Here is a 57,671-nt window from a genome sequence, read left to right as displayed (position 1 = left end):
CTATTCTCATTTTTTCACTTCCTAACGATTAATAAAGCATATTAGTGAGAAACAGGCCTTCCCTTTGGAGACCTGTTTAGAATGGCAGTTTCAATTTTCTTTTCATTCGTTCTGCTCGTTCCCCAAATAATATATAGACTAGTTTTGATCGAAACGCTAAATACATATAAATTGCTGCTCCAACAAGTCCAGTTAATCCAATGATCATTAACGATTGAGCCCTAGATTCAGGAGATAATAACAAAGTTAATAATTCATAGGTAATAAAAGCTCCCAATGACATAAACATCGTTATAAAGACAATGAATACTCCTCTTCTTACAACTAAACGCAACGGATAACGTGCATATATTTTAATGACAATAAAATTGATCAAAATAGCTGCCGAATAACCGCATGCTGTTGCTAAGACAGCTCCATTTGTTTCAAACATTTGAATGAATGGAATGTTAAAGCTTAATTTTATTAATAATCCTACTAACAAGCTTAAAATGGTAAATCTCTGTTCATTAATTCCTTGTAAAATAGCAGCTGTGACGGAATAAAGAGAAAAAAGAATCGCTACTAATGAGTATGATCTTAATATCTCAGTACCCAGCTCCTTATGACCATAAAAAGAGGTAAAGATTGGCTCGGCCAAAATAGAAAGCCCAATAACCGCTGGTAAAGTGATAAATAACAATACTTGAAAGGTTTGATTTAATTGTTTATTTAAGCTCTTCCAATTTTCACTTACAAATGCTTGGGTGATACTTGGTACAAGCGTTAAGGAAAAAGCAGTCGCTAGAGATACCGGAATGATCACTAATTTATGGGTTTGAAAATTCAAAACCGAAAATGCAGTTTCCGCATCCTTCCCCATTCCAATTGACACCATCGCTCGGTTAAAGGTTAACTGATCAATAAATTGAAAAAGAGGATTCGCTATGCCTACAAACACAAAAGGAGCAGCATAAATAAGAATCTCCTTATACATATTTGTTAATGAAATATCCATTGTACCCTTATCTTGCAGCAAAAGCTCATCTAAGTATGCTTTTCTCTTATACCAATACCAAAGCAATACACCAAATCCTGCTATTGCACCAATAAACGCGGCAAAGGTGGCAACACTTATGGCTTTAACAAGGCTGCCATTTAACAAATTTAGTATGATATAAGCTCCAACAAGAAGAAAAACAATTCGTGCTATTTGTTCAATCACCTGTGAAACCGCAGAAGGTCCCATGGATTGATGACCTTGAAAAAATCCTCTGATCAAGCTCATAAAAGGTACCACAATTAAGGCAAAACTTACTGCTCGTATAACTGTTGTAACATCCTCTATACTTGAATCTAACTCTTTTCCAGCGATACTTAATTCAGCCAGCTTCGGAGCAGCAAGATATAAAACTAAAAAAGCAGCAAATCCACTGCAAAGCATAATAAGAAGGCCCGATTTAAAAAGTTTTCTTCCTACCGCATATTCTTCAAGTGCATTGTATTTCGAAATAAACTTTGAGACAGCAAGTGGAACTCCAGCTGTTGCAATACTGATAAAAATCGTATAAGGTACATAGGAGTACTGATATAAGGCCGTACCATGGTCTCCAACAATGGAATGAAAAGGGATTACATAGAACAAACCTAGAACCTTTGAAAGCATGGTTCCTAAGGTTAATATAAAAGTCCCTCTCAAAAGCTTTGATGACATAAAATCCCTTCCTTACTAAGAAAAGCGCGAGCGCCTTGATCAGCCCTAAAGAAAAATGTTCTTTTGGCTCCAAAAGCGCTTTTTGCTTTTAGAGACAAAGGGTTATTTTTCACAAGGGCTAGGCGCTGGAGCTAGACACCAGTCTATCTTCAAAAAATGTATACTTATCTTTAAACATATTCATTATGTATCAAGTTTTTAGTCTATTGACTAATCATTGCTGTTGTAATAGCTAATGAGACACACTATTAGTAGTTTACCCTTTCTTTACATTGAACGCTACCCGAAAGTAGAATTGTTTTCATTTGATCACAATTCAAGCTAAAAAATAATAAGTTGGTGAAGACATGGATTATGACGTGATCGTTATTGGAGGAGGTCCATCCGGACTGATGGCTGCGATCGGAGCAGCTGAGAAAAAAGTAAAGGTTCTTTTAATTGATAAAGGAGATAAGCTTGGCAGAAAATTAGCTATCTCTGGAGGTGGAAGATGCAATGTAACAAATCGTTTACCTGTCGATGAGATTATTAAACATATTCCTGGTAACGGTAAATTTTTGCACAGTGCATTTTCTATTTTTAGCAACGAGGATATTATTACTTTTTTTGAGCAATTAGGTGTTCAATTAAAAGAAGAGGATCATGGAAGAATGTTTCCCGTTTCTAATAAAGCACAATCTGTAGTTGATGCTCTATTGAATCGGTTAGATCAGTTACATGTAGAGATCAAAACAAATTGTCCTGTCAAAACGATTCATTTTCAAGAAAATCACGACAAGTCAGTCCTCTTACAAAATGGAGAAAAACTGGACTGTCGTGCGGTCGTTGTTGCAGTTGGTGGAAAATCTGTTCCTCATACCGGTTCTACTGGTGATGGATATGCATGGGCAAAAAAGGCTGGACATTCAATTAGTGACCTATTCCCTACAGAAGTACCGATGACTTCTGCCGAATCATTTATAAAAGAAAAAACACTGCAAGGACTTTCCTTAAGAAATATTGAATTAAGTGTTTTAAATCCTAAAGGGAAGCCTCTTATCACTCATCAAATGGATATGATTTTTACTCATTTTGGCATTAGTGGTCCTGCTGTGTTAAGATGCAGTCAATTTGTTGTCAAAGCAATGAAAAAATGGAATTTACGTGAAGTTACCATGAATATTGATGCTGTTCCTGATCAAAAAGAAGGAGTGCTTTTTCAAGAACTATGGAATACTGTCAAATCTGAACCAAAAAAAAGCATAAAAAATATCCTAAAAGGATTTCAGCCTGAACGATATTTATTATTTCTTTTTGAGAATAGCTCCATTGATCCAAATGTACAAGGTGCTGTCATTTCGCAAGAACAAATCAAACAATTTACGAAGCTTTGCAAAAATTTTCAATTTAACGTTAATGGAACCCGCCCATTAGAAAAAGCCTTTGTGACAGGAGGCGGCGTATCCGTTAAAGAGATTGAGCCTCAAACGATGTCTTCCAAGCTTTCACCAGGATTATATTTTTGTGGAGAAATTCTCGATATTCATGGATATACAGGAGGATACAATATAACATCTGCTCTTATTACCGGCAGAATAGCTGGCAAAAATGCTGCTCAATTTACAAAGGGGTGACAGTTGCATGTCACCCTCTATAAATCACCATAGCAGAAAAGCAATAAATTTGCCGTTCTTCGTCCTCTTGAATCGCGGCAATATTATATTTTATGTCCAACAGCTTTTTTTCATCCAAATTTTCTAGAAATCTATTCATTTCTATTTCTAGATCCTTCTCATGCTCCTGATCAAACAATTTAACTTTTATCACTAGTTTCTCCCTCACTAATCTTTTTAGCATCATTATTGACAGATTTTATTATTTTATAATCTTCTAGACAACAAAAAAACAGCAATGAAAGATCGAATCTTTCACCGCTGTTTTAATACTAAACCTTGGATTTCCTTTTCCCAGTCACTTCAAGAACATCTAACAAAAATACAAATATTGGAATACCGATAATAAGTCCCCACACTCCAAAAAAGTGTTCAGAGAATATTAAAATAATAAAAGTATAAAATACAGGTAAATCAGTCTTAGATGACATCAGCTTAGGGTTTAAAATATAAGCTTCGATAGCATGGATAACTAGCACAACGACGACGATGTATAAGACATAGGCAAAGCCACCAATTGTATAGGCAATCGTACATAGCGGAAAAAAAGAAATAATAACGCCAGCCACTGGAATTAATCCAAGAAAAAAGATCATGATCGCTAATCCAAAAAGCTGAGGAAAACCTAAAATCCATAGAGCTAATGTAGTAAGGATGCAATTAACAAGAGCAATTACAAATTGTGCTTCAATTACTTTTCCGAATGTAAGAACAAATTTCTGTCCAAAAAAAGCAATTTCATTGTAAAAAGCAGCTAATTTACTCGTCTTAAATTGAGAGGTAAACTCAATAAGCTTCGGTTTCTCTAATAAGAAAAAAAAGCTTAATACTAGGGCAAGTAATATCTGAATAGCTAATGTACTTATATCTGTAAAGTATTTCACAAGAAAAGTGAAGCCTTGTTCTAAATAACTTGTAATTTGATTCGTTTCTATATAATCAACAAGAAAATTTAATACCACATTATCCTGCGGTTTTGTATAAAATCTTGTTACTTGTCTAATTAATTCTGTGATTTCTGAAATAATTAAAGGAGAATACTTGCTAATCCCATAAACAAGCAAACCCACAATTCCCAAATACGAGATAATAACAATAATTCTTCGATTTAGAGGAACTCGATCTGACACAATCGTCACTAACCGATTGATCAAGAATGAGAAAATAAAGGTAAATAAAATAAAACTTATCATACTTTTTACAGCATATAATACTAAAATAATCAAACTAAAAATAATAATTCTTTTTATTCCCTTAATATTCAAAATCCTATTTACAACATCCATTAAATTTCAAAGCCCCTCTGCAATTTTTAATACTTTTATATTTTCTCATAACTCTGATTAAATGAAAAGGGATACCTATCGAGCATTGCCTAGTTAAAAATCATATTGAAAATAGACCCTTTATTTTCATCATCCATTTGTTAAATTTGAAAACTACTAACTTTTGAAGATATTCATTCTATTAGAAAATAATGCTGATTATTGAATGAATAGACAGGAACTAGCTTAAAAATCTAGAAAAATAGTATATGGAAGATAATTAGGGGGTTTCATTGTGGATTATGTAAAAGAATTAAGGCTATTAGTAGGGCATAAACCTTTAATTTTAACAGGAGCTGTTGCCATTATTATGAATGACCAAAATGAAGTATTGCTTCAGCTGAGAACAAAAGGAAAATGGGGATTACCAGGAGGTTTAATGGAGCTAGGTGAAAGTTTAGAGGAAACAGCTCAAAGAGAAACAAAAGAAGAAACTGGACTTACTGTAAATGAACTGACATTTCTAGGCGTTTTTTCTGGAAAAGACTATTATAATAAACTTGAAAATATGGATGAATACTATGCGGTTACAGCTGTTTATTTTACAAATGATGTGATCGGGGAAATAAGAAAGGATCATGATGAATCCCTGGATATTCAATACTTTCCCTTGGACCAGCTTCCAGCAGAATTAGCTCCTCAATATAGAAGCTTTATTGAGCCTTTTAAAAATGAATTAATGAAACTCAATAATAAATAATCTAAATAAGATCTCAGTCTGAAAGATTTTCTATTCTATTTATAAAAAGCAAACACATTGTTTAGATGACACAATGTGTTTGCTTCTACAAATTAACGTATTATTTCGTTTCTCCAGTCCATTCAAGCATGCCGCCTGCCATATTTCTAACCTTAAAGCCTTTATCCTGTAAATAATAACAAACATTCTCGCTTCTCATACCTGATCGGCAAATAAAGATATATTCCTTACTTTTATCAAATGAATCTAAGTAATTAGGGATCTCCCCCATCGGAATATGCTTAGCTTCAGGAATCATCCCTTGAGCCACTTCTTCCACTTCTCTTACATCAATTAATTCGAGCTTTTCGCCTGACTCGAGCTTTCTTTGTAATTCTTCTGTTGTAATGATCTCAATCGTTTCCATAAAGAAAACACCCCTTTGTTTAAAATATCCCTTATTAAATACTACATGAGACTTTACTCAGATCTCTAATTTTATGCCTAAGAAAAAATTCATCCTAAAAAATATCCTCTGAACAGCTGATCAGAGGATACATTTTCAAAGGATAAGTAAGCATAAGTTTTTGGAAGTCCGACTGGTGTCTAGCTCCGACGTACAGGACGTACTAGTGCCGATGTTGCCACAGTACGTAGCGCTTTTTCATCGACCGCTTTTCCTAGTTCGCAACGATATTTACAAGCTTACCTGGAACAGCTATGACCTTTCGTACGGTTTTTCCGTCAATTTGTTCCTTCACTTTATCATCATCCATTGCAATTTGCTCAAGGATTTCTTTATTTGCGTCAGCAGGTACTTTTAATTTTGATTTTACCTTGCCATTAATTTGGATGACAATTTCTACTTCATCATCCACAAGCTTCGCTTCATCATATGCTGGCCATGCTTCATAGGAAATAGTGCTAGAATGACCAAGCTTTTCCCAAAGCTCCTCTGCAATATGAGGGCAAATAGGAGATAATAGCTTGATAAAGCCTTCTGTAAATGTTTGTGGAACGACTTCTGCTTTATTTGCTTCATTGATAAATACCATTAATTGAGAGATTGCTGTATTAAATCGAAGCCCTTCATAGTCTTCCGTTACTTTTTTCACTGTTTGATGATAGATTTTTTCCAAACCGCCAGAAATTTCTTTGTTTTGAATTTTTGAACTGATTTGATCGTTGTCTTCAACAAATAATCGCCATACACGATCAAGGAATCGTCTAGCACCATCTAATCCTTTTGTTGACCAAGCAATTGAAGCATCAAGCGGGCCCATAAACATTTCATAAAGTCTTAATGTATCTGCCCCATGACTATTGACAATTTCATCTGGATTGACGACATTGCCTTTTGATTTACTCATTTTTTCATTATTTTCTCCAAGAATCATCCCTTGGTTAAACAGCTTATGGAATGGCTCTTTTGTTGGTACTACACCAATATCATATAAAAATTTATGCCAGAAACGTGCATATAATAAATGAAGTACAGCATGCTCTGCTCCACCGATATACGTGTCTACTGGAAGCCATTCTTTTAATTTGTCGGCATCTGCAAATGCTTGATCATTATGCGGGTCGATATATCTCAAGAAATACCAGCAGCTTCCAGCCCATTGTGGCATTGTGTTTGTTTCTCTTCTTCCCTTTTTACCTGTCTTTGGATCAATAACATTAACCCAATCTTCTATGTTTGCAAGTGGAGATTCACCTGTTCCAGACGGTTTTATTTCCGTCGTTTTTGGAAGTGTTAATGGAAGCTGATCGAAAGGAACAGCTGTCATAGTACCATCTTCCCAATGAATGACTGGAATAGGCTCTCCCCAATAACGTTGGCGACTAAAAAGCCAATCACGAAGTCGATAAGTTACTTTCTTCGTGCCAACTTCTTTTTCCTCAAGCCAAGTAAGCATTTTTTGAATGGCGTTCTCTTTGTTTAATCCGTTTAAGAAACCAGAATTAACATGTTCGCCATCACCAGCATAGGCTTCTTGTTCTATATTTCCACCTGCAACGACTTCTTTAATGGGAAGATCGAATTTTTTCGCGAATTGATAGTCTCGCTCATCATGAGCTGGCACAGCCATAATGGCTCCTGTCCCATAACTTGCTAGCACATAGTCTGCAATCCAGATTGGCATTTTTTCTCCATTAACTGGATTTATTGCATAAGCACCAGTGAACACACCTGTTTTATCTTTTGCTAGATCTGTTCTTTCAAGATCACTTTTACTTTTAATTTGATCAATATAAGCTTCAACGGCTGCTTTTTGTACATCTGAGGTTATTTTTTCTACTAAAGCATGCTCAGGAGCCAATACCGCATAGGTTGCACCAAAAAGAGTATCTGGACGAGTAGTGAATATAGTAAAGGTTTCTTCATAACCATCAATGTTAAAGTTTACTTCTGCTCCTTCTGAGCGTCCAATCCAATTTCGTTGCATTTCTTTAATGCTTTCAGGCCAATCCACTTCTTCTAAATCTTCAATAAGACGATCTGCATATGCTGTAATTTTCAGCATCCATTGCTTCATCGGACGTCTTTCTACAGGGTGTCCGCCACGTTCACTCTTTCCATCAATGACTTCTTCGTTCGCTAAAACGGTCCCAAGAGCTGGACACCAGTTAACCGCTACTTCATCAATATATGCTAGCCCTTTTTCAAAAAGCTGAAGAAAAATCCATTGTGTCCATTTATAATAGTTTGGATCTGTTGTATTCACTTCTCGATCCCAATCATAAGAGAAGCCTAAGGCTTTTATTTGACGGCGGAAGTTGTCTATGTTTTGTTTTGTAAATATGGCAGGGTCATTCCCAGTGTCTAAGGCATATTGCTCAGCTGGTAATCCAAAAGCATCCCAACCCATAGGGTGAAGCACATTGTACCCTTGCATTCTCTTTAAACGAGACAGGATATCCGTAGCTGTGTACCCTTCTGGATGTCCCACATGAAGACCTGCTCCTGAAGGATATGGAAACATATCTAGCGCGTAGAATTTTCTTTTTCCTTTATCTTCACTCGTTTTAAACGTTTTATTATTTTCCCAAAATAGTTGCCATTTTTTTTCAATCTGTTGATGATTGAAACTCATTAATTTTTCCTCCTACTTGCATATTTATCCTTATGTTCATTGGATTTTAGCTCATAATAAAAAACCCCTCATCCCGATTAGGGACGAGAGGATTATGTATAATCTTCCCGCGGTACCACCCACATTAGTGAATCATTCACTCGCTTCATACTCCTTAACGCGGAAAACGACAAGTATTACTATTCGTTCATACCTGCAACTCAAAGGCGAGTTCATGATGCTCCCTGGTTGACTTGCACCAACCGTCAACTCTCTAAAACAAGTTACACCACTACTAATCCTTGTCAATGTTTTTTTATTTATGATAACGTTATTGTATAAAATTTCTTTTCAGGATGCAAGTATGCTTTTTATTCCATTCATTTTGGAAATTTAAAATTGGAATGATAATAATTTCCTTACTTAGAAAAATTATTTTTTCCAAAGCTCAAGCAACGGACCTTCATTACCATAAACAGGATCTGTATCTGGACGAGAAACTTGTTGAATATTCTCTCTTAATTGATTGTTTGCTTTTTTTTGCAAATCATAGGATACACCATTTGGATACGCGCCAATAACAGAAAAATCATCGCTTGCTTCAATTCGTTTATGCCCTGTACCTGCTGGAAGCACGATCACATCACCTGCTGAAACTTCAATGATTTTTCCTTTTTCCCCACCAATTTGTATTTTCCCATGACCAGCTCGGATGGCTAATACCTCATGTGCATTGCTATGAAAATGCTGAAAATTATACACTCCATTCGTCCAGCTATTGGACCAATGATTATGTTTAAAGATATCAATTATTTTGTCTGTTCTCCCTTTAAAAGGCTGTTGATAAATCATCACAGAAAAAGTTGGATTGTTAGGAATCGTTCCATCATCCTCAAAACGATATGCTGAAACATTCGATTTTGCCTCATCTGACACTGTTGTATTATTAGCTTCTTTACTTTCAGAAGAAGAATTGGTTGATGTGGAAGCTTTCTTCGATGACTGATTACATGCTGCGAGGATAAGAACAAGTGGTAAAATCAACGAGGTTACTACTTTTTTAAACATTGCCGCTCCCCCTATAGAAATTTACTTACTATTATCCTTACCACTACAAACAGAGAGCTAAACATGAAAGTATTCAAAAGAACACATTATATATCTTATAACCATCCTTTTTCCTTTACAATACTAATCGCTTCAATTCGATTTTTCACATCTAGTTTCGCTAAAATTTCAGATACATAGTTACGTACTGTCCCAGATGATAAAAATAAAATAGAAGCGATTTCCTTTGTCGTTTTTCCATCACCGATCAGTTTTATAATTTCCTTTTCTTTTTCAGTTAAAGGATTTTCGTCTTTTATACTTCCAAAGATCAATTCAGGTGCAAATTCTCTTTTTCCATTCATAATATTTCGTATGGATTCCGCTAATTCATCACTAGATCCGTCTTTTAATAAATACCCATAGATCCCTGCTTTTACCGCTCTCTCAAAGTATCCAGGCCTAGCGAATGTCGTTAAAATAACGATTTTACATAGGGAATGCATTCTATTTAGTTCTTCAGCAACCTCGAGCCCACTTTTTAACGGCATTTCGATATCCATTAAACAAATATCTGGCTTTAAAGATTGAATAAGTGCCAATGCTTCTACTCCATCACCAGCTTGACCTATAACCTCAAGATCATCTTCTAAATCTAATAACGAACTCAGGGCACCACGCAGCATCCGCTGATCCTCAGCAATTAAAATTCGAATCACTAAATTACACCTTCCTTTACCTGACTCATAATAACTGGCACTGTCATCATTAGAAGAGCACCGCTTTGAGTTAATACCTCGAGCGTTCCATTTATAAGTTCGAGCCTTTCCTTTATTCCTTTTAGCCCATTTCCCTCTTCAGCTTTTGAGATAAAGCCAATTCCATTATCATGTACCGATATGGTAATTTCATCATTTACTTGCTTGATTTTCACTGAGCATGCACTTGCCTTACTGTGCTTCACTATATTAGTAATCGCCTCACGGAGACACATACTTAAAATATTATGTGTAAGATGCGGCACATTTTCTAAAGGATCGCTTTCTTTTAAATGAAATGAAATTCCAGCAGTCTTTAAGATTTCTTCTATTTCTATTAACTCTTGTTGAACTAGCACAGTTCGCATGTCTGAGACAAGCTCACGAACCTGTCTTAATGCTGCACGAGATGTCTTCTCTATTTCTTTTGCTTCCATTCGAGCTTTTTCAGGATTTTTATCAATTAATTTATCTACCAATTGGCTTTTTAACGTAATAAGAGAAAAAGTATGGCCAAGCGTATCATGTAAATCTCTTGCGATCCGCATTCGCTCCTCTCTTTTGACAAGCTCTCGGATACGATTGTTGGCATCATCTAATTGTCTTTCGAGCTCCATTTTTTTATTCATAGACCTTATGCCAAAAGGAGAGATCATCATTACAATGATAAAAGGAAAAAGAAAAAGAAGTTTAATCATAGATATGGTCGTTATACTCCATAATACAGGGACTAATATCACAACACCTAGACAAATAAGCGCTTTGTAAAAGCTCTTTTTATTTGAATACCACCCGATGAAATGAGCAGGAAAAAAACCTAAATACACATTATAAATGTTATAAGAACAAGAAAGGACTAAAATAATGATCAATTGCAATGCTAGCCAATAAGAAAAATTCTTCCTTTCGATTGAAACATAAAGCTGCCGATAAGTAACCAAAAATAAAGCTAGCAGCACATAGCCCAAGATCATTTTTGTTCCCTTTTCAGCAGCAATATAAAATCCAGGCATGAGTAAATAGATTAAAAAGATATAGGGAAAAAAGCCAAATCGACTGGGAAATAAATAAAAGCTTCTTTTTTTCTGTTCCAATATTTACACCGCCTTTTCCTGTCTGCTCCTTACATAGCTTGATAATAGCATAAAAAGGAAAAGATAACCTGCTAAGACGAATACATTCATCCACTCTGGGCTATTTCCACGGACAATTTCCCATGCTCCATTTCCAAAATTGTATCCAGGCAGCCATTTTCCAATATCTTGAACAATCTTTGGTAAAACATTAAAGGGCATCCACATCCCCCCTGAGATAGCTAATATCATAAATAAAACATTGCTAATCCCAGTCGCAGTATCAATTCTTTTCATTGTTCCAACAAGAGTACCAAGAGCAAGAAAAGGAAGAGAGCCTATGATGATCCACAACCCACTTAATATCCATTCATCGAGAGGGAGACGCACATCATTTATGATTGCACCGGTAATAAAAATGACAATAATCGAAAAAACGTGAATAAGCGTTTGTCCAAACATTTTGGCAAAAAAGTATACACTAGTTGATAAAGGAGTAATGTGCATAAACCTAGACCATCCTTGGTTTCTTTCTTGTACCTGTCTGATTCCTAATGTCATAATAGCTGAACCCATGACACTATAAACCGTCATTGACATTAAATAATGAGCTTGCCATAATGCTCGGTCTGGAACTTGGATATTAATTACTTTTGTAAAAAGAATATAGAATAAAATTGGCATCATTAATGACCAAAAAACATAGTAGGGGTTACGTAATATTCTCAATACCTCCGCTTTGCATTGCATCCAAACAGTTTTCATTTAGACAATCTCCTTTCTTTCTGTTAATTGTTCAAAGGCCTCTTCTAATTTACCTTGTTCAACTTGAATATCGGATACACTTAGCTTTCTTTCAAATAGCAATGATAAAACATGATCTGTTTGATCCGTTACGAGATAAGTCCGACCTTTTCTTGTATAAACCTCTGACACATATGGGAATTCTTCAAATAATTCGACTCCAATATTTCCCTTTAATAAAAAGGAGACAGATTGCTTAGAAAGCTTTCTTTTAATCTCTATCGGACTTCCTTCAGCCGCGACCTTCCCTTTATGAATTAAGATAATTCTTTCTGCGCTATCATCTGCCTCTTGTAAATAATGAGTTGTAAAAATAATCGTTTTTCCACGTTGCTTTAATTCGTGAAGGGTATTCCAAAATAAACGCCTAGAGTGAATATCCATTCCAACAGTTGGTTCATCTAAAAATAAAATATCAGGATTTCCAGCGAGTGCGAGTGCGAATTCAAGTCTTCTCTTTTGCCCTCCGGAAAGCTTATTTGTTCGTTTTTTAAGATCCACCTCCTCTAAACCGGTATACTGACACAGTTCTTCAACAGTAAAGGGATTTGGATAATAACTGCGAAATAATTTAATGATTTCAATGACCTTCAATCCATCCATCACACTAACTTCCTGCAGCATTGCCCCTATTTTCTCACGAACCTTTTTTTCTGTTGGGTCTAAGTTAAATACCTTTACAGATCCATTTGTAGGCTTTAAAAGACCTAACATCATGGAAATTGTAGTCGTTTTCCCAGCTCCATTTGGACCCAATATAGCAGTTATTTCTCCTTTTTTAATAGAAAAAGAAATATCTTCTACTGCTATGCTTTCTTTATATTTCTTTGAAATATTTTGAAGTGTAATCACTTTGTTCATTTTTTCCACCTCCGCTTTATCTGCTTTTAGTGTACGATTTTAACCATCAGAATTTTAGTGGAGGATGTCATCATTTTGAAATGACATTTGTCATTTTCATTTGGTCAATCTAACATAAAAAAAAGGGTGCTCTAATGATGTAGAGCACCCTTTTTCTAAAAGTGTGATTACGAGGATTGTTCTGGTTCAGGATGAAATTTCGACTTAACAGGCTGACTGCCTTTTTGTTCATATATTTTTTTTGATTCTTTTACTAAATCAACGTCTTTTCCTAATTCTATATCTTGGTTATTTATTCCATTTCTTGTTTTTTGCTCAGGATTATTTTGCTTTGAACGTCTTTTCAATATTGTCCCATCCTTATCCTTAATGTTCAGTTGTGATGAGTTGATGCTGAATTTGTTGAATCTGCAAGCTCATGCGCTGAAGCTGTTCACGCTGCTGTTCGTTAGCACTATGTGCAAGCTTCAATAAATCATTATACGTTTCTTCAAGCTGAACTTGTGCATTTGTATATTCATCATCATTATAATGCTCTTGTCTGCTTCCTTCTTCAAACTGCTCCTTCGCATTTCTAATTACATCCTCGCACTTTTGAAGCATCTCATCAATCGATTGACGAGTAGCCATTTCGCTCCCCCCAATTCCTTTATGTTAGAAGCACAAGGCTTCATTCTTTATTATTGTTTGATTGAACGTTTCCTAATACAACCATGAGTAGTCCAAGTATTCCCAAAACGTTCATTTAATTCTCTTTGGATGAGTTGTTGATTTCATGTTAGTATTAAAGTTATGTTAAAAATAATTAAAGGAGGTTGCTTTTGTGAATCAAGCAAACCCTTTCACATATGCTTCAGACCAAAAACGGTATCATACATGGAATTATCATTTGCGTAATACCTTTGGACATAAAGTATTTAAGGTTGCTTTAGACGGAGGCTTTGACTGCCCAAATCGAGATGGTACAGTTGCGTACGGTGGGTGCACGTTTTGCAGTGCTGCTGGCTCTGGAGATTTCGCAGGGAATCGGGCGGATGATCTTGAAAAGCAATTTATCGAAATTAAGCAAAAAATGCATACAAAATGGAAAGATGGGAAGTATATGGCTTACTTCCAAGCCTATACGAATACTCATGCCCCTGTGGAAATATTAAGAGAAAAATTTGAAAGAGTACTAACTCAAGATGGAGTTGTCGGGCTTTCGATCGCAACAAGACCTGATTGTCTTCCTGGTGATGTTGTTGAATATTTAGCTGAACTGAATGAAAGGACGTATTTATGGGTAGAGCTTGGACTTCAAACTGTCCATGAACGAACCGCCTTGCTTATTAACCGCGCCCATGATTTTGCGTGCTATGTAGAAGGTGTTAAAAAGCTCAGAAAGCATGGTATTCGCATATGCTCTCATATTATTAACGGCTTGCCTCTTGAATCACATGACATGATGATGAATACAGCCAAAACAGTTTCTAATCTTGATGTTCAAGGTATCAAGATTCATCTTCTTCACTTACTTAAAGGAACACCAATGGTTAAGCAATACGAAAAAGGCATGCTCGAATTTCTCTCCTTTGAAAAGTATGTCCAATTAGTATGTGATCAATTAGAAATTTTACCTCCTGAAATGATTGTCCATCGAATTACTGGTGATGGCCCGATTGATTTAATGATCGGACCGATGTGGAGTGTCAACAAATGGGAAGTTCTTAATGCGATTGATGCTGAATTAATGCGTAGAAACAGCTGGCAAGGGAAATATTATCAACCAAGTCAGGAAGAGGTAAAGGTATGAAATTAGAACGAATCCTCCCCTTTGCAAGAACATTATTAGAAAAAGCCATCAGTTCCGGAGATATAGTCGTTGATGCCACTTTAGGAAATGGGCATGATACACTCTTTTTAGCTAATTTGGTTGGAGGAAATGGGAGAGTATTTGGATTTGATGTTCAAAAAGAAGCCGTTGTAAAAAGCCAACAAAGATTAGCTGAACAAAAAGTCAATGATCGAGTAACGATCTTTCACAAAGGACATGAGCATTTATTAGAAAGCATCCCAACTGCATATCACGGATTCATTACAGGAGCGATTTTTAACTTAGGCTATTTACCAGGTGGAGATAAAACGATTGTAACGAAATCAAAAACAACGATTTCTGCGATTGAACAATTGCTGAAAATAATGGCTTCAGAAGGAATCATAGTGTTGGTCATTTATCATGGACATGCTGAAGGAGAAATAGAACGGAATGATTTATTAGCTTATGTAAAAAATCTAGATCAGAAAAGTGCGCATGTTCTTCAATATCAATTTATCAATCAAGCGAATCATCCACCATTTATTATTGCCATTGAAAAAAGGTAAAAAATGAAGCATCCATTAGGGAGATTGCATTTTCTCTAATAGATGCTTTATTTGTTTGTTTCTATCTATCTATTCTTAAACAACCATTTTTGAACATTTCTATAGATTCTTCCATTTATATAAAAAAATAAACTAGTTGGTCCACTTGATTTAATCATATTCTTTGCTAATTTCCGAACATTCTTTTGTTTATACACTTTTTCATCAGATAAATAAATGGCAAGTAAGCCACGGTTAATTAATTGATGGAAACGTCGATGCGGAAGTTTTTTCGTATGCATATCCGCTTCCATAATAAAATGCTTTAAACGAGAAAATAATTGTTCTTCATCATCATAATAAAAACAAAAATTTAAATCTCCTTCTGTACGATCTTCTTCTTGATCAATGAAATAATCGAGCAAAATATGGAGCCCTTGTATATATGGAAAATAGCCATCTCTAATATTTTCAGCGTGTTTTTGTTCAAATTTGCTTTGGAAAGCATATGAAACAAGGCAAAAAATCCCTAGTGTAGATCCTGAGCATGCTGAAAACTCATACCACTTCATGTCAGGAAGCTTTTTTTTATAATGATTAAACCAGTTTGTTAAGCGTGGGATTCGTTCCTCTACTGCAACGTGCTTATGTATTTGAAGATCACAATAATATTGACATAACTCTAATAAATAGTCCTTAATCCATTGATAATTACTGATTTTATTTAGAACTCCTCGACATGTCGCCGCTAAATCATACAAATATTGCCCATCATCTTGTTCTTCTCTAAATCGGTAATAATTCTTTGGACTAGCGCTTAAACTCAAAGCATCTTTCATCGATTCATGCAAAGCTTCAAAATCTTTAGGATCTAATGATGTGCTTCGGTCACAAAGATTATCTAAGTAATCGCTTATGGTTTGATAGGCTACAATAAATTTAATAGCCTCTTGATAGTGTTTCATAGCCATCAAAGCCATTATAGCTCCACCTTCACAATGAAAGGTTTTCTTTTCAATGCTATCTAAAGCTTGTTTACGTAATTCTGCATTAGGAATTGCTTCAGCTCTTTTTTTCCAATAGGATAATTCATGGTGAACAGTTGGCAGAACTTTTCGATATACATTTGACATTAAAGTAATGGATATTGAAGGGACAGACATCAATTATTACCTCACTTATACAATATAGCCAATTGCTTTTAGCTGACTATTGACAAAATCCTTTGCATATTCAAATACTTCTTCTCGCTCTGGTTCATTAAAAATTTCATGATAGCATTTTGGCCATTCCTTAAAGCGCTTCTCTGATAAAGTAGACTGATTAAACCAATTTTTAACCGTTTGTTTATTCACTATTTTGTCATCGCCACCTTGCATGACAAGCAGTGGTATATCTTGCATCTTCTCCATATTTTCAAAAGCTACATGAATCGCATAAATTAATTCGCGGTACCACCGAATCGATACCTTTGTTATGTAGAGAGTGTCATTCATATCAGCTTCACGAACATCTTGATTTCGAGTAGCCATATCAATTGTTAATCCAGATGGAACCCTTAGACTAGGAAACAGCTTGTTTAATCCAAAAGATGCCATATTTAACAATTTTGAAGGATATTTAATCAAGCCAAGACATGGCGATGATAGGATAAGACCCGCTATGTTTAATCTTTCTTCTTGTAATAAACGGATGGAGACAAGCCCTCCCAAACTATGACCAATTAAAAATACAGGCAGCTCAAATTGATAAGCAGCTTGTACCCAATCCTTCACTTCAAATATATATTCATCAAAAGAGTCAATGTGACCTCTCCTTGTCCTTGTTGTCATTCCTTGCCCCGGAAGATCACCCATGACTACATGAAAACCAGATAGACGCCACATTTCAATCAACCAGCCATAACGACGGTGATGTTCCATTGCACCATGAACAATGACAACCACTGCTCTTGCGTCACCTTCAGCTTCCCATTTCCACATCCCTTTTCCTCCTAGTAAAAACTTACAATGCTTATATTACTATTATTACACTTTTCATTGCTTTGACAAACCATTCTACCACAAAAGAAAAAGAACTTCATGTGCAACGATAAACTTGTATTTGGACGTCCTATTATTTTTTGGAAATGTTACAATAAGGGAGAATTAAGCATTTGTTTACCAGTGATTATATAGTGATGATCGGTATCAAGTTAAACCTAATCTTAATCCTCTTTCAAGGTGGCATCTATGAATTTATTATTTCTACTATTTTTCGCTAGCATTCTCGTTTGGATCATTTTGATCATATACCTACAAAAAAACCAACAAGCTCTAAAACGGTTATTCATTCTACTACTTATCATTTTCCCTATTGAAATAGCCGTATTTTTTCAACAAGTAAATAAAGAACCGAACGAAATCTTAAACAGAAATCAAAATACTCAAATAGCACCACTGATTAGCCATGCAGAAGCTAATAACACTAGTAGGTTTGAGGCACCTATTATAAAAATAAAGGAACAAATATTACTTGAGGCTCCCATTATACGCCAATTGCCAGAGCTGCCTCGAGGGTGTGAAGTTACGAGCCTAGCCATGCTTCTACAATATGCCAATATCAATATTGATAAGCTAACCTTGGCAACCGAGATTGTAAAGGATTCTACACCCTACCAAGTAAAGGATGGAGCCATTTATTATGGAAATCCAAATGATGGCTTTATAGGCGATATGTATTCGTATAGTCAACGTGGATTTGGTGTCTACCATAAACCTATTCAACAGCTTGCTGAAAAATACATGCCAAATCAAATGATCGACATAACTGGTGTCGATTTTGAAGAATTAAAAATATATTTATCTGATCATCGACCAGTATGGGTAATAACGAATACCTCTTATAAAAAGCTGCCTCAAAGCCAGTTTCAAACTTGGAATACCCCCATTGGTAAAGTTCAAGTTACTTTAAAAGAACATTCTGTACTTATTACAGGATATGATCAGCAGCATGTATATTTTAACGACCCTTTAACGGGTGAGAAAAATAAAAAAGCACCCTTATCGGAATTTGAAGAATCCTGGGTGCAAATGGGCAAACAAGCTATTACCTATAAACCTTCTTAGGGAAATTTTTTTAGGCTGTTTTCATATAGATTGTTGCTTTTAAACGCGCAGCCTGCATACACTTCGCTTTCCGTGGGCGAGCGTCGAGCCTCCTCGTCGTATACGCTCCTGCGGGGTCTCGTCTTTCTCGCATTCCCACAGGAGTCTACGTGTATGCGGGCTGCTAAGAAACGCTTTTCCAAATGTATTATGTAAAAAACAACAAACTTTGAGAAAACAGCCTTTTTTTATTAACTTATATACAAAGGAATCAGGTGGAAAGCTGAATTCCACCTGACGCAAAACTCTAACTGTATTTTTTAGCCTTTTACAGTTTGTCCTTCTTTCTGAGCTAAATATTCCTTTTCAAATGAATATTTTTTTTCGATGTAGACCGAATGCCAAACCATAAACATAAGCACCGTCCAAATTTTCCGGCTGTTATCAGCTTTGCCTTGACAATGATCCTCTAACAGATTTAAGACATAGTTCTTGTTCAATAAATAATCTGTATTGCTCTCACGAATGATTTTTTTCGCCCACTCATTCATTTCATTTTTTAACCAATGACGAATTGGCACAGGGAAGCCTAGCTTTTTCCGGTTCAACACGTGGTCTGGAACGATCCCTTCAGCTGCTTTACGTAAAATGTATTTCGTTGTCCCTTCAGCCGTTTTAAGACTTGTTGGAATTCTTGATGCTACCTCAAAAACTTTTTTATCTAAAAATGGAACACGAAGCTCCAATGAATGAGCAAGGGTCATCTTATCTGCTTTTAATAAAATATCGCCTCTCATCCAAGTATGGATATCAATATACTGCATACGATCAACAGGATCATAGCCTTTTGTTTCTTCGTATAATGGCTTTGTAATGTCTGTATAGCGCAATCCTTCTTTATAAACAGCTAACAAATCATTCTTTTCTTCTTCTGAAAACATTTTCGCGTTCCCAATATAGCGCTCTTCCATTGGAGTAACACCACGTTCAATAAAGCTCTTTCCTCTCATTCCCTCTGGCATCATCCGAGCTATTGCTCTTAATAAAGATTTTCCTGCTTGAGGAATTTTATTAAATACGTCAAGAGATTGAGGCTCACGATAAATATTATATCCACCGAATAGCTCATCCGCTCCTTCACCTGATAAAACAACGGTTACATGCTTTCTTGCTTCTCTTGAAACAAAGTACAATGGAACACATGCTGGATCAGCTAATGGATCATCCATATGCCACATTATTTTAGGAATTTCTTTCATGTATTCATCCGGTGTAATCACATAGCTAATATTTTCGACGCCAAGTTTTTCAGCCGTTTCCTTCGCCACATCAATTTCACTAAAACCATTATGCTCAAATCCTACTGAAAAGGTTTTAATAGATGGATGAAATTCCTTTGCAATCGAAGCAATAATAGAAGAATCAATCCCGCCTGAGAGAAAGGAACCAACTGGCACATCACTTCGCATGTGAATTTTAACAGAATCGAATAATACATCTTTTATTTCTTTGATAAAATCTTGTTCAGATTTTTGAACTGGCTGAAACGAAGCCTTCCAATATCGTTGAATGTTCATTGGTGAACCAATTTTTTTTGTAAAGTAATGTCCTGGCTCAAGCTTTTGAATTCCTTCAGACATGGACTCTGGCTCAGGAACAAACTGGTATGTTAAATAATGCTGTAACGATTCATAATTGATCACATCATTTTCTAACGCTAACAAGATGCTCTTCTTTTCAGAAGCAAAGAAGGTTTTGTCTCCATCTTCTAAAAAGAAAAATGATTTAATTCCAAAAGGATCTCTAGCACCATATAGTTTTTGCTCTTGTTTATCCCAAATAACAAAGGCAAACATGCCTCGAAGTTTTTCAACGGTTTTTTCTTTTATTTGACTGTATAGGGCAATAATGACTTCCGTATCACAGCTTGTCTTAAAGTTTAACCCTTCGTTGATCAATTCTTCTCGTAATTCCACATAATTATAGATTTCTCCGTTAAAAATAATCCAGTACCGTTCATCCTCGAAGCTCAGCGGTTGATGACCAGCTGCAACATCTATAATACTTAAACGGCGAAAGCCAAATTGAATATGTTCATCGACATAGTATCCTTCATCATCAGGTCCACGATGCGTAATAATTCTTGTCATGTCCTGAAATTTTTGCGTTTGATATTCTTCAAAATTTTGTGCTTTGTTATATACACATCCAACAAATCCACACATTTATGTAAGTCACCTTCTCCATTTTCACTTTAATTCCCACATAACCTTTGAGAAATTTTTACATTAAAACCTTAATATTTATTTAACTATATTACCACTAAATCCATGAAAATGGCATCGTATTTCTTATAAAAACAATTTTTAACAGCTTATACGATCATCGCACTTAGTAAACCTAATTATATGATGATTAGACGAAAAAATAGAAAAAGGAGTTACACTATTCATGCAACTCCCACCTTTTTATTTGGCTCTGTTAAATTCCATTGTTGATTTTCAAAAGGTCAGGGAATCTACTCCCTTTCCGCGGACGAACCGGCAAGCCTCCTCGCTCGTACCTCCCTGCGGGGTCTTGCCAGCCCGTTTTTCCGCAGGAGTCTCGCAGATTCCCTTCCCATAAACAACATTATCGTTTGACTGAGCCTTTTATTTAATCATTAATCATTAATTATTACTTACTTGTTCACGAAGAGTCTCTGCTTTATCAGTAAGCTCCCAAGGAAGATCAATATCGTTGCGTCCAAAATGACCGTAAGCAGCTGTTTGCTTATAAATTGGACGACGAAGATTTAACATTTTAATAATTCCTGCTGGACGTAAGTCAAAGTTTTGTCGAACAAGTTCAATAAGAACATCTTCACTTACTTTCCCTGTTCCAAACGTATCAATCGAAATAGATACGGGCTGAGCAACACCAATTGCGTAGGCAAACTGAACTTCAACCTTATCAGCAAGTCCTGCAGCAACAATATTTTTGGCTACATAACGAGCTGCATATGCCGCTGAACGGTCAACTTTTGTTGGATCCTTCCCAGAGAAAGCTCCCCCGCCATGTCTAGCGTATCCGCCATATGTGTCAACGATGATTTTTCTTCCTGTTAATCCAGCATCTCCTTGAGGTCCACCAATGACAAATCGACCAGTAGGGTTAATGAAGTACTTCGTGTTTTCATCGATTAACTCTTTTGGAACAACTGGATTAATGACATATTCTTTTAAATTACGTTGAATTTGCTCTAATGTTGTTTCAGGATGATGTTGAGTAGAAATAACAATCGTGTCAATACGAACAGGCTTGTCGTTTTCATCATACTCTACCGTCACTTGAGTTTTTCCATCTGGTCTTAAGTAAGGAAGAATATCTTCTTTTCGAACTTCTGTTAATCTTCTAGAAATTTTATGTGCTAATGAAATAGGAAGAGGCATAAGCTCCTTTGTTTCATTACACGCAAATCCAAACATTAGACCTTGGTCTCCTGCACCAATCGCTTCAATTTCCTCATCACTCATTTGACCTTCACGAGCTTCTAGAGCTTTGTCCACTCCTTGGGCTATATCAGCAGATTGCTCGTCGATTGAAGTTAGTACAGCACAAGTTTCAGCATCAAAACCGTATTTCGCACGTGTATAACCAATCTCTTTAATCGTATCACGGACAATTTTTGGAATATCTACGTATGTAGACGTTGTAATTTCTCCTGCTACCAATACTAAACCCGTTGTAACAGAAGTTTCTGCTGCCACACGAGCATTTGCATCCTTTGCTAAAATTGCATCTAAAATCGCATCAGAAATTTGGTCACAAATTTTATCTGGATGACCTTCAGTAACTGATTCAGAAGTAAACAAACGGCGTTTTGTTGACATTCTGATACCCTCCTTATTTATATAATGTAAGAGAGGTTGTGTAGTTTGGTAAATACGTCCCTAGTTAACCTCAAATTGATACGGTACTCATTCCCTAAGTAGTATGAAGTAAACATAGAGCTTTTATGAAATATTAAACAAAACTTTAAGATTTCATAGCCTCCACATTAAATGTACAATTTTAAAAAAGCATTCTATCAAAATGCAAAGAACCAAAAGTGCAAGCGTCTTGAATAGCCCTGAAGAAAAATGTTCATTTGGCTCCAAAAGTGCTTTTTACTTTTTGAGACAAAGGGTTATTTTTCACAAGGGCTAGACGCTGGAGCTGGACGTGGATACTCTTTAATCGAAGTGTTCCACAGCAAACTATTTTATAGTTCCTATAAAAATAAAAAACCTTTCCAATTGTGAAAAGGTTGAAAGCAAATTGATTCGCGCCTTTCACTCTTATCGTTCAAGGAAAATAGCCTTGCGTCAGGTTAGCACCTTTCCTTACAAATAGATCTAAATGATTAAAAACACTCTTCTCGAATAAGCTCCTATTCTCAAACTGATTTATAATTCAGTTCTTGAATATTCGCTTCAAATTACATATTCGATCAAAGCTTTTCAATTAAGTACCTTGTAAAGTAGGTTGCTGGGTTTCATTGGGCCTGTCCCTCCACCAGCTCGGGATAAGAGAGTATCCGTTCAAATTAGAATGATACCGTATCATACCAAATGGTGTCAATCATTTTTCACATTTTATTTACAGTGAAGACATTCTTCTTTATTTTTGATAGAGGGTAACACATCTCTTAGATTCTTTCATTTCATACCTATTCCAAACGGCAGCTTCCACTTTCACATCCTTTTTTATAAAGCCTATGCCGATTATTGGCTATCCATCGATAAACTGGATTTCCGATAAAAGAAGCAAAAGGAAGATAACAAACAAGTGCAAAGAAAAAAGTCACTGGCAAAAAGAGCATTAACAACCTAATTGCATAAAATCCCCTTTTTACACTTCCGCTAGACGTAATCACATGAAGCTCTTTTCGCAATTCAGATGGCTTAAAAGAACAAGAAGAGTTTTCATTTTCAAAATCCTGTAAAGAAATCCATTCTATTTTATGAAATAAATCTAACTTCTTCAAATTGTTCTTTGTTTCTTTACATAAAGAGCAGTTTGCATCGTACAAAACAATAAGTTTCATCCTTTTCATCCCAATCGTTTATCAATTCTAATAATAGTATATAGTAATGGCAAATTATTAACATTTTTTTTAAACGCATGACTTCCATCACAATTAGTATAGACTATTTAAATAAATGTGTTATACTATTTTTAGTTGTAATCGTTTTCTACTACATTCTTATATAAGGAAGTGAATAACATGAATTCAATCAGCTTGTCTTTTGAGTTAGCAGAACTACTTACTGGATCAAATATTCAATCTCAATTATCTGTCCCTCAACTAGTTGAAAAAGTATTGCAACGTAAAGAAGGAAGCTTAAGCTCTACTGGAGCAGTTTGTGTGACAACCGGTGCATATACTGGAAGGTCACCTAAAGACAGATTTATTGTAAAAGAGGCATTCATCGAAGACAAAATTGATTGGGGTTCAGTTAATCAGCCTATTTCAGATGAGGTTTTTTCAAATCTGTATCGAAAAGTACTGCTTTATTTAAAGCAAAAGGAAGAAATTTTTGTTTTTAAAGGCTTTGCAGGAGCTGACAAAAACTATCAGCTTCCTATTCAATTAATCAATGAATATGCTTGGCATAATCTATTTGCTCATCAATTGTTTATTCGACCAACCCTGAAAGAACTAAATGAGCATCATGCTGAATTTACAGTGATTTCTGCTCCAGGCTTTCATTCAAATCCACTTCTAGATGGCACAAAATCCGAAGCTTTTATTGTCATTTCTTTTAAAAGGAGAATTGTGCTCATTGGAGGAACGGAATATGCGGGTGAAATAAAGAAATCAATTTTTTCCATTATGAACTATCTTCTTCCAGATAAAAGTGTTCTTTCTATGCATTGCTCTGCGAACGTTGGCGCAGAGGGGGATGTAGCACTCTTTTTTGGACTCTCTGGAACAGGAAAAACGACCCTATCAGCTGATTCCAATCGACGATTAATAGGTGATGATGAACATGGTTGGTCTGATGATGGAATATTCAATATTGAAGGCGGCTGTTACGCAAAATGTATTCATTTAAGTAAGGAAAAAGAACCTCAGATTTATAATGCTATTCAATTTGGGTCTGTATTGGAAAATATAGTGTTTAACCAAATAACAAGAGAACCAAACTATCAGAATGGAAGAATAACTGAAAATACAAGAGCTGCATACCCTATCCAAGCCATCGATCATATTGTTTACCCAAGTATGGCTGGTCATGCTAACACAATTATTTTCCTTACAGCTGATGCTTTTGGTGTTATGCCTCCAATATCTAAACTCACAAAGGAACAAGCTATTTACCATTTCTTAAGTGGATATACGTCTAAGCTAGCTGGAACGGAGAAAGGCATCACAGAACCACAAGCTACTTTTTCAGCTTGCTTTGGTTCACCATTTCTTCCTTTGCCAGCGATTCGCTATGCGGAAATGCTCGGTGAAAAAATTAGCAAGCATCATACAAAGGTTTTCCTTATTAATACAGGATGGACAAGCGGACCCTATGGTATTGGAAAAAGAATTAAGCTAGCCTATACAAGGGCAATGGTACGTGCCGCTCTAGATGGTGATTTAAATCATACTGAAACTATTAAGGAGCCTATTTTTGGTTTAGAAATCCCCCTTCATATTCCAGGTGTACCAGATGAAGTACTTCAGCCAATAAAAGCATGGTCTGATCCAAAGCTTTATGAACAAAAAGCACGTGAGCTTGCCAGAAAATTCGAAGAAAACTATAAAAAATTTAATCTATAAAGTAACAGGCACCAATATATCGAATATTGGTGCCTGTTAGCTTAATTCGTTGAATTTAATGAAATAAGCTGATAGGTGATAGAGGTTTGATCCTTTTCCCACTCAACTTTCTTTATTAACGCTATTCCACTTTGCTCTCCATTTATTGTTTTCTTAACCTCAATAGGGATGTCGAGAGGGTAAAGGCGATAGCCTTCCTTTACTAAAGTAAAGTAATTATCGTAAAGACGACTTTCTTTTCCCTTCGTAACAATCATGGTATTTAATTCTAACGGCATTCCCATTTGGATCACCCCTTATTATTCCTTGAAATATATTTTACCATTATGTTCTTTGCTTTTTCATCCATGATGTAAGCTCTTGAACTATTTTTCGATTCATCCCTGGAGGGAAATAGTGTGTATATGCTTCAAAATACCAGCATTCAACTGATTTCCGCAGTTCTCTCAACCCGTTTTCAAGTCGATAAGCATGCTCAATTGACACATTCTGATCTTTCACACCATGAATGATCAGTACGGGGGCTTGTATTTGTACTATTTCGAACAATGGCGTTCGGCTCTCATACCGCTCAGGATATTTTGCAGGTGTTCCTCCTATCACTCTTTTCATCATCCTGCGCAAATCCGTTCTTTCTGAATAGGTTAAAAACATATCACTCACTCCGCCCCATGTAACTACAGAAGCGGTTTCTTGGAAATGAATGCCCGTCCATAAAGCCATTACTCCTCCTCTGGAAAAGCCAAAAACATGGACACGATCAACTCTTGGATGCATGGCAAGTAAAGCAAATGCTGAATAAGCATCTCCTCGATCGGCCCCTGCGAAATCCTCGTTTCCTTCTCCGCCTTGATTACCTCTATAAAACGGAGCAAATACGATAAATCCTTCCGATGCGAATTGAATAATTCGACCAGGTCTTACATTTCCCACATTTTTTATTCCGCCTCGTAAATAAAGAAAACCATCATAAGACTGTCCATCCTTAGGTTCAGCTAACATTCCCTTTACTTTTAAGCCATCTGAAATGTATGTAATAATGGATAATTCAATACATGGATGGGGCGAAGGAAAGCGTTCCCTTTGAATTATTAAGTCCCTGAAATTAATCAACATAATCACCCCATATTTTATGACAATGCCCCATATTGAAAATCTTACAATATTCCTGTTTAAAATGAGGATATCAGCTCAATTTTATGTAATCATACTTTATTAACGAAAATCTGTTATAAGAAGCGATACCTTTAATTTAAATTTCATCCAACGTATTCTTCATATTTTCTATTACTTTTATACATTTTTCCATAACCTTATCCTTCATAATAAAGCTGTATTGCTTTTCCCAGCGTAAATCAATAATATTTCCCTTTACAAAAATGGGGCCATTTGTTTCAAAATAGAAGGATAAAGGCTGTAGCTTCTCGATGATTCCGAAGAAAACAGCTTTAACAAAAGTGGATGTTTGATCATTCACCTCGTACTCTCCAATATATACCAAACTCTTCAGTAAGGCTCCTGTTTCTTCTTTTACCTCTCTAATTGCCGCAGCCTCTAATGATTCTCCTGCTTCTATTTTTCCGCCTGGGAATTCCCATCCGCGAATCTTATGATTCGTTAAAAGCCATTCATCCTTTAGCCGACAAATAACAATGACATGCTTTGGCTTTTCTGGAAAAGCATTTTGTTGAAACGAGAGACGAACAGTCGCTCCCCTTGTATCATAAAATAATTCCATAGCAACCTCTCTTTAATGAATTTATCCTATTAAAAATCGTTCTGAATCATTCACTTTATCCATTATTATAATCCTGAACACTTTTGGTGAAAACGAATTGGTGTCGTTTCTATTGTAAATTTGTCCATATTTAAAAATTTAGGCAAAATTTTTCTTTTTTACTTGCGATAAAGTAATATTAAAAAGATAATAAAAATAACTTGAAATGAGCAGTTCAAAAAATTTATACTTTCTTTACTTTAAATAAAAGATCATTAATGGATACAAGACTTATCTGTGTAAATAATATATGTTAATAGGAGGTGTGACAAATGAAAATCATTGACGAGCTTTACAAACTTTATCGGCATAAATTAACTGGGGACGAAGAAGATATTGATATGCTGACATTTGCTTTTTTAGAAGAAATGACTCGAGAGGACCTTCTCAATCTTATACAAGAAATGGATAATCAAGAGCTCTACGACCTAATGGGGATTTATGTAATTGAAACTTTGAAAGGGAAATTTGCAAGTGAAGGCTATGGTCAGCATAAAAGTCCCCCTTATTACCACCGAAATGTACATTAGAAAATTTTACATATCCTGCTTATTAAAGCGCTTTATCAAGAAATAGGTTTTTGATAAAGTGCTTTTTTTAAAAAGAGAAGGTATTTTTTAATGATGCATAATTAATGAACCCTTTGATAATTTTTATTGACTCTCTTTTCGAAAACGTGAAACTCGAAATTAGATGTTCCTTCCACGTCCATGTTAAAATACTGATGATGCAAGGAGATTAGTAAGATATTCATATATCCAGCATAAAGTAAGATACAACCCGATTGATTGTCTACATCTAATTTTTCATTCATTATTGAATAGATTCTCTGGAAGGATTTTGTCGAATGTCAATTTATTCCATTTTAGTCAGCCTTATTCTTATCTTGAATATCATTTTTGCTTCAGTCCTTATTTTTTTAGAACGGAAGGATGCTGGTGCAAGCTGGGCATGGTTAATGGTATTATTTTTTATTCCAATTTTAGGATTTATTTTATATCTTACTTTTGGTCAAAACTTAACAAAAAGAAAAATGTTTCAATGGGACGATCAAAAGAAGATTGGCATCGAGCAAATCATTTCTTCCCAATTATTAGAAATTAGCCGAAACGAGTTTCATCCTTCAAATGAACTTATCAAATCAAATTTAGACTTAATTTACATGCATGTTCATAATAATGATGCTGTCTATACAGAAGACAATCATCTTCAAATTTTTACAGACGGGAATGATAAATTTAACGCCTTATTAGCTGATATTAAGGGAGCAAAAAACCATATTCATTTGCAGTATTATATTTTTCGATATGATAATATTGGAAAAAAACTCGTACATACACTAGCAAATAAAGCAAAAGAAGGAGTACAAGTAAGAGTTTTATATGATGATCTTGGCTCAAGATCATTAAGAAAACGATTTTTCAAAGAGCTTCGTCAAGCCAGTGGCGAAGTAGAAGCATTTTTTCCTTCCCGCTTTCATCTTATTAATTTTCGATTTAACTTTAGAAATCATCGGAAGCTCTCGATTATCGACGGAAAAATTGGATATGTTGGAGGCTTTAATGTTGGAGATGAATATCTTGGGTTAAGCCCAAAGTTTGGATATTGGCGTGATACTCATCTTCGTATTGAAGGAAGTGCTGTACACGCGATTCAAACGAGGTTTATCTTAGATTGGAATCAAGCCTCTCATCGCCATGACATTCATTATTCAAAAGATTATTTTCCAGATATTCAATCAAACGGACAGATTGGGATGCAAATTGTAACAAGCGGTCCGGACTCTGAATGGGAGCAAATAAAAAATGGTTATATTAAGATGATCTCCTCTGCTAAAAAATCAATTCTAATTGAAACTCCATACTTCATCCCAGACAGCAGCCTATTAGATGCACTCAGAATTGCGGCTCTATCTGGCATTGATGTAAACATTATTGTCCCTAACAAACCTGATCATATGTTTGTCTATTGGGCCACTTACTCTTATATTGGGGAAATGCTTAAAACAGGTGCAAAAATATTTATTTATGAAAATGGCTTCATTCATGCCAAAACAATCATTATTGATGAAAAAATTTCTTCAGTGGGCACGGCAAATATTGATGTCAGAAGCTTTCGCCTTAATTTTGAAGTAAATGCATTTCTATACAATGAAGATGTTGCAAAGAAACTAACCGAGTGCTTTTACAAAGATTTAAAGCTCTCTAAAGAATTAACGTATGAACAATACTTACAAAGACCGTTAATGATCCGATTTAAAGAATCGATTTCTAGACTGCTTTCTCCCATTCTTTAATAAGAAAAGCGCAAGCGACTTGGTCAGCCCTGAAGAAAAATGTTCACATGACTCAAAAAGTGTTTTTTACTTTTAGAGGCATGAGGTTATTTTTCACAAGGGCTAGGCGCTGAAGCTAGACACCCGTCGGACTTCAGAAAATTTATACTTTCCTACCTAACAAATAAGGAAGCCAAAAGAATGTGCCTATCTAGGTCACACACTCTTATGGCTTCCTTATTTTAATGCTTAAAAAATTTGTTTTAAATCTTCCTTGCTTTGTTCCAGCCAAAAATTCATTAAACGTTTTGCTCCATCTAAATCGTGAAGCTTTGCTTGACCGCATTGTTTTTCATTTGCTGCGGGAATATCAATGACTTCAATTGCATCCTTCAATGTGTCATCTAATAAATCAATAATTTCTTCCACTGTAGGCTCACCGCTTACTACTAAGTAGAAACCTGTTTGACATCCCATTGGAGAAATATCGATTATATCAAAATGGGAATGCTTTTCAGCGTATTTTCGAATATTAAAAGCAAGTAAATGCTCTAGTGTATGAATCGCTTCCGGCTTCATAGCCTGTTTATTCGGCTGACAAAAACGAATATCAAATTTATTAACGACTCCGTCGCTACCTACTTTGTGCACACCACAATGTCTAACATATGGAGCTTTTACAGCTGTATGATCTAATTCAAAGCTTTCAACTGAAGGCATTGAACATCACTCCTTTTTCTGTTTTTTTCTATTATAACTTAATTTCCAACTAAATTCATCAGTATAATACGAATACTGGATATTTAGACTATTCACATTCATTATGCTATGTTTTATAGAAAGTATTATGATCAATTCACAATTTAAGGATGAAGATAAATGCTGAAATTTTTATTTATTGCTATAATACGATTTTATCAAACCGTTATTTCACCATTTACACCACCAACATGTCGTTTTTATCCAACATGCTCTCAATATGGACTAGAGGCCATAAAAAAATATGGAGCAATAAAAGGAGGATGGCTTACACTGAAACGACTCGTAAAATGCCATCCTTTTCATCCTGGTGGGATTGACCCAGTCCCTAAACAATGGTCAATGAAAACAAAGTCTCATAAGCACCATCGTATAAAGTAAACTCGTTTCAGCTGAATGAACCGAGTTTATCCCGCATTAACGGGCAGTAAGATCCACCTCAAGTTTATAAATATAAACAAGAAAAAATCCTATGTGGGTTAACTGCCCGTAAAAGCCCGACGACGGACAGGACGTCCTAATCAAGCGAATGCCACAGGATGTGGCATGTATGAGCGTGATTGGTGAAATAAGACTTTTCTTTGGGCTTCAGCCCTTAGAAAAGTCAATCAGGCTCTGCGTGACAAACAATCAATGGGGAATGGCAGACAAAAGCGCGACGTTGTCGCATTGTCTGCACTAGTACTTCCTGTACGTCGAGAAAACCCCCACTGATTGAAGTTTCACCTTACTTTTCATATCCATCAATAACTAAATCTAATTTTCCAGTTGAAGGACTAATAACTAGCCCATGTACAGGTACATTGTTTGGCAAAAGAGGATGATTTTTAATGATATCAACACTATGTGCCACACTATCACATACATCTTCAAAGCCTTTTAACCACTCTTGAACATTTACCCCTGAATAATTCAATGTATCAAATATGTTATCTGAAATTCCTCTTGATTTCATACTATCAATCATAACTTCAGATTTCATCCCACTCATTCCACAATCCCTATGACCAATGACGAGCACTTCGTCTGCTTGAAGCTGGTAGACGGCAACTAATATACTTCTCATAATACTGCCAAATGGGTGTGTAACCAACGCCCCAGCATTTTTAACAATTTTCACATCGCCATTCCCTACATTTATTGCTTTTGGCAGTAATTCAATTAATCGGGTATCCATACATGTTAAAATGACCATGCGTTTATTTGGAAATTTCGTTGTCGCATATTGCTCATATTTTTTCTCAGCTACAAACTCTTCGTTGAACGATAATATGTCTTGCAATAAACTCATTTCTTCCACCCTCTTTGAATACAATTTCAATTTTCTCACACCTCTCTAGATTAATGGAACAAATTTTTTTTGTAAATATATATGCACGAAAAGTTTTTCCCTTTTATCCCGAATTAGGCAGGACCCCCATTGATTATTTTCCTAAGAACGGAAAAGTTTACATATTTCGTTTCAAAACGCTAACAATAAAGGTATGGATTTGAATGAAAGGAAGAATTAATGAAATGAACGACTTATTAATTGCTAGAAGTATGTTTGGAACAACGATGGGATTTCATATTATTTTTGCCACTATTGGTGTGGGTCTTCCTCTTATGATGATAACTGCTGAGTTGATGTATCAAAAGACGAAGGATCTTGAATATGTCATCATGGCAAAAAGATGGACAAAAGCTTTTGCTGTCTTATTAGGTGTAGGCATTCCAACTGGAACCATTGCAGGAGTGCAGCTTTCCTTATTATGGCCTGGTTTTATGGAGGTGATTGGGAAAGTCATGGCCTTACCTTTTCAAATTGAAATATATGCATTTTTCATTGAAGCTTTATTTATGTCCATTTACGTTTACGCTGCAGAAAGAATTCCACCATGGATGAGAATCACAAGCTTATTATTAGTAGCACTAGGTGCATTTGCTTCAGCTGTCTTAATTACAAATGTGCACGCATTTGAAGGTACTCCCCAAGGATTTCGAATCGAAAACGGAGAGATTGTAGATGTAGAACCTTGGAAAGCTTTCTTTAATCCCACCTTCTTTGTAACAGCTGGGCATGTAGCCTTGTCTGCTTATACAACAGGAGCATTTATCGTTGCTTCTGTCTCTGCGTATAAAATGCTTAAAACAGACTTTGGAACAAGAGTCTATCAATTTCATCAGAAAGCATTAATGCTTAGCTTAGTAATAGGAGGAATCTTTTCCATCCTTACAGCAACAAATGGACATGAGGCTGCCCAAATTCTTCATGAGTACCAGCCAGAGAAATTAGCGGCAGCTGAAGGGTTATTTGAAACACAATCGTATGCACCGTTATCCATTGGTGGCTACACATCAAAAGAAGAACAAGAGGTAAAATGGGACATAGAGGTTCCATGGGCTCTAAGCTTCTTAGCTGGAAACCGGTTTGACACAATTGTGAAAGGTTTGAATGATTTTCCAAAGGAACATTGGCCGCCGCTTTATATTCATACTCTTTTTAACGCAATGGTTGGCATAGGCAGCTTGTTAATTTTAATTTCCATCATCGCTTTCGTCTGGAAGAAAGTTTTGAAAAAGGATCGCTTCCCTAAATTTCTTATCTGGACTTTCGTTTTTTCTGGACCTCTTGCTTTATTAGCCATTGAATTTGGATGGATTTTTGCCTGTACCGGCCGCCAGCCGTGGACCATTTATCGAATGCTATCAACAGAAGATTCTGTTACAACTGCTGGTAATCTAGGAATTCTTTTTATCCTATTTGTTGCAGTTTATATCGTTTTGGCCATTTCTGTCGTTTTTGTCCTGCTCTATTATTTTAGAAAACATACAGTTCAACATGATTTAGATCAAGCAGAGCAAAAAGAAATGACAGTTGCAGGATCCACTTCTTAAGAATTCCATTTGAAGCCTAGACACCTGTTTCTTTTCAAGGTAAAAAAACATAAACAATAAGAAAGGAGTGAGGGGATGACTAATGCTTTGCTGGCGGTTACTGTGCTATGGGGATTTGTGTTTATTTATGCTGTTATGGCTACTATGGACTTTGGAGCAGGCTTTTGGTCGATGATTTATATTAAAAAGCAAAAAACAAAAGCAACCAATATTGCGAACCGATACTTATCGCCAACATGGGAAGTAACGAACACCTTTATTGTAGCTTTAGTCGTCGCAGTATATAGTCTATTTCCGAAAGCCGCTTATACACTTGGAACCATTTTGTTAATTCCAGGAAGTCTAATATTGCTATTGCTCGCAATACGAAGTGCATTTCTTGTGTTTTCCAATATTGCAGTAGAATATCGCCATACACTTACTTATATATCAGGAATTACTGGCATCTTAATACCAGGATTACTAATTAGTGTTTTACCTATTTCACATGGACAATTTATTTTTTTATCAGACGGTCACCAAACACTCGATTTAGTAAAACTCTTCAGCAGTCCTAATGAATATGCCTTTTTTATTTTTGCTATTTGCAGTACTCTTTTTCTCTCCTCACTCTTATTGGCTGACTATTCCAATGCCTCTGATGAGCTAGAAGCTTATTATGTGTATAGGAGAGATGCAATGCTTCTTGGTCCTTTGTCTTTGATCATGGCTTTTATTATTATGCTGTCTTTGAAAACAGAGGCTAATTGGCTATTTAAAAATATGGCAAATGATATTTGGATTCTTTATCTTTCCACTGGTTTTTTTTTATTGGGTATGATTGCATTGTTTCTACCTTCTATTATGAAAAAAGGGATTGTAGGGATGCCAAGACTAGCCGTTGTGGCTGTTACCATTCAATATTTATTGGCAAGTTATGTTTATGGAAAAGCTCATCTTCCTTTTATTATTTATCCACATGTGACAATTGAGTCAGCTTTTACAGATCCTAATTCTTTCAGAGCGGTTTTTATCACATATATTGTTGGGTTTTTGATCCTCTTCCCAGGATTTATTTATTTTTGGAGCTTGTTTATGAATGATAAACGATACTTAAAAGGGCTTAAGAAAAAAGCACATTGATGATTGCTGTACTATAATTCTCCATAATGATTAGTAAACAACGAGAGGGTATATATTATTGGCAGGTATGAACGGCAAGCGAGAAGTCAACAATAGTTGATGTACCATTTTAAAAGGAGCTGATTAACATGGCAAAAGATGTACTTTGCGAAGTAAATAACTGTTCTTATTGGAAAAATGGGAATCTATGCGCTGCTGATCAAATATATGTTGTTAGTCACAGAGGAAGCACAGCAGATTCAAGTCAAGAAACAGACTGTAAAACCTTTGAACCAACTGAACACTAAGGATACTCGTTTCAGTAAGCTGAAACTAAGGGGAACCAAGTGGAGAATCTTCCCTACCTGAAGATGAGATACCTGAAAATGATATATTAAAAAAAGAAGGGCTTTCCTAAAACAGCTATCTTGTTTTAGGATTCCTTCTTTTTTTGTTTATGTTCAATCACCATATATAGAACAATATAAATCACGCAGCTGTCTTCTTATGATCTTTTTAGAAGCGTTTCGTGGAATTTCCTCAATAAACAAATACTTTTTTGGTACTTTATATTTCGCTAATTTTTGTAAACAGTACTGAGTAATATCTTCTTCTGATATTAGAGTACCATTTTTTACAACGAGAAAGGCAAAGGGAATTTCCCCCCAATGATCATCTTTAATTCCGATGACGCCAGCATCCTTAATCGTAGGATATGAAACAAGGACCCCTTCAACCTCAGCTGGATAAATATTTTCTCCACCAGAAATAATTAAATCAGCCCTTCTATCTAAAACATATAAAAATCCTTCACGATCTAAATAACCAATATCCCCTGTATAAAGCCACCCATTTATTATTTTACGCTTTGTTTCCTCTTCACGATTCAAATATCCACTTGTAACATTTGGACCTTTCACAACAATTTCCCCGACTTTATCTCGTGCCATTTCCTCTCCTTTTTCATTCACAATTTTTAATTGCGACGGGAATAAAGGTTTTCCGGCAGAACCGAGCTTCCGGGTGCTATCCTCTGAAGAAAGACTTACAATTTGAGAAGCTGTTTCCGTCATCCCATACGATTGAAATACTGGGATGTCTTTTGCTACACATGCTTGAAGCAAGTGTAATGAAGCAGGTCCTCCCCCTAAAAGCATACACCTAAAGGTCTTTGGCAGTTTTTCACTTTTTAATTCCTTGACAATCCTGTTTAACATGGTAGTGACAACGGACATCATTGTGACCTTTTCATTCTTGATATCTTCAATCGTTTTTCTCTCATGAAATGAATCATGGAGTACGATTTTTATTCCATAAATTAATCCTCTCATTAAAATGGAAAATCCGCTAATATGAAATAGCGGCACAGCACAAAGCCAACAATCATCCTCGGAAATCCCTAAATTTAAACTAGAGCCGATAGCACTCCACCAGTGATTTCCATATGTTTGTAAAACACCTTTAGGGTAGCCAGTCGTTCCAGACGTATACATGACCGTGCATAGTTCATCGCTATGCACCTCTTCAGTTATAATAGGCTTCTGAAAGGATCCTAGGATTAATTTTTCTTTTGAAATAATCCTTAGCTCCGAAAGCTCTTTTTGTAGGTCCATAATTTTTTCTGAAAAAGCATTTTCAGTAATCAGCATGACAGATTTAGAATCCTCTAATTGCCAAGAAAGCTCTGTACTTGTTAAGCGATTATTTAATATGACAGCTGTTGCTCCAAGCAATTGTAAAGCAAGTAATATAACAACTGAATCAAGATCATTTTTCATTAAAACACCTATAAACTGATCTTTTTCCACCTTGATCTTAGTTAATTTTCCGGCATACTGATATGAGCGCTGATAAAGCTCTGCAAAAGTTAAGGAAGTACCCTTATAAACAATTGCAGTTCTGTCAGGAGTTAAGTATGCTCGTTTGATTAAAAAATTAGGTATGAATTCCTGCATTATCTTTTTCACCTTCTATAAGAAAAGCGGAAGCGCCTTGAACAGCCCTGAAGAAAAATGTTCTTATGACTCAAAAAGTGTTTTTTACTTTTAGAGGCATGAGGTTATTTTTCACAAGGGCTAGGCGCTGCAGCTAGACACTAGTCGAATTTCCAAAACTATACTTACATAATCATTAGACAAACAGCCTGATGGAACCCCACCAAGCTGTTTGTCCTTTACGTAGTAGTAAATTGCTGAAACGATTGACCATTAAGGAAAACGAGGAAACTGACCGAAATCAGGTTTTCTTTTTTCCTTGAATGCATCTCGCCCTTCTTTTGCTTCATCCGTTGTATAGTAAAGTAACGTTGCATCTCCTGCAAACTGCTGTAAACCAGCAAGTCCATCTGTATCGGCATTAAAGGCTGCTTTTAAGAAACGCAGAGCTGTCGGGCTTTTCTCAAGCATTTCCTCGCACCATTTAATGGTTTCTTCCTCCACTTGATCAAGAGGTGCAACTGTGTTTACTAATCCCATCTCAAGTGCTTCCTGTGCATTGTATTGACGACATAAGAACCAAATTTCACGTGCTTTTTTATGACCGACAATTCTTGCTAAATAGCCAGAACCATATCCTGCATCAAAGCTCCCTACATTCGGACCTGTTTGACCAAAAATAGCATTATCTGCTGCAATGGTTAAATCACATACAATATGGAGTACATGCCCTCCACCAATTGCATAGCCTTTTACCATAGCAACAACTGGTTTAGGTATGACGCGAATAAGCCTTTGCAGATCTAATACATTAAGTCGTGGAATATGATCCTCTCCGACATAGCCTCCATGACCTCGTACTTTTTGATCTCCACCAGAGCAAAATGCCAAATCTCCTGCTCCTGTCAGAACAATGACACCAACTTTTGCATCATCACGTGCATAAGCAAAAGCATCAATCAATTCAATGACCGTTTTCGGTCTAAAAGCATTTCGTACCTCAGGTCGATTAATCGTGATTTTCGCAATCCCGTTATATGTTTCATAAAGAATATCCTCATATTTTCGTTCACTAACCCATTCAACTGACATTCATAAATCCTCCTTGATATGTATTTTGAAAAGCAAAGCGTCTTGATCAGCCCCGACAAGCAAAAGACGCTTCTGAATAGAAGGTGCTCTTTGCCTTCAATTCAGAATTGGCATTTGGCCTCGAGGGGCTGGGCGCTGAAACTGGACAATGAGAAAAGCGCCAGCTCGTTGAACTAACAACTTCACTTATTTTGGTTATTGGACTAAAAACTCACTTATTATTGTACCAAACTTTTTAGGTTCTTCCACATGAATTGCATGTCCACAATCCTCTACCGTTATCCACTGGCAGAGTGCCATTTTGCCTTTCATTTTTTCCGCAATCTGGCAAAATTTTAGATCGAGTGAACCCGTTACAAGCAGCACTTCACACGTTACGCTCTCTAATTTCTCCCACCAAGATGGCTGTGCTCCTGTACCCATCCCTTTAAGACTATTAATAAGACCAATTGCTTTGTTATTTAGCCGTTGCTCTCGAATTTGGGCTCTTTTATCAGAGGATAGCCTCTTTTGCGTCGTAAACAAAGGGATTTCCTCCCAATAATCAACAAATGTAAGAACTCCATTTTCTTGTAAAAACTCTCCTAACTGATGATCCTTCATTCGCCGTTGCTCTCTTTCATTCTCATTGGCAATCCCAGCAGTAGCACTTTCCAAAATTAATTTTCGAACCTTATGAGGGTATTGTAAAGCAAATGTTAGAGCTAATCTTCCACCCATAGAGTATCCAAGAAGATCAACTTTATTAATCTTAAGATTTTCTAGTAATTCAAATAGATCTTTTGCGACAGATAAAATATCATACTTTTCCACATCAACAGGACTTTCAGTTGTTCCGTGACCAATCACATCGAGCGAAATGACTGTTGAATGCTTTCCCCATTGATCATAAAAAGAAGTCCAAGTAGAGCTATCTCCCGTAAAACCATGAAGCAGCAGAAGAGGAAAACCATCTCCAAAGCATTCAACGTGATAACGAATCCCACGCAGGATCATGTTCATGCATATTCATCCTTTATAAATCGACTTACTTCCTTTGTCACAGAATCCCATACATTTCGATGCTCTTCTAGATTTTTCTCTCTATTTGTCTCTATTTCATATACGTGAAGACCACTTTTTTGCTCATTATCGCTAAGCGACTTAATAAAATTTGTCCAATCTTGAATTTTTTCATAGCTGCCTTGATACATTTTGACGATATGCCGAAAATCCAATCCTAAAGGTGTACCAAAAAGAAGCTCAAAATGCTTTGGCAATGAATGCTGGGGAAGAAACGAAAAAATTCCTCCTCCATTATTATTAATAAGAACAATGTGTATATCAATGGAATAAAGTTTTGAAGCTATAAGACCATTTAAATCATGGAAAAAAGTTAAATCTCCTAAAACTAAATACAATGGCTGTCTAATCCTACCTGCTCCTAGAGCTGTAGAAATAATTCCATCAATTCCATTTGCTCCTCTATTGGCCATAATTTTAATAGATTTATGGTTATAATGAAAAAAAGTATCCAAGTCTCGAATAGGCATACTATTTCCAACAAAGAGTGTTGAACCCTCAGGCAATAAATCAGCAAGCTGATACATTAGCTTACCTTCACTCAATGATGGTACATCCTTTATTTTGCTTAACTCCATTCTTGTCCACTCATTAATTTGCTGCCATTTCAATAAATAAGGGGTTAAATCTTTCTTTTGTAAAAATGAATGTATGTTCATACACCATTGAGTTTCGTCACAATAAATCATCTCAGTTGATAAATACGCTGGGTCTCGAAACCCGCCGCCACTATCAATGACAATATGGTTTACGTTGTCATTTTCTTTTAAAAAAGTGTTAAGTGCCTTTGAAAGAGGCATTGCCCCAAAACGTATAATTAAATCCGGCTGAAGTACTTTTTTCACATCTTCATTTCTTAAAAAAGTATCGTATGTATCAATGATCTTTTTTCCACTATGAGTCCCACTCCTAAGCTGTGAAAGCGGATCTGCAATAATTGGAAAAGAGATACTTTCTGCAAATTGTACTACAGCATGTACAAATTCATAATCATCAATTGATCCACACACAATAATTCCGCGATTACTCTGTGAAATCACCTTTGCCATTTCTTTATAGTCCTCTATTGGTAAAGAAGCTACACCTATATGAATATTTAAATATTTTGAAGGTCGTTCAAAGCCCTCAAAAAGCTGATCATCCAATGTTGGAAGAAGCGGTTCTTTAAATGGAAAATTCAAGTGGACTGGACCTTCAGGAGCGTGAACAGAAGTTGAAACCGCTCTAGCACATATCGTTCGAGCATAGCGAAGCATTTCTGTATGATGATCGGGTGGTGCCATTTCAACAAACCACTTAACATGTTTCCCGTACAAATCAATTTGATCAATCGCCTGTGGTGCTCCAACATCTCTTAATTCATGAGGTCGATCAGCTGTTAGAACAAGCAGAGGTACTCTTGATAGTTTTGCTTCAACTATGGCTGGATAATAATTAGCCGCAGCTGTTCCAGACGTACATAATAGAACAGTCGGTCTTTTAGATGCTTTTGATATCCCTAATGCAAAAAAAGCCGCAGACCGCTCATCTACATGAACATGCAGCTTAAGATCCTTGTGCTCAGCCATAATAAGAGCTATTGGCGTCGACCTTGATCCAGGGCTAATGACAACATGCTCAACTCCTGAATTTACTAATTCAGATACGAATGCAGCAATATACTTTGTAATGGATTGTGGATAACTCATTAAAACGTTCCTCCAAGTGCAGTAAGCATGGTTCTAAATTTTATATTTGTTTCATGATACTCGTGTTCTGGATCAGAATCCGCAACAATGCCGCAGCCTGCAAAAATGGATGCTTCTTTGCCTTGTACAAGGCCCGATCGAATCGATACAGAAAATTCACCATTTCCCTGATAATCGACCCAGCCAAGAGGTCCTGAATATAAGCCTCGATCAAAGCCTTCACTCTCTCTAATTTTCTCGAGCGCTAATTCTCTTGGAAATCCACCTAAAGCAGGAGTTGGATGAAGACGTTCAACGAGTAGCAATATAGATTGGCCTGTCTTCATGATCCCTTTTACAGGGGTGTAAAGATGCTGGATATCTCTTATTTTTAGTAAGTTTGGTTTACTTGGTATGATAACCTCTTCACAAACCTCATTCATCGCTTCTGAAATCATATCCACCACATACTGATGCTCAAGCCTATTTTTTTTATCATTTAATAAATCCATTGCTAGCTTATGATCTTCTTCTTTTTCATATCCTCTCGGTGCAGAACCAGCTAAGCATGCTGAATATACAGTTTTTCCTTCACTTTTTACAAGTCTTTCAGGAGAAGCACCTATAAAGCATTCTCCATTTGCTTCAAATGCAAAAATAAAGCTTGATTGTTGTTCCTTTATTAATCGTTTTAATACCGCTTCAATTTGAATGGAGTGTGAGAATGTAAGACGAAGCTCACGAGCTATGACCACTTTTTGAAGCGGTCCTCGTTTTATTTCTTCAATCAATTGTCTGACTTCATTTTTCCATTGAGCAGAATTCATTTCATCTCTATTTATTAATGGATTATCATCGTAGTACTCTCGTTTTTTTATAGATTGAAAAAGTTTTGAACGCTCCATTCTTATTTCTTCAATAAGAGAGCTAGTATCCTTTTCCGTACAAAAAATATTCGTTGTTAAATACGTTTCTCCGTTTATAATACTCAACATATACTTAGGAATTTGAAGCTCAGAATGAGAAAAATTTGACCAAATGCTAGATGTATTTTTTAAAGGATCGAATGAAAAGCCACCGAACAAAACAGGTCCGATTCCAGAAGCATTATATTGATTTTGAATAATAGCGTTTTCAATATCAACATTCCATTCTCTCTCAACATGAAAAAAACGGTCAGAAGACTGATCCGATTGTACCTTTTTACTTATCCCTATTCCAATTAAATACATGCTATTAGAAGGGTCCTTCCAGAAAAAGCGATCTTCTATCCCTACTTCTTTTCCAGCGGCAAAAAAAGCTAATGGATCAATGTGATCCAGAAGACAAACCTCACTAACTAAAATCGGCTTAGATTTTGCTTTTGCTTTCTCTATTGCATCTAGTATACCTTCCATTAATTCCGCATCTTGAATCGCAACCAAAAAAATCCCTCCAACAACATTCATAGACCGTATCTTATTCGATTCAATTTAAGCTTATTATAAGATACACCTCAATGAACAATGGTGTCAAACATTGAGTTACCCGAAAATATTCAGTCTGTAATCAATAGGGAAAAAACACCTAAATTAGCGATGAAAAAGCATTGACACCTAATTTAACTTTACCTAAACTAAATTTGTAACGAAACTTTCATATTTCAAAAGGAATTACCTTTGACTTTTGTTAATCCATAGGATAAAATATACATTTTTTGATAAGAATAGGACAAATACAAGGAGAGAATATTATGCAATCAGAGATGCAGAATCCTTCTACATCTAATGTTTTAGATAAAAAATGGAAAGTCGCTTGGCGGTTAACGAGGCCTCACACATTAACTGCTGCATTTGTTCCCGTTCTATTAGGAACAGCACTATCGTTGCATGAAACAAAGATTCATATTGGACTATTTGTTTCAATGCTGTTAGCCTGTGTTATTATTCAAGTAGCTGTAAACATGTTTAATGAATATTATGATTACAAAAGAGGCTTAGACAATGAGGAGTCGGTTGGAATCGGCGGTGCTATCGTTCGAGATGGAATTAAACCAAAAACCGTACTTCATATCGCAATTACTCTCTACTGTATATCCATATTAATTGGTGTGTATATTTGTATGAATAGCAGCTGGTGGATTGCATTAATCGGTCTTCTTTGTATGGCTGCGGGTTACTTATATACTGGTGGTCCTTTACCTATTGCCTATACACCTTTTGGTGAGCTAGTAGCTGGTTTTTTTATGGGAACACTCATTATTTTAATTTCCTATTATATACAGGCCGGTACTATTTCTGCAACCAGTATACTAGTATCTGTTCCGATCTCTATTTTAGTCGGAGCCATTCTTCTTGCTAATAACATACGTGATTTGGATGGAGACAAAGAAAATGGACGTAAAACGCTAGCAATCCTGCTCGGCAGAAATAAAGCGATTTATTTCCTTGGCGGCATGTTCATTGTGTCTTACGTTTGGGTGTTTATCTTGATTGCCATGAGCATTACAACAAGCTGGTTAGCGATCGTTACACTTAGTGCCCCAATCGCCATCAAAGCCATTAAAGGGTTTATTGGAAAATCACTCCCGATCCAAATGATGCCAGCGATGAAAGCCACTGCACAAACAAATACCATTTTTGGGTTTTTATTATCCATTGGACTTATTTTAGGATATATTTTTTAAAAAAATAGGGTGAACAAAAACAAAGTGTTAGCTGCTTGTTTTGTTCACCCTTATTTAATAGATGCTTTTTTATTTTCCCCTTCTTGCAAAGTCTACAAAACGAAACTTATCAAGCCGATGTCTCGATTCAGTATATTGAAATAAACTTGTATCATTTAAATAAATATAATTTTTTACTACAACAATATGTTTAAACCCATTCAAATCAAGTAAAGATCGATCTTCTTCTGTACATTCCTCAACGACAATTTCTTTTTTGGCAAAGCTAATTGTAAAGTTTAATTCTTCCTCAATATACTCAAAAATAGAATTCTCACATATTTCCTTTGTTAAAAAGGGAATATATTTTTTTAATATATAATCTTTATCAAGGATTATTTTTTCCCCATTAATTTCTCTTATTCTAACAACCTTCCAAATATCATCTTTATTCGTTGCTAGGAGTTGTTCCTGTAAAAATTCATCCGCTTTAATCATTTCAAAATCATGAACAAATGTTTGATAAGGGATTTTTAAGCTTTTGGACAGCTCTTTAAAACTAACTAATCCTGATACTGGAAAACTCATTTTCCCTGCATTTATTACAACAGAACCTTTTCCACGTATTTTTTGAATAAAACCATTTTGAGAAAGAAGGTTTAAAGCTTTACGAATCGTTTCTCTAGATACATTATAATGTACCGCCAGTTCATTTTCAGATGGTAAAGTTTGTTGTCGTTTGTACTCGCCTTTTTTGATTTGATTACTTAAATCCGTATAAATGTTATAGTACTTATTAGATTTCATGCACATCACCAAGCATAGTTTAACATTATTTTACTAAGTGATAAATGATTGACTCAAAAGGTCTCAACTTTAATTCAAAATAATGCTCTGAAGAGTCCTCATAATTGGATAAAAGAATGCGTCCCTTATAACTCTCTACGTCAATTTCTTTTGGTAATACAAATGTTGTATCTTTTCCATAAAAATTATTAATGACTAATAGTTTCTCATTCTTTCCATTTCGAATATAGGCAAATATTGCTGAATGATCGTCTAATATTAACTGATAATCTCCATAAGTGACAATATCAAGCTCATGTCTTAAATTAATAAGTGCTTTATAGTGATAAAAAACAGAATTCTTATCTTCTAAGGCCTTTTCGACGTTAATTTCTTTATAGTTATTCGCCACAGGAATCCAAGGGGTGCCGCTCGTAAATCCAGCATTTTTTTGGTCGTTCCATTGAACTGGTGTGCGTGAATTATCCCTCGACTTGCTTTTTAATATTTCTATCACTTCGCTCTTACTTTTCCCATTCTCTTGCAATAACTTATATATATTTAGTGATTCAACATCACGATAATCATCAATAGATTCAAACTTTGGATTTGTCATCCCAATTTCTTCCCCCTGATAAATGTACGGGGTACCTTGCATCATATGAATAGTGGTTGCAAGCATTTTCGCAGATTTTTGGTGATACTCTTCATCATTACCGTAGCGAGATACAATTCGCGGCTGATCATGATTACACCAAAATAGAGCGTTCCATCCTCCACCAATATGCATTTCCACTTGCCAGTTTGAAAGGATTTTCTTTAAAGCTAGAAAATCAAAATCTGCAACTGACCATTTTTCACCGTCAGGGTAATCAACCTTTAGATGGTGAAAATTAAATGTCATGTTTAACTCATTGCTCTCAATATTTGTATACATTATACAATGATCTATAGATGTAGAGGACATTTCTCCGACAGTCATTGCATGATGTTTTGAAAAAGCCTCTTTGTTCATTTCATGTATATATTCATGCACTTTCGGGCCATCTGTATAATACTTTCGTCCGTCACCTGGTGCAACAGAACCATCATCATCTAAAAAACGTTGATCTTTTGAAATAAGATTAATCACATCCAATCGAAAGCCATCTACACCTTTTTCAAACCAAAAATTCATCATTTCATATAGATTTTGACGGACCTTCGCATTATCCCAATTCAAATCAGCTTGAGTTACATCAAAAAGATGTAAGTAATATTGGCCACTCTCTTCATCATATTCCCAAGCAGAGCCTCCAAACTTAGATTGCCAATTGGTTGGTTCTGATCCATCGACCTTCGGATCCTTCCAAATATAAAAATCACGATATGGATTATCTTTAGACTTCTTTGCCTCTTGAAACCAGTTATGCTCGGTTGACGTATGGTTAACAACAATATCCATAATGATTTTGATATCTTTATTATGAGCTTGTTTAACAAGCATATGAAAATCTTCCATTGTTCCAAATTCTTCATGAATATGAAAATAATCACTAATATCATATCCATTATCTTTTTGCGGTGACTTATAGATAGGAGTAAGCCAAATAACATCTACCCCTAATTCCTTTAAATATCCTAGCTTCTCAATAATACCTTGAAGATCTCCAATCCCACTTCCTTGCGTATCATTAAAGCTTTTAGGATAAATTTGATAAACTACAGACTTTTTCCACCAAGGCTCTTTCACATTTCCACCACCAATATTTTTACATACATTTATATAAAAGCTCTTTTCGTATAGATTGTTGTTATTTAACCCGCAGCCTGAATACACTTCGCTTTCCGCGGGTGACCTGTGAGCCTCCTCGCTCGTACCTCGCTGTGGGGTCTCACATTGCTCACTTTCCCTGCAGGAGTCTACGTGTATTCAGGCTGCTCAGTACTTATTTCAAAAACAACAAACTTTTAGAAAACAACCTATATAAAATACTAAAATCAATACATTTGAAAAGTATTTAAGCTTTTTAATTACATTTTACAAGTTATTCTCAAAGGTTACTACTTTGTGGCGTTCCAACACGTATTTTGGTGTTGTTCTGTTTCTTTTGTACCTTACTCCAAGTTAATGTAAGGATAAATGGAACAATGATTGCGATAGCCATTCCTATAAAGAACGGCACCCATTTTTCAGGAACAATGGATAAAAATCCAGGTAATCCTCCAATACCAATAGAAGGTGCAATAACATTATTAATATTAATAAACATACCTGCCAATGAAGCACCTATCATTGCAGAAATAAATGGATATCTAAATCGTAAATTTACTCCAAACATTGCAGGTTCCGTAATTCCTAATGATGCAGACACAGCTGAGGTTAATGATAACCCTTTTAATTTTTCATCTTTTACTATAAACATCATAGCCAACGCAGCTGCACCTTGGGCTATATTAGACATCACTAAAATTGGCCATAAGAATGTGCCGCCAAGTGATGAAATTAATTGTAAATCAACAGGCAAGAAGGTGTGGTGCATTCCGGTTACAACTAGCGGCGCATATATAGCACCATATAATAATCCCCCTATAGCAGGAACAGTATCAAAGATAAAAACAAACACACTAGTGATACCGTTTCCAATTGCAAATGTAATTGGTCCAATGACAATAAAAGACAAGAATCCTGTTACTAACAGAGTTATTGGAGCAACGAGTAATAATTGAAAACCTTCATGAATGTGTTTTCTTAAAAAGATTTCTATTTTTGAAAGTACCCATGTTGCTAGTAAAACTGGTAATACTTGACCTTGATACCCTACTTTTTGAACACTAAATCCGAATAGATCCCATGTTGGTATGCTTCCATCCTTTTGGGCTGCTCCGTAACCCCAGGCATTTAGTAAATCTGGATGGACTAGCATTAATCCAAGGACAATTCCTAACAATGGACTGCCTCCAAACCGTTTTGCAGCTGACCATCCGATTAATCCTGGTAAAAAGACAAACGCTGTATTAGCTATTAAATTAATCATGCTTGCTAACCCAGCCCATTGCGTATAACGTTCAACTAAGGGTTCATCAAAAAAGATACCCTTCCCTGTTAAAACATTATTGATACCCATTAACAAACCTGCTGTGACAATTGCTGGCAAGATTGGAATGAAAATATCAGCTAGTGTTTTAATTGCTCGTTGCAGTGGATTTAAATGTTTTTCAGATGCCTTTTTCACATCATCTTTTGAAGCCTCTCCAATTCCAGTAAGGGCTACCATTTCTTTATACACTTTATCTACTGTCCCTTGACCGATAACCACTTGAAACTGTCCATTTGCTGAGAAAGAACCTTTAACTACATCAACTTCTTCTAATTTAGATTTGTTAACTTTTTTTTCATCAGCTAATGCAAAGCGTAAGCGTGTTACACAATGTGTCGCTGCCTCAATATTGTTTTTTCCACCAACTGCTTCAATAATTTGCTTTACACTGTCTTTTAAATTACTCATCTTCTACCCTCCCGAAGAAATCGTTTACATAAAAAATTAAGCGCTTACTATTGTCCTAATGCTTTTCTCCATTATGCCTCAAACCAAAAATTTGTATATACAAGTTATATCCTTATTATAAATCTTGTATATACATGTAGTCAATATAAAACGTTTTCATTATCAAAAATATTCATTTTTCTTACAACATTATTTTATCAATCTTTTGTTTTGTTTCAGCCAGTATCGCTCATACTAAGAAAATAATGATGTAATGAGGATGTGATCAGCTTTGCTTTCGAGAGAACAACTATTGATACTAAAAAAGCAGTTATTAAACGATAGAAAAGAACTTGAATATCATCTACACGAGCTAAAAAAGGACAGTTTAGAGGAAGGAAACAGCAGGGAAGCTGTTGGGGAGCTGTCTATTTATGATAATCATCCAGCTGATATGGGCTCTGAATTATTTGAGCGAGAGAAGGATATGGCGCTCGATGTACATGCAGATTCTGAATTAGTGAAGATCAAAGACGCTTTAAAAGCAATGGATGCTGGGACATATGGTGTTTGCACTGTTTGTGGTATAGAAATCCCATTTGAAAGATTAGAGGCGCTTCCTTATTCATTGAACTGTAAGGAGCATAGTCCAAAACAGTTTTTACCAAGTGATCGACCTGTCGAAGAAGAAGTGCTTGAACCAGCTCATGGAAACTATTTTCAACATCGACAATTTACAGAATTAACAGACTTAGAAGACAGCTATCAAGAAGTAGCAAGATATGGCACTTCAGAAACACCATCAGATTTAAAAGGGGACTATGAAGATTATAATAGCCTATATAATCAAGGACATGATGATGAAGGCTTTACTGAGGATTATGAAACTTTTGTAGGAACAGATATAACTGGAAAAAATAAAATCATCTTCCCTTCCAAAAAACACGAAGAATATGAAGCACTGCTAAATCAAGAAAATATCGATGCCCCTTTTGGAGATGTTCCTTACAAACAAACAGATGGTTATGTGGATGATAAAAATGAGGAAAGAACAGAAGAGTAAGACAAATGCCTTTACTTCATTTTTTGAAGAATCGCTTATTAAATCGAATATCCATTTACCTGATATACCTTCTGAGACATTAATGAAGCGCCCAGTCTCTTTAAGGGCGCTCGTTTTTTTGAAATTATCTTTTAATATACAAAGTTTTTTGAAACAGGTTTTATTTTCCAAATTTCATCAGCATATTCTTTAATCGTACGATCACTTGAAAAATAACCAGACTCTGCTATATTAACAAGGCTCATATTTAACCACTTGTTTTGATCCCCATACACTTCATTGACACTTTCATGAATCTTCACATAAGAATCAAAATCTCTTAGAACAAAATATTGATCATTTTCTACTAGTAAAGAATCGAAAATTGGTTCAAATTCACTTTCAATTCCAGGGAATAAGCCATATTTTAATTGATTTACAACTTGTTGAATTCGCTTATCAAGATGATAGTACTCCATAGATCGGTAACCGCCATTTTGATAATAATTTAATACCTCTTCAGCATTCATACCGAATATAAAAATATTTTCTAGCCCAACCTTCTCTGCAATTTCAATATTTGCCCCATCAAGTGTTCCAACGGTGACAGCACCATTCATCATAAATTTCATATTCCCAGTCCCTGATGCTTCCTTGCTCGCCGTAGATATTTGCTCACTAACGTCGGCTGCTGGGAAAATTTCTTCTGCTAATGAAACTCGATAATTTTCCATAAAAATTACTTTAAGTCGATCCGATACAGATGGATCATGATTCACCGTTTCTGCAACAGAATTAATAAGCTTGATAATTTTTTTTGCATAGTAATATCCTGGAGAAGCTTTAGCCCCAAAAATAAACGTTCTTGGATATATGTCAAAGTGGGAATCCTCTTTCAATCGATTATATAAATACATAATATGAAGAACATTTAATAACTGACGCTTGTAGGCATGAAGCCTTTTAACTTGAATATCAAAAATAGAATCAGGATCCACCTTAACCCCATTCTTATCCAGAATTCTTTTAGCCAAATGCTGTTTATTTTCTTTTTTAATGGAAGCAAGTTTCTCCATAAAAGATGAATGATTGTGATAAGCTTTTAATTTACTCAATTCAGTGGGCTCATGAATCCACTTCTCACTTATTACTTCTGTTATTAACGAAGTTAATTTTGGATTCGATTTAATCAGCCAACGACGGTGAGTAATTCCGTTTGTCTTATTATTAAATTTTTCAGGATAAAATTGATAAAAATCTTTCATTTCACGGTTCTTTAAGATTTCAGTGTGAATTTTAGCCACTCCATTTACACTAAAGCTTCCCACGAGTGCTAAATGTGCCATTTTTACTTGATCATGTGCGATAATGGCCATATTTTCAATACGTTCCCAATCACCAGGATACTTTTCCCAAAGCTTTTTACAAAAACGTTCATTTATTTCATTAACAATCATAAAAATTCTTGGTAGAAGAGGTTGAAAAATTCGAACTGCCCATTTTTCTAATGCTTCTGATAATGTTGTATGATTTGTATAGGATATCGTTTGAGTTGTGATCGTCCACGCCTCTTCCCATTCAAGGCCTTCTTCGTCCATTAATACCCTCATTAATTCTGGAATAGCTAATACAGGGTGTGTATCATTTATATGAATACTGATATGTTCATGAAAATCTAGCAAACTATTATGCTGTTTTTTATACGCTCTTACAATGGAATGTATGCTTGCAGACACTAAAAAATATTGTTGTTTTAAGCGCAAAATTTTCCCATCATCGTGGGTATCATCTGGGTATAGAAACTCAGACACTACTTCTGTTTCTCTTTTATATTTTAAAATGTCTTTATGAATAGGAAATGGAGCGGGTTCAGCACTCCATAGTCTTAATGTATTTACAGTATCTGTTTGATAACCGACAACAGGAACATCATAAGGAACAGCTGTAATCATTTCGGCAAAAACATGGCGGAAAACGAGACGCCCATTTTCTTCTGAGCTCTCGACTTTCCCCCAAAACGGTACATCTATTGATAAGTCTTGCTTTCTTACTTCCCATACATTCCCGTGACGAAGCCATTGTTCTGGCAATTCAATTTGATACCCATCCACAATTTTTTGTTCAAACAACCCGTGTTTATAGCGAATCCCATGTCCATGCCCTGGAAGATTTAATGAAGCTAATGAATCCAAAAAACAAGCAGCAAGGCGACCGAGTCCACCGTTTCCAAGCCCTGCATCAGCTTCCACTTCATCGATATCTGATAACTTAATTCCAAGCTCATTAAAACCGGTCTCAACAATTTTTTCAATTCCTAGATTAATCAAATTATGCCTTAATAAACGGCCTAATAAAAATTCGATGGAGAGGTAATATACTTGCTTTTCTTTTCCAATTCGATAAGTTTCATTCGTATTAATCCAATTCTTACTGACATATTCACGAATCATATTTCCAAGAGTATGGAAATGATCAATATTTGTGCTTTCTTTAAAGCTTTTTCCGTACATCATCTCAAGCTTTTTTAAAAAATGTTTTTTAAATTCTTCATTATTCGAAAACATGACTCTCACTCCTTGAGATGAGTTCTGCGTAGAGTTGATTATACTTAAAGGCAGATTGAGCCCAGCTGCAATCCGATGACATAGCAGTCTTTAAAATCTTGTTCCAAATATCCTTGTGATAATAATAGGAAATCGCTCGTCTAATCGTATACAACAAGTCATGAGCATTAAAATTAGTAAAGCTAAATCCATTCCCCTCGCCAGTCATTTCATTATATGAAAATACTGTGTCGTTTAGCCCACCTGTTTCTCTTACGATCGGAATAGAACCGTACTTTAAAGCAATCATTTGTCCTAAACCACAAGGCTCAAATTTTGAGGGCATAAGGAATAAATCACTTCCTGCATATATTTGATGCGCCAAACCTTCATCAAAACCAATATACGATTTACACTTATTTGAATATAAATACTCCATATAGATAAAGAAATGCTCAAATTCAATATCTCCAGTTCCAAGAATGATCACTTGAACGTCCTCGGTCATCAATTCATGGAATACACGCTTAACGAGGTCAAGCCCCTTCTGACTCGTTAAGCGTGTAATCATTGTTATTAGAGGTACATCTAATGGCTCCAATCCGAATTGCTCTTGGATTCTCCTTTTATTTTCAAGCTTTTTATCTAATTCATTTTTTGAATATTTTTGTCCAATAAATAGATCCGTCTCAGGATTATAAATATCTTCATCTATTCCATTTAAAATACCCGTGACATCATTCGAACGCTTTATTAAAAGCTGATTTAATTTTTCACCGAAATAGTCGGTTTGAATTTCATTTCGATAGGTAGGGCTGACCGTTGTAATTTTATCAGCAGATACTAAAGCTCCTTTCATAAAATTAATATTCCCGTAAAATTCTAATTGCTCTATATTGAAATACCGATCATCCAAATTCAATAAATCGCCTAATGCCCCCTTCGGCATGATTCCTTGAAATTGTAAATTGTGTATAGTAAACACAGTTTTAATCAAACTGTATTGCTCTCTATTTTGATACTCCACTTTTAACAAAAATGGGATCATCCCACTATGCCAATCGTGGCAATGAATAACATCTGGAAAATAATTTAATTTTTCTAAACTATCTAATACCGCTCGGTTAAAATAGGAGAATCTTTCTCCATCGTCCATGTAACCATATAATTGATCGCGCTTGAAATAGTACTCATTATCGATAAAGTAGAAAGTTATTCCATCATATTCAAGCTCTTCAATTCCGCAATATTGATGTCTCCAACCAACTTGAACCGTAAAGTCCACTCTTTTAACCATTTTATTCTTTATTTCTTCTTTAATCGTGCCATATTTAGGTAAAATAATTCTGACATCTGTCCCTAGCTTTAATAACTCTTTTGGCAGTGCACCTGCAACATCAGCTAAACCTCCTGACTTTACAAATGGTACACATTCTGAAACTGCAAACAAGACTTTCACGAATTCATCAACGCTCCCTGGACTGTGCCTTTACGAATCACAAATGGTAATTTTTCAGTGCCTTCGATCGAAGTTCCCGCTTCCACTCTTACATCTTTATCTAAAATAACCGATTCAAGTGTACTGTTATCTCCAATCTGCCATTTTTGCATAATAATGCAATTTTTAATTGACACACCTTTTCCAATTTTAACAGCACGAGAAATTATGCTATTCTCTACTTTTCCTTCGATTACGCATCCATTTGCAATCATCGAATTCCGTACATTAGCTCCTTTTAAATAATGGGTAGGTGGTTCATCCTTTACTTTTGTATATATTGGTTGTTCTTTTAAAAATAAAGAACTCCAAATTTCAGGTTTAAGAAACTCCATACTAGCAGCAAAATAATTTTCGATTGAATTAATCATTACTGCATAATCAGAATGCTCATAAACACAAATTTTATAATTATGATGAATGTCGCTTACGACATCTCTCATGCAGCTGTAACCTGTTTTTTCCATTGTTTTAACTAAATTGATGAGAAGAGAAGTTTTAAGGATATAGATTTCTAATGACTGACCTCTTTGTTGGATTTCTGTAATATCGCAGCCAGATTGAATATGCTGCTCTAAAACCGGTCTAAAATCCATATTAAAGACAGTATAGCAATTTGCAATTAACGTGTATTCCTGTGCACCTCTGTAAAAATAATCTAGATTTGCCGCGAAATTATTAAACGACCCGATACCTTTACTAAATCCATCAAGGATAGGAGAAGGAAAAAAGAATAAACCATCTCTTTTTCTGTCTAAATCCCAGTTCTTCCCTGAACCTAAGTGATCCATTAGTGAGCGATATTGAAACTTTGGAAAAATGGCCACACTTTCAATCCCAGAATTCACCATATTAGATAGTACAAAATCAATCAAACGATATCTGCCACCGATTGGGATTGCAGCAAGAGAGCGCTGGACAATCAATTCCTCTAAATGATCATAATAAGTAGTTGCATCAATGACACCTAGTATTCTCTTATTCAATAAAATACCCTCCCATCCATCTATTTATCCTATTTTTTATTGAATCGCTTGAATCATGTCTTCTGTTACCAAAATAATTTCATCTTTACTGTAATCTCCTTTAATGACTGTACCAGCTGGGATTTTTATATTAGAAGGCACAATGGCTCTTTCAATATACGAATTTTTACCAATAACGGCTCCAGGCATAATAACTGATTCACGAATAACAGCTCCTTTATCAACTGTTACTCCTTGAAATACAACTGATTTTTCAAGAATCCCTTCAATGACACAACCTTCATTGATTAAAGAATCAGTTACCTCAGCATCGGCAGAAATAAATTGAGGTGGGTGATTAGGGTTCACTGAATAAATACGCCAAGTATGATCAAATAGATCTAACCCTTCACTATTTTCTAATAGATCCATATTTGCTTCCCATAGACTTTTGACAGTACCTACATCTTTCCAGTATCCACTAAAAGGATAAGCATATGCCTTTTTACCTTCATTTATAAGCATGGGAAGAATATCTTTTCCAAAATCATGGGATGAATTTGGGTCTGTACTATCTTTTAGTAAAGAATCGACTAGAACTTTATAGTTAAATATATAAATGCCCATTGAGGCTAAATTATTTTTCGGTTTCTTTGGCTTTTCATCAAATTCGACAATTCTTAAATCACGATCCGTATTCATAATGCCGAATCGACTAGCTTCACTCCAAGGGACTTCTTTCACTGAAATCGTTATATCCGATCCCTTTTGAATATGATAGTCGAGCATTAATTCATAATTCATTTTGTAAATATGATCTCCTGATAGAATCAATACATATTCAGGACTAAATTGTGTCAAGTAGTTTAGATTTTGATAGATTGCACTTGCCGTTCCCGTATACCATTTCACTTCTGATGATTCGCTATACGGAGGAAGAACTGTTACTCCACCATTTCTTCTATCTAAATCCCATGCACTCCCGATCCCAATATAAGAGTTTAATACTAATGGTTGATATTGTGTAAGTACCCCAACCGTTTCAATACCAGAATTAGTGCAATTACTTAAAGTGAAATCGATAATTCTATACTTTCCACCAAATGGAACAGCAGGTTTAGCCAAATTCTCTGTTAAGGAATGTAATCTACTTCCTTTACCTCCTGCTAGCAGCATTGCTACACAACTTTTTTTAATCATGCCCTTTTCTCTCCTTTCGATGCTTTACTGGTCTAAAAATAGAAATACCATATGGAGGAATGGATACTTTTATAGAATAAGGTCTTCCATGGAAGGTAGAGTGTTTCGCTTTTACAGGTCTTTTATTAATTACATCACTTCCACCAAATTGTTCTCCATCACTATTCATTACTTCCCTATATGTACCTTCCTTAGGAACTCCTATCTGATAGTCGTGGTAGGCGCGGTAAGTAAAATTGCAAATAACGATTAGGAAATCATCTTCTTTTTTCCCTTTTCGAATAAAAGAGAATATGGATTGCTCCGTATTATTTACATCAATCCATTCAAAACCTTCATAATGATGATCTAGTTCAAATAAAGGCTTTGATCGCTTATAAAATTTAATTAATTCTATAACATATGCATTTGCATTTTGATGCATGTCATACTCTAATAAATTCCAATCTAACTGTTCTTTATCTTTCCATTCTGAAAACTGTGCAAGCTCAAAGCCCATAAAAAGTAATTTTTTTCCTGGATGCGCTATCATAAAGCCAAGTAATAATCTAAATTGAGCGAATTTCTGCCAATAGTCTCCTGGCATTTTATTCAATAGAGATTTCTTCCCATGAACAACTTCATCATGTGATAGAGGTAAAACAAAATTTTCGCTAAATGCATATAAAAGAGAAAATGTAACTTTATGATGAACATTTGAACGGTCATCTGGGTAAGTTTCCATATATTCAAGGAAATCATTCATCCAGCCCATGTTCCACTTATAATTAAATCCTAATCCACCTCCATGAACCGGCGCTGTAACCTGAGGCCAATCGGTTGAATCTTCAGCAATCATTAAGATATGTGGATCGTGTTGAAAAACAACTTTGTTTAATTTTTTTAAAAACTCTGTTCCAAAATCATTTTTTCTATCGGAATTCGGCCAATAGATAATATTTGATACAGCATCAATTCGAAAGCCATCTATATGAAAGTATTCCATCCAAAATAGAGCGTTTGAAATGAGAAAGCTTTGAACCTCTGTTTTGCCAAGATCAAAATTAGCTGTTCCCCAAATTGGATTTTCTCGATCTTGCTCTGTCTCATATTCAAATAAATAGCCTCCATCAAATCGATATAACCCATGACTATCCTTACAATAATGACCTGGAACCCAGTCTAAGATAACCCCAATACCATTTTGATGACATTGATCAACAAAATACATAAAACCCTTAGGATCTCCGTATCTGCTAGTAGCTGAATAATAACCTGTTCCTTGATAACCCCAAGAAATATCAAGGGGATGCTCTATAATCGGAAGAATCTCAAGATGAGTAAATCCATGCTCTACTACATAAGGGATTAATTCATCTGCTAGCTCATGATAATTATAGAGACTTCCATCTTCCTTTAGCTTCCATGAACCTAAATGTACTTCGTAAATGATCATCGGATCAGAATAAATATCTCTCTTTTCTTTCCTTTTTCTCCAGGAATGATCATTCCATTCATATCCATCTAATGAATACACAATAGATGCAGTATTTGGTCTTACTTCAGATAAGAAAGCATAAGGATCTGCCTTTAAAAGGATCTCACCAGTCGTGGAAATGATTTCATACTTATAAACGGAACCTAATAAATTTTCATCTAATCGGATCATCCAGATTCCTTGACTGTTCAGCTTACTTAAAGGATAATCTGTCCCATTCCAATGATTAAAATCCCCTACTAGATTCACTTGTTTTGCATTAGGAGCCCATACACAAAATCTCGTGAAAGCTCTTTCATTTTCGTATTCCACATGCGACCCGAGCATTTTGTAACTCTCAAACAAATTTCCTTCATGAAATAAATGTAATTGAAAATCAGTTGGAAGTATTTCTTTCACAGTCATCCTACTCTCTCTTCTTTTTCTACTATATATATTTAAATTCTAGTATCATTAAAAAAATCCTTTATTTATAAACTTAAAATTTTTGACAATTTTCTTGGTAGAAACGAATAAAAAATAAGGATTTTTATAGAAGTTATCATGGAATTTGTGTTCTTTCTACAAATTTCGTCTTAATAAGCACGACTTATGACGGAAAAAATATAAGAAAGAAAAAGAAAAAAATTTTGTAGAAGGAGCTAAGCTAGAGAGGAAAGAAAATATACAAAAAACTTGTTTAAGATGCTAAAATCAAAGGCAATTATACCTAATGACGAATTTAATACGTTTATAAACTAGTTTATGAAAGAATGATTTTAAGAGAGGATTTGCTTGTGACCTAAAGCCTTTGAAGCTGGATGTTGGCAATTTCCACCTTCGTTTCTTTAAAGCTTTGAGTTGTGTGTCTTATTGACTGATAATGTAGAATATGCTAATTAAAATGATTATTTCCTGGACAATAAAAAATGTCGAGAATTAATCTCGACATTTTCTGTAGATATCATGTATGACCCGTACGGGATTCGAACCCGTGTTACCGCCGTGAAAGGGCGGTGTCTTAACCGCTTGACCAACGGGCCTAAATGGCGGAGAAGGAGGGATTTGAACCCTCGCGCCGGTTACCCGACCTACACCCTTAGCAGGGGCGCCTCTTCAGCCACTTGAGTACTTCTCCATATGGCTCCGCAGGTAGGATTCGAACCTACGACCGTTCGGTTAACAGCCGAATGCTCTACCACTGAGCTACTGCGGAAAATATAATATTTCTTACTAAATTTCGATTATCTTTGCCGAATGTCCTCATCTCAGAAGGCTAATGCAAGATGCTGCTCGATGAGTACAACCCGCAGTGAAAAACATAGAAGCTATGCTTGTTGCTCTACCACTGAGCTACTTTACTTTGGAATGGTGGGCCTAAATGGACTCGAACCATCGACCTCACGCTTATCAGGCGTGCGCTCTAACCAGCTGAGCTATAGGCCCATTTTTGGAGCGGGTGATGGGAATCGAACCCACGACATCAGCTTGGAAGGCTGAGGTTTTACCATTAAACTACACCCGCGTTTTATAAAATTATATTATGGGGCGACTAATGGGAATCGAACCCACGAATGTCGGAGCCACAATCCGATGCGTTAACCACTTCGCCATAGCCGCCATAATAATAAGCTATAACGGAATTAAAAGGTGGCTCAGGACGGAATCGAACCGCCGACACAAGGATTTTCAGTCCTTTGCTCTACCGACTGAGCTACTGAGCCATCATAATATTCTTTTCCCTAAACTTAATTTACAGCTTGTCCTTTGCTCAAAAGATCTCTCGATCTTTCTCGCAGATTGCCGCAGAAGCTTATTCAGGAAGTGAGCAATCTGCTCTACCGACTGAGCTACTGAGCCATAATATCATAGCTTTTTAAAGTAAAACTTAATGGCGGTCCCGACGGGAATCGAACCCGCGATCTCCTGCGTGACAGGCAGGCATGTTAACCGCTACACCACGGGACCTTAATTGCGGAGGCAGGATTTGAACCTGCGACCTTCGGGTTATGAGCCCGACGAGCTACCAGACTGCTCCACCCCGCGACGATAATAATGAATAATTTTCCATGCTCCATTTTTGCAATTTGACTGTATCAATCTCAGGTAGCTTATTCAAGATGCTGCTCGATTGATACAACTCGCAGTTTATTCGTGAAGCCTTGCTCGTTGCTCCACCCCGCGATAATAATATAATAATTATTTTTTTATACTCCAATTTTACAAATGCTCATTTTTCACAACAAAATAGATTTGGTAAAAATGGCGGAGGAAGAGGGATTCGAACCCCCGCGCGGTTTAACCCGCCTGTCGGTTTTCAAGACCGATCCCTTCA

Annotated in this window: 50 protein-coding genes, 9 tRNA genes, 1 riboswitch and 1 other annotated feature (1 of these 61 running past the window's edge); of the genes, 14 read left to right on the top strand and 45 right to left on the bottom strand. The window is 35.8% G+C overall.

Annotated features, from left to right (window positions below; translation table 11 throughout):
- Nucleotides 1–10, bottom strand: the beginning of a protein-coding gene (locus FDO66_RS16540; protein WP_141433762.1) for a pseudouridine synthase. 710 nt of this gene lie to the left of the window's left edge; only the first 10 of its 720 coding nucleotides appear in the window; the start codon lies at nt 8–10; its stop codon lies beyond the left edge, outside the window.
- Between the two features lie 66 nt (nt 11–76).
- A complete protein-coding gene (locus FDO66_RS16535; protein ID WP_141433761.1) occupies nt 77–1,693 on the bottom strand; it encodes a putative polysaccharide biosynthesis protein in 1,617 nt (538 codons plus the stop codon).
- A 347-nt stretch (nt 1,694–2,040) separates the two neighbouring features.
- Between FDO66_RS16535 and FDO66_RS16530 the strand changes: the two genes are divergently transcribed.
- Nucleotides 2,041–3,306 carry a BaiN/RdsA family NAD(P)/FAD-dependent oxidoreductase gene (locus FDO66_RS16530; RefSeq protein ID WP_141433760.1) on the top strand — a complete coding sequence of 422 codons (1,266 nt, stop codon included), beginning with the start codon at nt 2,041–2,043 and terminating at the stop codon, nt 3,304–3,306.
- Between the two features lie 10 nt (nt 3,307–3,316).
- Here the strand turns inward: FDO66_RS16530 and FDO66_RS16525 are convergent, their stop codons facing one another.
- Both FDO66_RS16525 and FDO66_RS16520 read right to left on the bottom strand, forming a co-directional pair.
- Nucleotides 3,317–3,499, bottom strand: coding sequence for a sporulation protein Cse60 (locus FDO66_RS16525; RefSeq protein WP_141433759.1), 183 nt, complete (start codon nt 3,497–3,499; stop codon nt 3,317–3,319).
- Between the two features lie 118 nt (nt 3,500–3,617).
- Nucleotides 3,618–4,631 (bottom strand): AI-2E family transporter, encoded by a 1,014-nt coding sequence (locus FDO66_RS16520; protein ID WP_141433758.1) that lies wholly within the window; start codon nt 4,629–4,631, stop codon nt 3,618–3,620.
- Between the two features lie 274 nt (nt 4,632–4,905).
- On the opposite strand from FDO66_RS16520, the gene FDO66_RS16515 reads away from it, so the two are divergent.
- Complete coding sequence (locus FDO66_RS16515) at nt 4,906–5,370, top strand: NUDIX hydrolase (RefSeq protein WP_141433757.1); 465 nt, start codon at nt 4,906–4,908, stop codon at nt 5,368–5,370.
- Between the two features lie 100 nt (nt 5,371–5,470).
- On the opposite strand, the gene FDO66_RS16510 is transcribed toward FDO66_RS16515, so the two are convergent.
- The 9 genes from FDO66_RS16510 to FDO66_RS16470 all read right to left on the bottom strand — a co-directional run bounded on the left by FDO66_RS16510 (nt 5,471) and on the right by FDO66_RS16470 (nt 13,599).
- On the bottom strand, nt 5,471–5,776 hold the full coding sequence (locus FDO66_RS16510; protein ID WP_141433756.1) for a rhodanese-like domain-containing protein: 306 nt from the start codon (nt 5,774–5,776) through the stop codon (nt 5,471–5,473).
- 253 nt (nt 5,777–6,029) lie between these two features.
- Entirely contained in the window at nt 6,030–8,447 is a 2,418-nt protein-coding gene (gene leuS / locus FDO66_RS16505; RefSeq protein ID WP_141433755.1) for a leucine--tRNA ligase, read from the bottom strand.
- 76 nt (nt 8,448–8,523) lie between these two features.
- Nucleotides 8,524–8,744 (bottom strand) — a binding site (T-box leader).
- Nucleotides 8,745–8,858: 114 nt separating this feature from the next.
- Nucleotides 8,859–9,494: a cupin domain-containing protein gene (locus tag FDO66_RS16500; protein WP_141433754.1), complete on the bottom strand. Its 636-nt coding sequence runs from the start codon at nt 9,492–9,494 to the stop codon at nt 8,859–8,861.
- Nucleotides 9,495–9,589: 95 nt separating this feature from the next.
- A complete protein-coding gene (locus FDO66_RS16495; protein ID WP_141433753.1) occupies nt 9,590–10,192 on the bottom strand; it encodes a response regulator transcription factor in 603 nt (200 codons plus the stop codon).
- Entirely contained in the window at nt 10,192–11,325 is a 1,134-nt protein-coding gene (locus tag FDO66_RS16490) for a sensor histidine kinase (protein WP_258535761.1), read from the bottom strand. The genes FDO66_RS16495 and FDO66_RS16490 overlap by 1 nt, the downstream gene beginning before the upstream one ends.
- Before the next feature lie 3 nt (nt 11,326–11,328).
- The gene (locus FDO66_RS16485; RefSeq protein ID WP_141433752.1) at nt 11,329–12,069 is read right to left on the bottom strand and encodes an ABC transporter permease; all 741 of its coding nucleotides are present in this window, start codon (nt 12,067–12,069) and stop codon (nt 11,329–11,331) included.
- The gene (locus FDO66_RS16480; RefSeq protein WP_141433751.1) at nt 12,070–12,969 is read right to left on the bottom strand and encodes an ABC transporter ATP-binding protein; all 900 of its coding nucleotides are present in this window, start codon (nt 12,967–12,969) and stop codon (nt 12,070–12,072) included.
- Between the two features lie 167 nt (nt 12,970–13,136).
- Entirely contained in the window at nt 13,137–13,316 is a 180-nt protein-coding gene (locus FDO66_RS16475) for a glycogen biosynthesis protein GlgD (RefSeq protein WP_141433750.1), read from the bottom strand.
- Nucleotides 13,317–13,335: 19 nt separating this feature from the next.
- Nucleotides 13,336–13,599, bottom strand: coding sequence for a YtzC family protein (locus FDO66_RS16470; RefSeq protein ID WP_141433749.1), 264 nt, complete (start codon nt 13,597–13,599; stop codon nt 13,336–13,338).
- A 193-nt stretch (nt 13,600–13,792) separates the two neighbouring features.
- Between FDO66_RS16470 and mnmL the strand changes: the two genes are divergently transcribed.
- Together mnmL and mnmM are read left to right on the top strand one after the other, a co-directional pair.
- Entirely contained in the window at nt 13,793–14,761 is a 969-nt protein-coding gene (mnmL, locus tag FDO66_RS16465; protein ID WP_141433748.1) for a tRNA modification radical SAM protein MnmL/YtqA, read from the top strand.
- Nucleotides 14,758–15,330: a tRNA 5-(aminomethyl)-2-thiouridylate-methyltransferase MnmM gene (gene mnmM / locus FDO66_RS16460; RefSeq protein ID WP_141433747.1), complete on the top strand. Its 573-nt coding sequence runs from the start codon at nt 14,758–14,760 to the stop codon at nt 15,328–15,330. Before mnmL ends, mnmM begins: the two co-directional genes overlap by 4 nt.
- Nucleotides 15,331–15,395: 65 nt before the next feature.
- Here the strand turns inward: mnmM and FDO66_RS16455 are convergent, their stop codons facing one another.
- Both FDO66_RS16455 and FDO66_RS16450 read right to left on the bottom strand, forming a co-directional pair.
- Nucleotides 15,396–16,472, bottom strand: coding sequence for a tetraprenyl-beta-curcumene synthase family protein (locus FDO66_RS16455; protein ID WP_141433746.1), 1,077 nt, complete (start codon nt 16,470–16,472; stop codon nt 15,396–15,398).
- 15 nt (nt 16,473–16,487) lie between these two features.
- Nucleotides 16,488–17,291, bottom strand: coding sequence for an alpha/beta hydrolase (locus tag FDO66_RS16450; RefSeq protein ID WP_141433745.1), 804 nt, complete (start codon nt 17,289–17,291; stop codon nt 16,488–16,490).
- Between the two features lie 249 nt (nt 17,292–17,540).
- Between FDO66_RS16450 and FDO66_RS16445 the strand changes: the two genes are divergently transcribed.
- Nucleotides 17,541–18,416, top strand: a complete 876-nt coding sequence (locus tag FDO66_RS16445; RefSeq protein ID WP_141433744.1) for a C39 family peptidase — start codon at nt 17,541–17,543, stop codon at nt 18,414–18,416.
- 299 nt (nt 18,417–18,715) lie between these two features.
- Here the strand turns inward: FDO66_RS16445 and asnB are convergent, their stop codons facing one another.
- The 3 genes from asnB to FDO66_RS16430 form a co-directional block, all read right to left on the bottom strand.
- Nucleotides 18,716–20,620, bottom strand: coding sequence for an asparagine synthase (glutamine-hydrolyzing) (gene asnB / locus FDO66_RS16440; protein ID WP_141433743.1), 1,905 nt, complete (start codon nt 20,618–20,620; stop codon nt 18,716–18,718).
- A 444-nt stretch (nt 20,621–21,064) separates the two neighbouring features.
- A complete protein-coding gene (gene metK, locus FDO66_RS16435) occupies nt 21,065–22,267 on the bottom strand; it encodes a methionine adenosyltransferase (protein ID WP_141433742.1) in 1,203 nt (400 codons plus the stop codon).
- Between the two features lie 444 nt (nt 22,268–22,711).
- A riboswitch (SAM riboswitch) is annotated at nt 22,712–22,948 on the bottom strand.
- Between the two features lie 137 nt (nt 22,949–23,085).
- Nucleotides 23,086–23,463: a thiol-disulfide oxidoreductase DCC family protein gene (locus FDO66_RS16430; protein WP_141433741.1), complete on the bottom strand. Its 378-nt coding sequence runs from the start codon at nt 23,461–23,463 to the stop codon at nt 23,086–23,088.
- 180 nt (nt 23,464–23,643) lie between these two features.
- Here FDO66_RS16430 and pckA point away from each other — a divergent pair, with 180 nt between their 5' ends.
- Nucleotides 23,644–25,191, top strand: coding sequence for a phosphoenolpyruvate carboxykinase (ATP) (gene pckA, locus FDO66_RS16425; RefSeq protein WP_141433740.1), 1,548 nt, complete (start codon nt 23,644–23,646; stop codon nt 25,189–25,191).
- A gap of 41 nt (nt 25,192–25,232) precedes the next feature.
- Here the strand turns inward: pckA and FDO66_RS16420 are convergent, their stop codons facing one another.
- The 3 genes from FDO66_RS16420 to ytkD all read right to left on the bottom strand — a co-directional run bounded on the left by FDO66_RS16420 (nt 25,233) and on the right by ytkD (nt 26,929).
- On the bottom strand, nt 25,233–25,475 hold the full coding sequence (locus FDO66_RS16420) for a DUF2584 domain-containing protein (RefSeq protein ID WP_141433739.1): 243 nt from the start codon (nt 25,473–25,475) through the stop codon (nt 25,233–25,235).
- A 40-nt stretch (nt 25,476–25,515) separates the two neighbouring features.
- Nucleotides 25,516–26,304: an alpha/beta hydrolase family protein gene (locus FDO66_RS16415; RefSeq protein ID WP_395939798.1), complete on the bottom strand. Its 789-nt coding sequence runs from the start codon at nt 26,302–26,304 to the stop codon at nt 25,516–25,518.
- A gap of 139 nt (nt 26,305–26,443) precedes the next feature.
- Complete coding sequence (ytkD, locus tag FDO66_RS16410) at nt 26,444–26,929, bottom strand: RNA deprotection pyrophosphohydrolase (RefSeq protein ID WP_141433738.1); 486 nt, start codon at nt 26,927–26,929, stop codon at nt 26,444–26,446.
- A gap of 311 nt (nt 26,930–27,240) precedes the next feature.
- Between ytkD and FDO66_RS16405 the strand changes: the two genes are divergently transcribed.
- Both FDO66_RS16405 and cls read left to right on the top strand, forming a co-directional pair.
- The gene (locus FDO66_RS16405; RefSeq protein WP_141433737.1) at nt 27,241–27,498 is read left to right on the top strand and encodes a DUF6154 family protein; all 258 of its coding nucleotides are present in this window, start codon (nt 27,241–27,243) and stop codon (nt 27,496–27,498) included.
- A gap of 317 nt (nt 27,499–27,815) precedes the next feature.
- A complete protein-coding gene (gene cls, locus FDO66_RS16400; protein WP_141433736.1) occupies nt 27,816–29,264 on the top strand; it encodes a cardiolipin synthase in 1,449 nt (482 codons plus the stop codon).
- 228 nt (nt 29,265–29,492) lie between these two features.
- Here cls and FDO66_RS16395 read toward each other — a convergent pair whose 3' ends face one another.
- Nucleotides 29,493–29,963, bottom strand: coding sequence for an S-ribosylhomocysteine lyase (locus tag FDO66_RS16395; protein WP_141433735.1), 471 nt, complete (start codon nt 29,961–29,963; stop codon nt 29,493–29,495).
- 162 nt (nt 29,964–30,125) lie between these two features.
- On the opposite strand from FDO66_RS16395, the gene yidD reads away from it, so the two are divergent.
- On the top strand, nt 30,126–30,383 hold the full coding sequence (gene yidD, locus FDO66_RS16390) for a membrane protein insertion efficiency factor YidD (protein ID WP_141433789.1): 258 nt from the start codon (nt 30,126–30,128) through the stop codon (nt 30,381–30,383).
- A gap of 346 nt (nt 30,384–30,729) precedes the next feature.
- Here the strand turns inward: yidD and FDO66_RS16385 are convergent, their stop codons facing one another.
- On the bottom strand, nt 30,730–31,293 hold the full coding sequence (locus FDO66_RS16385) for a beta-class carbonic anhydrase (RefSeq protein WP_141433734.1): 564 nt from the start codon (nt 31,291–31,293) through the stop codon (nt 30,730–30,732).
- A 224-nt stretch (nt 31,294–31,517) separates the two neighbouring features.
- Between FDO66_RS16385 and FDO66_RS16380 the strand changes: the two genes are divergently transcribed.
- From FDO66_RS16380 to FDO66_RS16370, 3 genes are all read left to right on the top strand, one after another.
- Nucleotides 31,518–32,879 carry a cytochrome ubiquinol oxidase subunit I gene (locus tag FDO66_RS16380; RefSeq protein WP_141433788.1) on the top strand — a complete coding sequence of 454 codons (1,362 nt, stop codon included), beginning with the start codon at nt 31,518–31,520 and terminating at the stop codon, nt 32,877–32,879.
- A 75-nt stretch (nt 32,880–32,954) separates the two neighbouring features.
- On the top strand, nt 32,955–34,001 hold the full coding sequence (locus FDO66_RS16375) for a cytochrome d ubiquinol oxidase subunit II (RefSeq protein ID WP_141433733.1): 1,047 nt from the start codon (nt 32,955–32,957) through the stop codon (nt 33,999–34,001).
- Nucleotides 34,002–34,129: 128 nt separating this feature from the next.
- A complete protein-coding gene (locus FDO66_RS16370) occupies nt 34,130–34,288 on the top strand; it encodes a DUF1540 domain-containing protein (RefSeq protein ID WP_141433732.1) in 159 nt (52 codons plus the stop codon).
- A gap of 153 nt (nt 34,289–34,441) precedes the next feature.
- Here the strand turns inward: FDO66_RS16370 and FDO66_RS16365 are convergent, their stop codons facing one another.
- The 5 genes from FDO66_RS16365 to FDO66_RS16345 all read right to left on the bottom strand — a co-directional run bounded on the left by FDO66_RS16365 (nt 34,442) and on the right by FDO66_RS16345 (nt 41,159).
- Nucleotides 34,442–35,935: an o-succinylbenzoate--CoA ligase gene (locus FDO66_RS16365; protein WP_181444612.1), complete on the bottom strand. Its 1,494-nt coding sequence runs from the start codon at nt 35,933–35,935 to the stop codon at nt 34,442–34,444.
- A 252-nt stretch (nt 35,936–36,187) separates the two neighbouring features.
- On the bottom strand, nt 36,188–37,006 hold the full coding sequence (menB, locus tag FDO66_RS16360) for a 1,4-dihydroxy-2-naphthoyl-CoA synthase (RefSeq protein WP_141433731.1): 819 nt from the start codon (nt 37,004–37,006) through the stop codon (nt 36,188–36,190).
- Between the two features lie 195 nt (nt 37,007–37,201).
- Nucleotides 37,202–38,008 (bottom strand): 2-succinyl-6-hydroxy-2,4-cyclohexadiene-1-carboxylate synthase, encoded by an 807-nt coding sequence (gene menH, locus FDO66_RS16355; RefSeq protein WP_141433730.1) that lies wholly within the window; start codon nt 38,006–38,008, stop codon nt 37,202–37,204.
- Entirely contained in the window at nt 38,005–39,756 is a 1,752-nt protein-coding gene (gene menD / locus FDO66_RS16350) for a 2-succinyl-5-enolpyruvyl-6-hydroxy-3-cyclohexene-1-carboxylic-acid synthase (protein WP_141433729.1), read from the bottom strand. Before menD ends, menH begins: the two co-directional genes overlap by 4 nt.
- Nucleotides 39,756–41,159 carry an isochorismate synthase gene (locus FDO66_RS16345; protein WP_258535760.1) on the bottom strand — a complete coding sequence of 468 codons (1,404 nt, stop codon included), beginning with the start codon at nt 41,157–41,159 and terminating at the stop codon, nt 39,756–39,758. Before FDO66_RS16345 ends, menD begins: the two co-directional genes overlap by 1 nt.
- Before the next feature lie 308 nt (nt 41,160–41,467).
- Between FDO66_RS16345 and FDO66_RS16340 the strand changes: the two genes are divergently transcribed.
- Complete coding sequence (locus FDO66_RS16340) at nt 41,468–42,400, top strand: 1,4-dihydroxy-2-naphthoate polyprenyltransferase (RefSeq protein ID WP_141433727.1); 933 nt, start codon at nt 41,468–41,470, stop codon at nt 42,398–42,400.
- A 69-nt stretch (nt 42,401–42,469) separates the two neighbouring features.
- Here the strand turns inward: FDO66_RS16340 and treR are convergent, their stop codons facing one another.
- From treR to treP, 3 genes are all read right to left on the bottom strand, one after another.
- Nucleotides 42,470–43,186, bottom strand: a complete 717-nt coding sequence (gene treR / locus FDO66_RS16335) for a trehalose operon repressor (protein WP_141433726.1) — start codon at nt 43,184–43,186, stop codon at nt 42,470–42,472.
- A 25-nt stretch (nt 43,187–43,211) separates the two neighbouring features.
- Entirely contained in the window at nt 43,212–44,897 is a 1,686-nt protein-coding gene (treC, locus tag FDO66_RS16330; protein ID WP_141433725.1) for an alpha,alpha-phosphotrehalase, read from the bottom strand.
- A 301-nt stretch (nt 44,898–45,198) separates the two neighbouring features.
- Nucleotides 45,199–46,653: a PTS system trehalose-specific EIIBC component gene (gene treP / locus FDO66_RS16325; protein ID WP_141433724.1), complete on the bottom strand. Its 1,455-nt coding sequence runs from the start codon at nt 46,651–46,653 to the stop codon at nt 45,199–45,201.
- Between the two features lie 271 nt (nt 46,654–46,924).
- Here treP and FDO66_RS16320 point away from each other — a divergent pair, with 271 nt between their 5' ends.
- Nucleotides 46,925–47,695 carry a TraR/DksA C4-type zinc finger protein gene (locus tag FDO66_RS16320; protein WP_141433723.1) on the top strand — a complete coding sequence of 257 codons (771 nt, stop codon included), beginning with the start codon at nt 46,925–46,927 and terminating at the stop codon, nt 47,693–47,695.
- Between the two features lie 131 nt (nt 47,696–47,826).
- Here the strand turns inward: FDO66_RS16320 and FDO66_RS16315 are convergent, their stop codons facing one another.
- The 14 genes from FDO66_RS16315 to FDO66_RS16250 all read right to left on the bottom strand — a co-directional run bounded on the left by FDO66_RS16315 (nt 47,827) and on the right by FDO66_RS16250 (nt 57,382).
- Nucleotides 47,827–50,238 (bottom strand): glycogen/starch/alpha-glucan phosphorylase, encoded by a 2,412-nt coding sequence (locus FDO66_RS16315; protein ID WP_141433722.1) that lies wholly within the window; start codon nt 50,236–50,238, stop codon nt 47,827–47,829.
- Entirely contained in the window at nt 50,225–51,676 is a 1,452-nt protein-coding gene (gene glgA, locus FDO66_RS16310; protein ID WP_141433721.1) for a glycogen synthase GlgA, read from the bottom strand. The genes FDO66_RS16315 and glgA overlap by 14 nt, the downstream gene beginning before the upstream one ends.
- The gene (locus FDO66_RS16305) at nt 51,673–52,701 is read right to left on the bottom strand and encodes a GlgC family sugar phosphate nucleotidyltransferase (protein ID WP_141433720.1); all 1,029 of its coding nucleotides are present in this window, start codon (nt 52,699–52,701) and stop codon (nt 51,673–51,675) included. The genes glgA and FDO66_RS16305 overlap by 4 nt, the downstream gene beginning before the upstream one ends.
- Nucleotides 52,702–52,737: 36 nt before the next feature.
- A complete protein-coding gene (locus FDO66_RS16300) occupies nt 52,738–53,880 on the bottom strand; it encodes a glucose-1-phosphate adenylyltransferase (RefSeq protein ID WP_141433719.1) in 1,143 nt (380 codons plus the stop codon).
- Nucleotides 53,873–55,762, bottom strand: coding sequence for a 1,4-alpha-glucan branching enzyme (gene glgB / locus FDO66_RS16295; RefSeq protein ID WP_141433718.1), 1,890 nt, complete (start codon nt 55,760–55,762; stop codon nt 53,873–53,875). The genes FDO66_RS16300 and glgB overlap by 8 nt, the downstream gene beginning before the upstream one ends.
- Before the next feature lie 545 nt (nt 55,763–56,307).
- A tRNA-Glu gene (locus FDO66_RS16290) sits at nt 56,308–56,379 on the bottom strand.
- A gap of 4 nt (nt 56,380–56,383) precedes the next feature.
- A tRNA-Ser gene (locus FDO66_RS16285) sits at nt 56,384–56,474 on the bottom strand.
- Between the two features lie 3 nt (nt 56,475–56,477).
- A tRNA-Asn gene (locus tag FDO66_RS16280) sits at nt 56,478–56,552 on the bottom strand.
- A 153-nt stretch (nt 56,553–56,705) separates the two neighbouring features.
- Nucleotides 56,706–56,782 (bottom strand) — tRNA-Ile (locus FDO66_RS16275).
- A gap of 5 nt (nt 56,783–56,787) precedes the next feature.
- Nucleotides 56,788–56,861 (bottom strand) — tRNA-Gly (locus FDO66_RS16270).
- A gap of 19 nt (nt 56,862–56,880) precedes the next feature.
- A tRNA-His gene (locus tag FDO66_RS16265) sits at nt 56,881–56,956 on the bottom strand.
- Nucleotides 56,957–56,987: 31 nt separating this feature from the next.
- A tRNA-Phe gene (locus tag FDO66_RS16260) sits at nt 56,988–57,060 on the bottom strand.
- Nucleotides 57,061–57,228: 168 nt separating this feature from the next.
- Nucleotides 57,229–57,304: transfer RNA gene (locus tag FDO66_RS16255), tRNA-Asp, on the bottom strand.
- A gap of 4 nt (nt 57,305–57,308) precedes the next feature.
- Nucleotides 57,309–57,382, bottom strand: a tRNA-Met gene (locus FDO66_RS16250).
- Nucleotides 57,383–57,671: the final 289 nt, after the last annotated feature.

Source organism: Bacillus sp. 03113, assembly GCF_006546985.1.
Lineage (GTDB): Bacteria > Bacillota > Bacilli > Bacillales > Cytobacillaceae > VATK01.
Note: the sequence above shows the minus strand (reverse complement) of the source record. Positions and strands in the feature narration are given on the sequence as shown.

What these genes read in the sequence shown, in the direction of transcription:
- FDO66_RS16535 (WP_141433761.1), bottom strand. Translation starts at nt 1,693, where the DNA reads ATGTCATCAAAGCTTTTGAGAGGGACTTTTATATTAACCTTAGGAACC.
- FDO66_RS16530 (WP_141433760.1), top strand. Translation starts at nt 2,041, where the DNA reads ATGGATTATGACGTGATCGTTATTGGAGGAGGTCCATCCGGACTGATG.
- FDO66_RS16520 (WP_141433758.1), bottom strand. Translation starts at nt 4,631, where the DNA reads ATGGATGTTGTAAATAGGATTTTGAATATTAAGGGAATAAAAAGAATT.
- FDO66_RS16510 (WP_141433756.1), bottom strand. Translation starts at nt 5,776, where the DNA reads ATGGAAACGATTGAGATCATTACAACAGAAGAATTACAAAGAAAGCTC.
- leuS (WP_141433755.1), bottom strand. Translation starts at nt 8,447, where the DNA reads ATGAGTTTCAATCATCAACAGATTGAAAAAAAATGGCAACTATTTTGG.
- FDO66_RS16500 (WP_141433754.1), bottom strand. Translation starts at nt 9,494, where the DNA reads ATGTTTAAAAAAGTAGTAACCTCGTTGATTTTACCACTTGTTCTTATC.
- FDO66_RS16485 (WP_141433752.1), bottom strand. Translation starts at nt 12,069, where the DNA reads ATGAAAACTGTTTGGATGCAATGCAAAGCGGAGGTATTGAGAATATTA.
- FDO66_RS16480 (WP_141433751.1), bottom strand. Translation starts at nt 12,969, where the DNA reads ATGAACAAAGTGATTACACTTCAAAATATTTCAAAGAAATATAAAGAA.
- FDO66_RS16470 (WP_141433749.1), bottom strand. Translation starts at nt 13,599, where the DNA reads ATGGCTACTCGTCAATCGATTGATGAGATGCTTCAAAAGTGCGAGGAT.
- mnmM (WP_141433747.1), top strand. Translation starts at nt 14,758, where the DNA reads ATGAAATTAGAACGAATCCTCCCCTTTGCAAGAACATTATTAGAAAAA.
- FDO66_RS16455 (WP_141433746.1), bottom strand. Translation starts at nt 16,472, where the DNA reads ATGTCTGTCCCTTCAATATCCATTACTTTAATGTCAAATGTATATCGA.
- FDO66_RS16450 (WP_141433745.1), bottom strand. Translation starts at nt 17,291, where the DNA reads ATGTGGAAATGGGAAGCTGAAGGTGACGCAAGAGCAGTGGTTGTCATT.
- FDO66_RS16445 (WP_141433744.1), top strand. Translation starts at nt 17,541, where the DNA reads ATGAATTTATTATTTCTACTATTTTTCGCTAGCATTCTCGTTTGGATC.
- asnB (WP_141433743.1), bottom strand. Translation starts at nt 20,620, where the DNA reads ATGTGTGGATTTGTTGGATGTGTATATAACAAAGCACAAAATTTTGAA.
- metK (WP_141433742.1), bottom strand. Translation starts at nt 22,267, where the DNA reads ATGTCAACAAAACGCCGTTTGTTTACTTCTGAATCAGTTACTGAAGGT.
- FDO66_RS16430 (WP_141433741.1), bottom strand. Translation starts at nt 23,463, where the DNA reads ATGAAACTTATTGTTTTGTACGATGCAAACTGCTCTTTATGTAAAGAA.
- pckA (WP_141433740.1), top strand. Translation starts at nt 23,644, where the DNA reads ATGAATTCAATCAGCTTGTCTTTTGAGTTAGCAGAACTACTTACTGGA.
- FDO66_RS16420 (WP_141433739.1), bottom strand. Translation starts at nt 25,475, where the DNA reads ATGGGAATGCCGTTAGAATTAAATACCATGATTGTTACGAAGGGAAAA.
- ytkD (WP_141433738.1), bottom strand. Translation starts at nt 26,929, where the DNA reads ATGGAATTATTTTATGATACAAGGGGAGCGACTGTTCGTCTCTCGTTT.
- FDO66_RS16405 (WP_141433737.1), top strand. Translation starts at nt 27,241, where the DNA reads ATGAAAATCATTGACGAGCTTTACAAACTTTATCGGCATAAATTAACT.
- cls (WP_141433736.1), top strand. Translation starts at nt 27,816, where the DNA reads ATGTCAATTTATTCCATTTTAGTCAGCCTTATTCTTATCTTGAATATC.
- FDO66_RS16395 (WP_141433735.1), bottom strand. Translation starts at nt 29,963, where the DNA reads ATGCCTTCAGTTGAAAGCTTTGAATTAGATCATACAGCTGTAAAAGCT.
- FDO66_RS16385 (WP_141433734.1), bottom strand. Translation starts at nt 31,293, where the DNA reads ATGAGTTTATTGCAAGACATATTATCGTTCAACGAAGAGTTTGTAGCT.
- FDO66_RS16380 (WP_141433788.1), top strand. Translation starts at nt 31,518, where the DNA reads ATGAACGACTTATTAATTGCTAGAAGTATGTTTGGAACAACGATGGGA.
- FDO66_RS16375 (WP_141433733.1), top strand. Translation starts at nt 32,955, where the DNA reads ATGACTAATGCTTTGCTGGCGGTTACTGTGCTATGGGGATTTGTGTTT.
- FDO66_RS16370 (WP_141433732.1), top strand. Translation starts at nt 34,130, where the DNA reads ATGGCAAAAGATGTACTTTGCGAAGTAAATAACTGTTCTTATTGGAAA.
- FDO66_RS16365 (WP_181444612.1), bottom strand. Translation starts at nt 35,935, where the DNA reads ATGCAGGAATTCATACCTAATTTTTTAATCAAACGAGCATACTTAACT.
- menB (WP_141433731.1), bottom strand. Translation starts at nt 37,006, where the DNA reads ATGTCAGTTGAATGGGTTAGTGAACGAAAATATGAGGATATTCTTTAT.
- menH (WP_141433730.1), bottom strand. Translation starts at nt 38,008, where the DNA reads ATGAACATGATCCTGCGTGGGATTCGTTATCACGTTGAATGCTTTGGA.
- menD (WP_141433729.1), bottom strand. Translation starts at nt 39,756, where the DNA reads ATGAGTTATCCACAATCCATTACAAAGTATATTGCTGCATTCGTATCT.
- FDO66_RS16340 (WP_141433727.1), top strand. Translation starts at nt 41,468, where the DNA reads ATGCAATCAGAGATGCAGAATCCTTCTACATCTAATGTTTTAGATAAA.
- treR (WP_141433726.1), bottom strand. Translation starts at nt 43,186, where the DNA reads ATGAAATCTAATAAGTACTATAACATTTATACGGATTTAAGTAATCAA.
- treP (WP_141433724.1), bottom strand. Translation starts at nt 46,653, where the DNA reads ATGAGTAATTTAAAAGACAGTGTAAAGCAAATTATTGAAGCAGTTGGT.
- FDO66_RS16315 (WP_141433722.1), bottom strand. Translation starts at nt 50,238, where the DNA reads ATGTTTTCGAATAATGAAGAATTTAAAAAACATTTTTTAAAAAAGCTT.
- FDO66_RS16300 (WP_141433719.1), bottom strand. Translation starts at nt 53,880, where the DNA reads ATGATTAAAAAAAGTTGTGTAGCAATGCTGCTAGCAGGAGGTAAAGGA.
- glgB (WP_141433718.1), bottom strand. Translation starts at nt 55,762, where the DNA reads ATGACTGTGAAAGAAATACTTCCAACTGATTTTCAATTACATTTATTT.